Origin of the sequence: Pseudoclavibacter sp. RFBG4 (assembly GCF_002931515.1) — a bacterium.
In the GTDB taxonomy this organism is placed as follows: Bacteria; Actinomycetota; Actinomycetes; order Actinomycetales; family Microbacteriaceae; genus Pseudoclavibacter.
In genome coordinates this window covers 1-48,755 of sequence record NZ_PSYC01000012.1, presented here as the reverse complement: position 1 = coordinate 48,755, position 48,755 = coordinate 1, and the positions used below count along the sequence as shown (strand labels likewise).

The window sequence follows — 48,755 nt, the reverse complement described above, 5'->3', positions numbered from 1 at the left end:
TCCCCCGACGCCCCCCGCGATCCCCCGCTCCAAAGATGACTTGTGGTCGTCAAACTCGAGGTTTGACGACCACAAGTCATCTTTGGGCAGGCTGGGGGGCGGGGGGCGCTACCTGACGAGGGCCCTACTTGACGAGGGGGAACAGCACCGTCTCGCGGATGCCGAGGCCGGTGATGGCCATGAGCAGGCGGTCGATGCCCATGCCCATGCCGCCGGAAGGAGGCATAGCGTGCTCGAGCGCAGCGAGGAAGTCCTCGTCGACGCGCATCGCCTCGGCGTCTCCGCGTGCCCCGAGCGCCGCCTGCTCGACGAAGCGGGCACGCTGCTCGACGGGATCGATGAGCTCCGAGTACCCCGTCGCGAGCTCGAAGCCGCGAACGTACAGGTCCCACTTCTCCACGACCCCGGGGATCGAGCGGTGGGATGCGGTGAGCGGCGACGTCTCGACGGGGAAGTCCATGACGAACGTCGGACGGGTGAGGCCCTCCTTGACGAAGTGCTCCCAGAGCTCTTCGACGAGCTTGCCGTGTGTGGGGTGGTCGACCTCGACCTCAACCTTCGCGGCCAGGGCCTCGAGCTCGGCGAGGGGCGTCGACGGCGTGATCTCGACGCCTGCCGCCTCCGACAGCGACGGGTACATGGACACTCGGTCCCAGTCGCCGCCGAGATCGAACTCGGTGCCATCCACCCAGGTCACGACGTGCGAGCCCGCGACGGCCTGGGCCGCGTTCTGCACGAGCTCCTGGGTGAGGTCGGCGATCGAGGTGTAGTCACCGTAGGCCTGGTATGCCTCGAGCATCGCGAACTCGGGGCTGTGGGTCGAGTCGGCGCCTTCGTTGCGGAAGTTGCGGTTGATCTCGAAGACTCGGTCGAGGCCGCCGACGACGGCGCGCTTCAGGTAAAGCTCGGGGGCGATGCGCAGGAACAGCTCGGTGTCGAACGCGTTGGAGTGCGTCACGAACGGTCGGGCCGCGGCACCGCCGTGCATGGTCTGCAGCATGGGCGTCTCGACTTCGAGGAACTCGTGGTTCGCGAAGGTCTGGCGCAGCGAGGCGTTGGTCTTGGCGCGAGCGACCACCACTTCCCGGGCGACGGGTCGCTGGATGAGATCGAGGTAGCGCTGGCGGACGCGCGTCTCGTCGCTCAGCTCCGCGTGGAGGTTCGGGAGCGGCCGGACGGCCTTGGACGCCATCCGCCATTCGTCGGCCATGATGCTGAGCTCGCCGCGGCGCGAGGAGATGATCTCACCGGCAGCGAAGACGTGGTCGCCGAGGTCGACGTATTCCTTCCACAGGTCGAGCTGCTCCTGGCCGACGACGGCGAGCGACAGCATGATCTGGATGCGCGACCCGTCACCCGCCTGGAGGCTCGCGAAGCAGAGCTTGCCGGTGTTGCGGAGGTGCACGACGCGCCCCGCGACGCCCGCGCGCTCGCCGGTCGACGCGCCGTCTTCCAGTTCGGCGTGGGCTGCACGCACTTCCGCGATGGTGTGCGTGATGGGGAGCGTCAGGGGGTAGGGCGCGATGCCCGAGTCCAGCATCCGCGCGCGCTTTTCGAGACGCACCTGCTTCTGCTCGGAGGCTTCGGCCTCGGAGAGTGCGTCTTGGATGGGCGCGTCGGCCATTCGGGCTCCTTGCGTTTCGTGCGGCTGGGTGTGGATGCGTGTCCCGGGCGCGACGAATGGCGCTCGGAAACGCACTCCCCCAGTTTGGTGCACTTCGCGCCGTCGCGCGAACCGGCGAGCCTCGCGGTGGTCAGGCCGTGCGGGCCTTCGCCCAGTCGACGACGCCCTCGAGGTAGGCGACGATCGTCTCGGCTGCCGGCACGAGCTCGCGGCCCGAGCGCTGGTAGGTCTCGTCCGAGCGGCGGAACGGGTCGACCACGTCGTAGTCGGCGGCGTTCTCGAGCGGGGCGACGAGGCCACGAAGCGGGGCAGCGGAGGCAACGGCCGCAGCGAGCGCGGCGGTGACGATGTCCTGCTCTGAGGCGCCCGCGTCGGCGCCGTCTGTGGCACCCTCGAGCGCTTCGCGACGCGAGCGACGCGAGCCGTGGCTCGCGCCCGGCGCTTCGTAGGACTCCTCGAGGTCCTCCGCGGTGACCTGGCTCGCAATGTGCGCGAACTCGCGCAGCGTGAACGTTCGCCGGACGACGGAGGGGGCGAGCTCGACGATGCGCTGTCGGTGGTCGCGGGAGAGCGCCAGCACGAGGCCTGCTCCGCGGGCGATGTCTTCCGTGAGCTGCCTCGAGATGTGCGCTTCCGCATCCGTCACCCCGTACTGGGCGGCGAGCGCGAGTGCCTGCTGAGGCATGCCGCTGCCGACGAGGGCACCTGTTCCCGCGCTCTCGACGGTGACGCCGGGCAGATCCCGGAGTCCGTCTCGAAGCAGCTGCTCGGCGAGTGGCGAACGGCAGATGTTGCCCGTGCAGACCGTCAGGATGCGAAAGCTCATGCGTGTGTTCCCCCAGGGGTCGTGGAACGTTCAGCGTAGCAACGAGACGAGCGGGACGTTGCACTCGCGCTGTTCGCGAGCGTCGGCCCGAAGCCGAAGCCGGAGCTGCGCGCGAGCGCTTTAGCGGTACTCGCCGACGTAAGCCGGCATGTTGTCGATGAGGCGCGTGGTGCCGACGCGGGCGGCGACGAGCACGAGCGCCGTCCCGCGGTACGCCTCGTTGACGAGCACGAACGTCTCGGGGTCGACGATGGAGACGTAGTCCATCTTCACGAGCTTCTCGTCCATGAGGGCTCCCTGCGCCTGCGAGATCATCTCGCGGATGCCGCGGTCGCCGTTGGCGGCAGCGGCAGAGAGTGCGCGCACCAGGCTGAGGGCCGCGCTGCGCTCGTCGTCGGAGAGGTAGACGTTGCGGCTGGAGCGCGCGAGGCCGTCCTCTTCCCGGATGATGGGCGCGCCGAGCACGTCGATATCGAGGTCGAGGTCGCGAACGAGGCTCCGCACGAGGAACAGCTGCTGCGCGTCCTTCTCGCCGAAGACCGCCACGTTCGGGCGGATGATGTTGAAGAGCTTCGTGACGACCGTGAGGACACCGTCGAAGTGCGCGAGCCGGTGCGCCGCCTCGAGGATGCCAGCGGCAGGTCCGCCGACGACGCGGGTCTGCTTGATGCCGTTGGGGTACATGTCGCTGACCGCGGGCGCGAACACGTAGTCGACGCCTGCCGCGTCGAGCTTCGCGAGGTCGTCATCGAAGGTGCGCGGGTAGCGCTCGAAGTCTTCGCCCGGTGCGAACTGCATCGGGTTCACGAAGACGGACACCACCGTCTTCGTAGCGCTTCGCTTGGCGATGTCGACGAGCGACAGGTGGCCTTCGTGGAGAGCACCCATCGTGGGCACAAGGGCGATCGTGTCGGTTTTCCCAACCTCCCGGAGCACTGCTTTGGCTTCGGCGATCGTGGTCAGAACGTGTGGCAAGAGCCCTCCTCGGAACCTGCGGCTGCCGCTACGAGCGCGGGTCCGCCTCAGGAAGCGTACCGTCGAGCGGGTCGAGGCGTTGCGGGGTGGCGTCGGCGAGGGCGTTGTCTGCGGCGGAGCGCACCAGGCTGGAGAGCATGAAGCCGGGGTTCTCGACCCCGATTCCGGTGAGCAGCTCTGTGGCCTGCTTGACGATGGAGCGAGTGAACTCCGTCGCGGTGTGGAGTGCCTCCGCGTAGGTGGGGCGGTCCTGCTCCGCGATGACGACGGGCTCAGCGCCGAGCTCGACGACGAGGGCCTGCGCGATGGGGAGCACCGGTCGCGGCGCGGTCACCGCGCACCAGGCTTCCTTGAGACGGTGCAGGTCGAGGCTCGTCCCGGTGATCTCGATCGCGGGATGCACGGCGAGCGGGATCACGCCTCGGTCGAGGGCTGTGCCGAGCACGGCAGTCCCTCGCCCGGCGACGGTGTGCAGGACGAGCTGACCCGCGACCCACGCCTTGGTCTCGGAGAGCTCGAGGATCCGTGCTTCGAGCTCGTCCTCCTCGAAGGCGAGGATCACGAGCTCACTGCGCTCGATGGCCTGCCGCTGGGTGAGGCTGGGTGCCCCGGGGAGCATGGCGGATGCACGCTCGGTCGCTTCGACGGACTCGGTGGCGACGCCGACCAGTGCGTGCCCGGCTCCGGCGAGTGCGGTTGCGACGATGAGACCTGTGGGCGAGTCACCCACGAGTCCTATGCCGAGCCGTCCTTCACGTGTGCTCATGCGCTGCCCTCCGGAGGCTGTCTGCTGCCATTGCCCGGCTGCTGGTCTGGGGCGGTGCCGTTCTCTCGCTGCTCCCGCAGCTGACGCCGGGTCAGCGGCTGCGGCTGATCCGTGGCGCCCGAGGGCTCGTGGGCCTGGCCGTTCGCGAGCTGCGGCGCCCGGGAGGGCGCAGCCTCGGAGGGCGCAGCCTCGGAGGGCGCAGCCTGGGATGGCGCAGCCTCGTGCTCGGCTGGCGGGCGGTCCGCTGCCGCTGCCGCTGGCGCCGGCCCGATCGTGGCCGGCGACTGGATGGGAGTCGGGGTCGTGTCGATCGTGGAGTCGGGCGATGCCGGCGGCGCGGCGACGGGCTCCCAGGAGACGGGGGCCCAAGCACCGTTCGCCGGCGCCCCTGGCACGGGACCGATGGCCGAGGGCATGGGCGTCGGCGCCGCGGAAGGATCGGGAGCTGCCGAATCCCCGTCGGCGCGCTCGGAGGGACCTGAAGGGCCGACGCCGGCTGAGGGCACGGATCCAGCTGAGCTGGCAGAGCCGAACTGCGCCGGGATCCTCGAGAGATCAGGCGCGGGCGCCGCCTCCTGCGCGCCGGACGGTTCCGCCACGGGTGGCGTGGAGGTGCCGTCAACGCCGCTCTGAGCGAGAGCCTGCTGGTACTCGCGTTCGGCCTGCAGCACGGCGATCGTCTGGCTGTCGACTGCGGTCCCGCGGCTCTCCGCATCGGCGACGCGCATGCGGGCGGTCGCGATGGCGCTGAGCGTCGCGGCCTCGCGCCAGCGGTGGGACGTGTCGAGGCTCGCGGCGCGGATGGCGACAGCGGAGACATCGTCGAAGAGTCGAACGCCGATGTCGCCGTCGACCATGCCGATGCGGGTCGTGACGCCCATGCCGAGCACGGTGTGGGCGTGGAGGTTGACGACGTTCGCGAAGTAGCCGATAGGGCCGCGGTCGAGACCGATGGACTGCATCCGCTCAGCTGGCACGATGGTGAGCTTGCGCGACCAGGCTCCGAAGCGCAGGTAGAGGGCGCGACTGTCGAGACGGAACCCGTGTCGACGCCACGAGAAGGGCCGCATCCACGCCGCGCGCTTGGGGGCCGTGACGAAGTAGTCGTCGTCGCCCTTGCTGTACATGCCGAGCTCGATGAGGCGGCGCACCTCGTCGTTGACGAGCATCGGGAGGAGCAGTGCGAGCACACGCTCGGTCTCAGCTCGCGTGCCGACAGGGAGCACGAGGTTGCGGGTGAGCGCCGCCTGGTTCTGCGAGCCGTCGGAGGAGACCTGCTCGGTGCCCGCCCGGGTGATGCGGACCATCCACCAGTCGAAGGGTCGCCAGAAGAGGGGCTGGGAGACCTGCACTGCGTGGATCCGGCCGGGCGGGACCGTGTCGTTGCTCGTGGTGAGGAGCCCACGACCGACGCGCACGCCGTCGGGCGTCGCGGCGATGCTGTAGTTGAGGGATGGCAGGATCTGACCGGCGGTGATGGCGAAGAACACCGCGCCGAGGGGCAGGATCGAGAAGAGCAGCCACCAGAACCCGAAGGTGAAGGTGACGATGAGCCCTGCGACGAGCGCGACGACGATGACGACGAGCCACGGGTTGACGAGGTTGGCGACCACGAGGCGCCACGGCGGGAGGCGCACCACCGACTGCGGCGCTGCCTCTCCGGGGGCGAGCTCGGGGCTCGTGAGCTCCTCGACTCGCTGCGCGAAGAACTCGGAGGCTCTCGTGCGAAGCTGCTCGGCGGTCGGCGGGCGCTGGGCGGGTCCCTGCCCTGCTGGGCCGGCACCGCTCGGCTGGCCCGCGCTCATCGGCATGTGCATGCCGCCGTTGGCGCCTGCTGCACCGGGCTGCCCGGGGCCCTCGAACGACTGGCCGTGAGCCGCGCGCTCGCTGCGCTTCGCCCCCGATGCGCGTTGCAGGATGCCGGCGCGAATGCCGTCGGCGTCACGGGTTCGCACGTAGACGAGCTGGATGTTCGCGTTCTCGCCGGCGACGCCGATCTCGATCTTGGACGCCCCGACGATTCTCGCGACGAGCGGGCGCTGGATGTTGATGTCCTGCACTCGATCGAGTCTCGCCTGACGGCTCTTCCGGAACAGCACGCCGCTCTGCAGCTCGATCGTGGTGTCGCTGACTCGGAACTGCGCGAAGCGCCACGAGAGGTAGCTGAAGAGTCCCAGGAGGAGGATGACGAGAAGCGTCCCGAGTGCGGCCCAGAGCAGCCAGGTCTGGTTCTCGAAGACCATTCTCGTGGGGTCGTACTCGGCGCCGCTGTACTCGTCGAGCTGCGGGAAGATGAAGCTCGTGATCGTCTGCCAGGACTGGTTGATGAGGAAGGCGCCGATCGCGATGACGAACACGCCGACCCTGAGGAGCGGGGTGAGCGGGTGGAGTCGATGCCACTCGCCGTCGATCAGGTCGGACCCCTGCCCGAGCGCCGGCCCCGGAGCCTGTCCCTGCGGCGGCCCAAGCGGCGGACCCCCGAACTGCGCGCCCGGAGACTGCGGTGGGAGGTGGGCGCTCATCAGAGACCTGCTCGACGAGTCTCGGCGAGTGCGACGAGGTCGTCCCGGAGCTTCTCGGCATCGCGCCAGTCGAGGCCGGGGATGGTCACGTTGGTGATTGCGGCGGCGGTGACGACCTTCAGCGAGGAGAGCCCGAAGATGCGGGTGACCGGGCCGCGTTGGATGTCGACCAGCTGCAGACGACCGTAGGGAATAGCGACCATGCGACTCCAGAAGAGACCCCGGCGGAAGACGAGGTCGTCCTGGCGCAGCTGATAGCCGATAGCCCGCACGCGTCGCCACTCGAACGGGATGGAGATGAGGATCAGGAGGAGGATCGCACCGGGGGCCAACGCGATCCAGTTCGAGACGTCCGGGATCACGAGGAGAGCGATGACTCCCGCGAGCGCCACAAGCGCCCAGAAGAACGCCCCGAGGAGTTCAGACCAGATGTACTTCGCGGAAACCCTGCGCCATTGCACGGTGGTGTGGTCAAGCGCGGTCATGCTGCCCCCTCGTTGCGACGTGTCGTCATGCGCCTACCGTATCGAGAACGACCGACATATCAGGTCGCCCTGCCTGGCATCCGCCGAACTGAGCCGTCGCGGTCAGCAGGTCGGCGCGACGAGCGCCTTGATGAAGGCCCCTGACTGGTACAGGTACTGCCAGGCCCAGTTGGAGTCGTCGATGCCGGCGCCGTCGTCCGTGGCGAGCACTCCCCCGCCCAGGCAGTCGGTGAAGATCATGCGCGCGCGCGAGATATGGGTGACGCTCGTGACGATCATGACCGACTCCCATCCTTCCGCCGCGGCCAACCGCTTGACCATGAGAGCTTCACCTGCCGTGGTGAAGGGTTCCGGGATGAGGCAGCGGGTGACGGGCGCAGTGGACCCGTCACCCGCCTCCGCCTTGCACGCGTCGATGCTGATGGCGGCGTCGAGGCCGTAGTCGTCGACGGCGATGACGATCGTGTCGCTGTAGCCGTCGGCGGCCAGCTGCTGGGCGACCTGGATGCGCGCCTCGCGCGGTGGGCCGAGGACGACGATCGCGTCGACCTCTCGGGGTTCATCCATGGAGGGGAAGACGAAGAGGGGCAGTCCGGCCGCGATGACGGCGATGACGAGAGCCACCGCAACACCCGCGATGGAGGCCGCCCGACGCACCGCCCCTGTTCTGCTTCCGCTCACCAGGACAGGTTACGTGAGCGGCGATACCCATTCCGCTCCCTGGCCCCACCTGTCAGCGCAGTGCCCGTCTGAGCAGCTGCCTCTCAGGCGGGCCCCTCATTTTCCGACGCGGCCTGAGCGGGCGCCGCTATGGACACGGCGATAATCGGAGTGGCCCAGGCGACGGCGCTGAGCAGGCTGCGCCGTTCAGCGCCTCTCTCCGACTCTGTATCTGATTCGTGAATGGACATCGTCGTTCCCCCTTGCTTCCTGCGCGGGGCGTTCCCCGCGCACCAGGTCGGCCGGCGACTGACCCCCGTCGAGTTCCGACCTTCCGAATACCCGAGCCTACCCGAATTGGCTCGGTCCAGGTACAGGGAGAGCTCCCCTGTGGAGGCTCCGTCCGGGTGACCGGCGCGACATCACCGTTCGGCATGCGCCGTTCCGCCGAAACCGAGGGCAGAGCACCATCTCCATTGACCTCGAAGGGCAATAGCATTGGCGCATGAATCCCCCGCCGGAGCCGCCTGAGCGACGCTTCCTCGGAACTGTCGATCGGCGACTTCCCGCCACGCTCGTCGCCCATCCGCTGCGGTGGAGTTGGGCGTGGTTCGTGGTCCTCGCGTCCACAACGGCCCTTGGCTGGGTCGCCGATTGGCCGATGCCCGTGTGGGCGGCGGTCGTCGTCGTCGGATCGCTGCCCTCGCTGACGGCGACGGTTGCCCTCCTCCTCCGCACTCCTCGCAGCCACCTCGATGAGCACGATTCAGTGTTCGGGCACTTCTTCGTTCGCTTCGTGACGCTCGTCGTGGGGTTCGCGGCGTGGACCATCTCGGTGGTGATGAGCGCGAGCCTCTCGACGCTGCTGCAGCTCATGGCGGAGAACCGCGAAGACGAGATCACCTACTCGGGCATCCAGCTCTTCGCGGGCCTCATGCTCCCGGTCGTGCTGGCGATCTGGCTCGTCTTCCTGCTTCGCTGCGCCTGGTTCCTCGCCAAGCTCCGCGGATGGCGCGAGCACCCTTCGGCTGAGCGCTCGCGCGTGCCGGGTGCGTTCCTCGCCGAGCTCCCGAGACTGCGCCAGATGATCGTCGGGTTGGCGCACCCCGGTGCCCTGCTCGCATCCGCTGGACTCTCGTCGGCTGCCGTGCTCACGGAGGAGACGCTGCGCCTGACCTTCACGATGTTCTTCTAGACCTCTCGGATCGCCGAGCCCGCGTGGCGAGCGTGGCCAGAGCACCGCCGAGAAGCAGGACAAGACCTGCAACAAGGGGCACTCCGCCGAAGGCGTCGTCGACGCCGGTCGCTGCGAGAGCACCCGGCCCGAGTGCCGACGAGGGATCCGCCGAACCAGGTGCGGAGGCGGCGGCGTGCCCATCAGGCGTCGACGAAGTGGATACGGCGGGAGCCGCGGACGGGGCCGGAGTGGGTGCCCCCGAGACAACCGCCGTCAGAGTTGGCGACGTCGCCGGTGCGATCTCGACCGCAACGGAGGCCTGGATGAAATCGGTGCCACGCATCGTGGATCCGGAGAGCGTCACCGGACCGCTGACCCCGCCCGCTCGCCCTGCACGGAGTAATGCGTCTGGAAGGCGACCTTGGACGAGGCACCCGGCTCGAGGTCCAGCATCCAGCTCAGGCCCATGACGTGGTCTCTCGCGTGGCCAGCAGACGTCGCGCTGTCCATGAACTGGACCTGGAGGCCCATGGCCGCACCGACTCCTCTGCTCTGGTCGATCGCGAACCGGCTGCCCTCGGCGAGCGGGATGAGCTGCGCGTAGTCGTCGCCCGCCGTGGTGCCCAGCCCCCAGGGGCCGGTCGCGATGCCCTCGACATTTCGGCAGAGGACTGACCCGTCGCCTGTCGGTGGTTCCGCGTAGGCGAGATATCCCGTCTCCGGACGGGTGCAGTCCGCGACGCGGTAGACGATCGGGGTGAGGCGCTCTGTCGCGAGGCTGGCGACCTCGATCGACGTCGTGAAGGAGGAGCCGCCGGAGACGTAGGTGTCCACCTGGGTGACCCGGAGGAGGTCGCCGTCCACGACCGTGGTGATCTGGAAGGGCTCAGTTCCGGTGCCGATGCCGGTGCTCGTCTGGGAGAGCGGAGACCATTCATGTTGGAGCGCCCGGGCCTCCTCGCCCACGAGCCCGCTCAGCCAGAAGTCGGCGGGCACGTTGAGGGTGTCTCCAGCGGCTACAGCTGTCAGGCAGCTCGTTCCAAGTCCGAAGAGCGGCGTGTCCGGCGTTCCCGAGACGGATGCGTGGCAGCTGAGGTCCGTCGTCGTCGTGAGCGACGTCAACGCCCCGGCAGCGCCGACCACGGTCGCGGCAGCCGCTGGCATCACCGTGCCGGCTCCGATGAGCCCGATGCCGGCGAGCGTGACGGCGACGATGTGTGCAGTTCGCATGTATCCCCCTGGTGGTGCGCCTGCGCGCAGGCTGGCGCAGGAATCCGCGTCCAGCATCGGGGCACACCACGAAGCAGGCCAGGGCCGTGCCACACCCTGAGCGCGAATCGTCCAGACAAATGGCCACTCGGGGTGACTATGCCGTATTCCGTTCAGGTTCCGGGGAGTCGGAAGGAACGATCGCCGAGTTCCAGCGGGACCGCTCGGGGGCGTCGTCGGTGTGACGACACGCGCTCGCGATCAGGGCCCGCTTGAAGCGGCTTTCGCACCGTGCAGCTAGCGGAGCAGCCCAAGCTCTTCTCGAAGGATTCTCCGTGCGGAGATGGGCCGTCCGGCCACCTGCCTCGCCCCGTTCGTGACGAAATTCACGAGGGACGCGCAGACGAGGACGCTCCGTTGGAGCGCCGGACGTTCGTGCCACTTCTCCGCGTACTTGAAGCGCGAGTCGACAAGCCACCTCCGACGCCGAAGGGGATCCGTCGATGCCCCGCCTTCATGCGCCACCTCGACCGTGCCGAGGAAGAGAGCGGGCACACCCTCGCGGCGCAGACGCCGCTGCAGATCGATCTCCTCGCAGTTCATGTAGAACAGCTCGTCGAAGCCGCCAGCGCTGCGAACGGCTTCTCGTGGAAGCAGCATGGCCGCCCCCATGACCCAGTCCACCTCGACAACCGCCCCGGCCACACATCTGAGGTCGTGCCCGACCGCTCTGTGCCACCAAGCCGTGCCTCGGAATCGAGCCAACACCGTCAGCCACTCGACCAGGTACTGCGTCGTGGACGGGAAGCGACGCCCCACCCACTGTGCTTCCCCTGAGTGCCCGACGACGTGAGGGCTCACGACTTTGTCGCCGTGCTCTGCGGCACGCGCAACGAGGTCATCGAGGAACGAATCGCTGACGGACAGGTCGCTGTTGAGGACGAGGACGTGCGTCCCGGCCGCGGCCCGGATGCCGGTGTTGACCGCCGTCCCGAAGCCGCCGTTCTCCGTGCGTCGCAGGACCTGGACGCCCTTCGTCTCCGGAAACGAGATCGGCGAAGCATCGTCGACGACGATGAAGTCGACCGGCACCCTGCTGACACCGCCTTGCAGCACCGCGAGCAGCGCTTGCGCGTCGGTGGGATCGCCGTAGTGCGGAATAACGACCGAGATGCTGTCGATCGATGAAGTGCTGTTCATTCGACGTCGTCTACTTTCTGGCTTTTCTTGGCTTTCCGCTTCAACGCTCTCTGAGCCGTCGAGAGGACTACGAAGTAATCGGAACGGACGTGTGGGAAGAGGAGACCGAGACTCAAGAGCGCCGCAAGCACACCGCCACTGGCCAAGATCTCGAGGATCGCAGCAAGAGGGGGAACCCATGCATTCATGACCCACCAGGCACCGAAGGTCGCGAGCCCCGTGACCGCGAGAATGCGCAGTGACTGCACCATGAGCCGCCCGAGAGGGAGGCTGGTGACCGCACGCGCGTAATAGATGGCCAGTGGGATTCCGAGCAGTTGGAGCACAACAGAGGCGAACACGACCGCCTCGACGCCGAACGGCAGCGCGAAGAGCAGGAACGTGACCTTGAGCACGAGCGTCACGACCGAGAGCGTGACCAAGCCCCGCACCTGGCCGAGTCCGATCAGGAGAGAGGCGACAACGACAGTGAGCGTCGAGAGGCCCTCGACCATGGCGATGAGTTGCATGATCACCGTCGCTGGCAACCACTGGTCACCAAGAGCCAGGCGAACAACAGCGTCCGCGCACGCGATGAACCAGCCCAGCATGATGAGAATCGGCAACGACGCCAGAACCTGCGCGCGCTCGACGAACCGAACGACGAGCACTGGCTCGTGCTGCAACTTCGCGATGACGGGCAGCGTCACGTTGCCCACCGGCCCGCGCAGGATGTTCGTCGGAGTTCGAATGAGCTGCAGGCCGCGGTTGAAATAGCCGAGCTCGGTCGGGCCGTATCTGGCACCGATGAGCACTGCGTCGATATTCGACGAGACGTACGTCATGACCTGGGTCGCGAGCACCGCTCCGCCCAGTCTCAGGAACGACTTCACGCTGGTGGCCCTGTCATACATGCGCGCCACCCATCGGGAGGCGATGAGCATGACGATCAGGGATATGAGGCCGCTGAGCAGCTGTTGTGCGACAAGCGCCCAGTAGCCAGCACCTCCCAGTGCGAAGAGAACTCCGGCACCGAGCGCCAGCGTGCCGGAGACGACGTCCGCGATTGCGATCGTGCCGAAGCGCATGCCGCGCGTGAGCTGGGCGCGGTAGGGGGAGCTGAGGCCGGAGATGAAGAACGTCGGGGCCAGCGCGATCGTGATCGCGATGAGCGATGGCTCCCCGTAGATGCCGGCGATCAGCGGCGAGGCCGCCGCTACGGCCACGGCCATCACGAGACCGGCACCTGCACTGATCCAGAACAGGTTGTCTCGTTGGGCACGGCTCAAGGTATGGGCCTGGATGACCGCCCCGGAGAGTCCCAGTTCTCTGAAGATCTCGCCAACGCCCACGATCGCGAGGACCATCGCGATCAGGCCGTAGTCCCGGGCATCCAGCAGGCGAGCGAGGACGACAACGGATGCCATCTGGAGGAACACTCTTGAGATCTGCCCGAGACCGGTGTGCAATCCACCGCGGGCTGCACGGTCGCCCAAACGACGAGTCTCGCCCTGCGAGCTCGATTCGTCAGACATCATCCGCCTCCAGAACACCGCTTTTGCGTCCTCGGATATCCGAAGCCGGCCTTCGCACCCCCAGTGCGTGCGTTCACGAGACTAGTGCACCCCGTCACCCGATCCACGTCGAAGAGGCCCGCCAACGGAGTGCAAGGAAGTAAATGCCGCATGCTAGAGTCACGGGAGTTCGAGAGGCCCCGTCAGACCCGGCAAATCTAGAACATACGGCAAAATCACGCACTCCGACGATGGATAACGGATGACACATTCTCTGGTTTCGATCATCGTGCCAAGCCGCGGAGGCGCACGACGCCTGCCGAGGCTCATCGAAGCTCTTCGTGGACAGGACTCTGCGCAATGGGAAGCGATCGTCGTTCTCGACGGTGACGTCGATGGGTCGGAAGCCCTGATCGAAGAGCTGGCGGGGGACCTCCCCATCCGTTCCATCGTCTTCAGCGAGAATCGCGGGAGGTCGGCCGCGCTCAATGCTGGTTTCGAGGCGGCGAGCGGGAGCATCCTGGTCCGATGCGATGACGACCTCGTCCCCGCCCCGAACTATGTATCGACCCATATCTCCGAGCACGAACGCGGGGAGGCGGGACTGATCGGCCTGTACCTGAATGTCCTGCCGACGACGCCATACGCGAAGATCTACGGCAGGCCGCGTGACCTCAAGTTCCGCCAGACGGCCTACACGACCCCGGTCTCCGAGCAGTGGAAGTACTGGGCGGGGAACGTCTCGATCTCGAGAAGCGCGTACGACCTCGTCGGCGAGTACGACCTCGCGTTCCGCGCCTACGGGTTCGAGGACGTGGACATGGGCTATCGGCTGCACAAGGCCGGCATCCCCGTTCGACTCGTCCCCGAGTTGGAGACTCCTCACTATGTTGCAGCCGTAACGACGGGCATTCGTGTGGATCGCTCGTTCCACTCGGGGGCCGCTCGAGTGAAGTTCGAGCGCAAGCACGAGCTCGACCACGAGACAGGGCCGAACCAGCACGGCTTCTGGGAGCGCGCCACGAAGGTCGCCGGCCAGCGGCTGGGGCGCAAGCAGCTCGGAACGCTCGCGCGAACCGTCGACCGCTTGATCCCGGTGCTCCCGGCATACGTGAGCGAGAAGTGCATCTCGTTCCTCGTCGAGTCGGCGTCGATCTCTGGCGCGGAGCATGCGACGCAGATCGACACACGCATCTAGCGACGTGTTCGCGGGCAGCCTTCGTCGACAAGGGAACCTCAAGCGAGGCCTAAAGGTAGCCGCGTTTCCAAGGCAGAGCAGCGGCATTTGCCGCGTCAACAAGTTATCTCCGCGAATACTCCCGCGATATGCGGTTCGGTGGCCACCTCACGGTATTCGCCGCGACTTCGCCAGGTGAGGCGAATCGTGTTCAGAGAGCATCGACGTGCCGACCCTCGCGCTTCACTAAACCAGCATTGTTCGCCGCGATAGTCCGATCTGGACAATCCCCACGCGCGATACTCCACAAGACGTGAAGAAAATTTCGGTTCACCTCGTGGAGCCAGAAGAGCGCCGATATGCCGCGCATCCTCTATGGTTATCCACGTGCCCGCATTACTTGTCTTCGACGCCCGCTGGATCGGCTCTCACGGCATCGGCCGGTTCGCAGGCGAGGTGCGAAAAGCGATGCCACCCGGCACGCGTGACCTCCGCGGTGAGGATCCCGTGTCGCTCAGTGGCGTCTGGCAGTCGCTGCGAGCCGCCGTGAACATGGCGATGCGCGGTCGCAGCATGTTCTACAGCCCTGGGTTCGCTCCTCCCATCTTCTGGCGGGGTCCGATCGTGCTGACGGTGCACGACCTCATGCACCTCGATGTGCACGACAGCCCAGTGCACGTGCGTGCGTTCTACCGCTGGATCGTCCGCCCCCACCTGCGCCGCGCCAGGGCTGTGCTCACGGTCTCCGAAGAATCGAGACGGCGAGTCGCGACCTGGGCAGGTGTCCCCTTGGAACGCGTTCACAACGTGGGAAACGGGGTGGACGACTGCTACCGAGCAGACGGACCCTCGCTCGACCTCGGCGCTCCGTACATCTTCTACATCGGAAACCACAAACCGCACAAGAACGTTCCCCGCCTGATCGCCGCGTTCGGCCAGGCCGAGCTTCCGGAAGGCACGCTCCTGGCATTCTCTGGACCCCGAAACGAGACCATCCTCGATCTCGCCCGGCAAGTCGGCGTCGAAGCGAGGGTCAGATTCCTCGGGATGATCCCCGAGGCCGAACTCCCGGCGACCTACCGCGGGGCATCAGCGCTCGCAATGCCGTCCATTCACGAAGGCTTCGGCTTGCCGGGACTGGAAGCTGCAGCGAGTGGTACGCCTGCCGTCGTCGGGCAGACGAGCGCGATGCCGGAGGTGCTCGGCGAGGCTGCCGTGTACGTCGATGCGATGAGCACGCCATCCATCGCGCGGGGCCTCGAACGGGCCTTCACCGACGAGGCGATCCTTTTCGCTCAGACGGAGGGCCCCCGACGCGCGGAGCTCTACAACTGGGAAGACGTGGGCAAGCGAGTCATCCGCATCCTGGACGCCGTCCGGGCCGGCGCCTAGCCGAAACGCCGGTAGGCACCCGCGAGTCGCGACGTCATGCCCTCCACCGAGAGCCAGCCGCTGATGTCAGCGGTCGCTTGCTCGTCGAGTATCGCGCGTGCGACGTCCGCGACATCGTCGGCGTCGACCAAGCTCGCTGCAGCGACGATCTCAGGATTGCCGCCCACGTTCGAAGCGACGACGCGCATCCCGTTGGCAGCGGCGTCAAGCAGCGTGTACGAGCAGTTCTCCCACACCGACAACTGCACGAGCACGTCCGCGTCTCGCAACGCCGCATCCGGGTCGACGAAGCCGACGAACTCGACGCAGTCTGACAGCCCGAGCACCGTGACCTGAGCCCGGAGATCGCGCTCCAACTCGCCGCTGCCGGCAATAGTGAGCCGCGCATCCTCGTACTCGCTGTGCACCAGCCGGAAGGCCTCGAGCAGCTTGTCGATGCGCTTCTCCGGTGCAAGCCGCGAGAGCGAGAGCACTCTGAGGCCCGCGCCCTCGGCGCCACCTTCAGAGGCGTCGTCGCGCACCGGGGGCGCATCGACCCCGTTCGGGATGACCTCGATGTCGATGCGCGGATGCCACTTCGCGGACATCGCCGCCTTCGTGGCACCGGAGACGGCGATGGCCGCGGAGAACCGCCGCAACCGGGCAGTGTGCACGGCCGCCATGAGTCGGGACTTGGCAGTCGAACCGTGGTACACCAGGTCATCGCCGGCGATGCCGTGCTCCGTCGTCACTCGGCGCGCGTCACGCGGAAGTGGGGTCACTGCGACGATCACGTCGGCGAAGGAGAGATGCGAGTGAACGATCGCCGGACGCAGCCGAGACGCCGCTGCCCGCAGGGTGCGAACCGATGCTGCGATGCCTGCCTCAGGTCCGAACCTGCCGATCGCGACTCGAGCCCCGAGCGCGCGAAGACGCTCGGCGAGCGGGCCCTCCGGGCAGAGCACGACGAGGTCGTATCCGGGGATACCGGCCTCGGCAACGTCCAGCACGTGACGCGCGACGCCCGCGAGGTCCGAAACGGGAACCGCCCACAGCGCGAGGGGCTTCGCCGTCAGCTCGGCCCCGTCGCGGTGTGGCTGGACTAGAGCCACTTCTCGAGCCGATCGAGTGCCGTCCAGAAGCCCTGTCCGTTGTTGATGTGGCCCTGCCAGATCTCGGGGATGAACGGAGCGTTCGGCGTGTACTCGTTCAGCTGGCCAGCGAGTAGCGGCCAGTCGATCTCACCCTCGCCGACCTGCACGCCCTCGCCGTCGACGCCCTTCGCGTCGACGAGGTGCAGGTGGATGCTGTGCGGCGCGAGCAGATCGGTGAGTTCCGAGAACGGGATGCCGACGAAGTTCGCGGCCAGCTTCGAGTGCGAGACGTCGAACGTGAGCTTCGTGCCCGTCCTCTCGCAGAACTCAGCCGTGTCACGAGGATCGACGAACAGGTTGCAGAACTGCTGACCGCCCATGAACCACGGGAACGGCGGAAGCGTCTGCGCACCGATCTGCACGCCTTCCGTGTCGAGACGCGCCAGTGCCGCCTCGATACGGTCATACATGGCGCGGCGCTGGTGCGGCTCGACGTGCTTGTCGGTCGTGATGCCACCCATCGTGACGACGATGATCGGCTCCGTCGACTTCAGGAACCACTTCTTCAACGACCGAGTGGTGTCGATGGTGCGCTGAACCTCGCGGATCGACCGCTCCCAGTGCTCGTCATCGAAGGACGCCAGGTCGACGATGAAGTCGCCGGAGTACAGGTCTGGGAGGTGTGTGGTGAAGTCCATGTCCAGCGGCTCCGTGAAGACGGAGTCGGGGTCGATCTCGAGGTCCTTGTACGAGAAGTGGAACTCCAGGAAGTCCGGCGTCGCGTCCTTGATGAAGGTGAGGTAGTCGTGATAGCGGATCGGCAGGCCCCACGGGCGGTCGAACTGGAAGTCGCGGCCCACGGGGGCGGTGTCGGTCAGGTCACCGTCGAAGAAGAAGTCGCCAGCATCCATCGCGCGGTTCGTGGTGCGGCCAACGAGGTCGTCGAGGCGGTTCGGCTGCAGGCCTCGCCCCGGGCTCTTGACGTCGATGTCCTCGAGCTTCAGCACTTCACCGAGCTCGATGGCGCGCTTCGCCACGAGCGACTTGGCCAGGTTGGTGCGGTTCATAGCCTCACCTGTCGAGACCTCGCGAGGCCCGTTGCTGCCGACGGCGCTCTCCACCTCACGGATCTGCTCCACCATCTGACGGAACTCGTCGGGGAGCAGCGAGACCTTGTGGTCGACGCCCTCCATGCCGCGGTCGATCGTGAAGTGCTTCTCGATGATGCGGGCGCCACGGGCGACCGCAGCGATCGGCACGTGCCAGCCGCGCTCGTGGCCTGAGTAGCCGACGATGCTCTCGCCGATCTCCTTCAGGCGGTCGAGGTAGGCGAGGTTGACGTCTTTGTACGGCGCCGGATACGTCGACTGGCAGTGCAGGAGCGCGAAGCTCGAGCCGAGCGAGCGCATGAGCCCGACTGTCTCGAGGATCTCCGCCTCGCGGGACATGCCCGTGGAGAGGATCATCGGCAGGCCACGCGACCCGGCGTCGCGCAGCAGCTCGTGGTTGGTGAGGTCGGCCGATGCGATCTTGAGGCCGTCGATGCCGTAGTCGACGAGCGCCTGCACGCTGTTCGCATCCCACGGCGTGCACATGAGGTCGACGCCGCGGTCGCGTGCGTGGTCGAAGACCTTGAAGAGCTCCTCCGCGGGGAGCGAGAAGCGAGAGAGCAGGTTGAGCGTGTACTGCGCACCGAGGTCCTCGCCAGCGCTGGACCCGCCGGACTGGCGGTAGAGCGAGTCGAGGTCACGCAGCTGGAACTTGACGGCGTCGGCACCGGCGTCAGCTGCGAGGTCGACGAGCTCCTTGGCGAGGTCGACGGAGCCGTTGTGGTTGATGCCGATCTCGGCGATGAGGAACGCCGGCTTGCCCTCGCCGATCTCGTGGTTGCCGATGCGGAGCACGTCGGTGCGGTCGATGGCAACAGCGACGAGGTGGTTGGTCTCATCGACCAACGGCAGGTGCGTCACCCCACCGTGGCCGAGCAGAGGAGCGAGGTCGACCGGTGTGGACTCTGCCGCCGCGGTACGCACCTGACGGTTGGAGACCTCGACGCAGCTGACGTCGAGGGATGCGGTGGGGTTCGCGACGATCCAGCGGCGGAAGTCGCCGTCGGAGAGCGAGCCCTGAAGGCGCCCGTGCTCGTCGACGCAGAATACGATGCGCTGCTGGTTTGCGCTGATCTTCTGGAGGCCGACGACGATGGGGTCTTCGGCGAAGACGATGTATGGCGTGAGGTTGCGCTCGATGATCACTGAGCGGGGTCCTTGTCTGTCGTTGTTGCTGATTCTGATGCCCCAGCGGCGGGCGCGTCAGTGTGGAGGTTCGTGAGCTGATGGTCGGCGATGGAGAGGTCGAGCATCGTGTCGATGTCGACGCCCTCTCTTTCGTCCATCTCGAAGAGTCCGATCTTGCCGCCGAGGCGGTTGTGGAGCGTCTCGTAGGTCTCGGTTCTGGTGATGTAGAGGGAGCCTGTCTCGCGGTAGAACATCTGCGTCCTGCTGAGCTCCTGGCGACGCGGCCGCGCGCCGACGCTGAAGTGCGCGCGAGGCTGGTCTTCGTCCCCAGGTCCGTGCTGCCAGAGGAACGGAGCCTGTGGGACGACGCCGACCATGGAGTCGACGCCACTCTCCTCGAACTGAGCGATGGCGCGGTCGAGGGTGCCAGGCAGCCGCAGCGGTGAGGTCGCCTGCAGCAGCATGACGGCCTCGGGTCGCCTGCCGGCAGCCGTGACCTCGGCGATTGCGTGCTCGATCACGGGCTCTGTTGCCGTCGTGTCCTCAGCGAGGTGCGCGGGACGCAGCCAAGGCACGTCCGCTCCGGCCTGGCGGGCGATCGCGGCGAGCTCATCGTCGTCGGTCGAGACGAGCACGTCCATCCGGGGCCGGGCGGCCAGTGCCTGCTCGACCGTCCAGGCGAGGAGTGGCTTCCCTGCGACGGGTCGCGCGTTCTTGCCCGGGATGCCTTTGGAGCCTCCCCGAACTGGGATGACGCAGAGGATCCTCATGCTGCTCCCTCCAGAATTCGCGCGAGACTCGCGGCTATCGACTGTGCTGGCTCTGTCTGGGGAACAGGCGGGGCGGGAGTTGGATCCTCGCCCCACTGAGAAAGACCATAGCGCTCCCAGAAGTCCAGCACCCAATCGGGCGCGTCGACGCACGTCACCCAGGCTTGTTCGCCGGCGGCGGCCGCTTCCAGCACCCCGGTCGAGAAGACGGAGACCACCGGGCGATGCAGTTCTCCGAGCGTTCTGCCTGAGTTCTCGAATTCGATCCCGCGACGTTGCCAGACGCTGTGCTGGATTCGGGAGAGGCGGTCGGTCTCCGAAGGATGCGGTCGGTACTCGGCTCCCGTGGCTCGGCAGAATCGCTGAGCCGTCTTGGCGGAGATGCGGCGCGGAAGTTCAGCGCCGTGGAGCTGACCGAGGAAGACGGGCTTCGCGTCGCGGGTATCGGTGGCGGCGCGTTTCCGCTGGGCGGCGTTCCAGAGGATCTGCGCTCCGACGACCTCGTGGCTGACGTCGCGACGTCCCGATTTCCAGAAGTCTGCGTCCGAGTCCGAGAAAGCGAGCAGGTGGCTGCCGCGGGCCAGCGGCGGCGCGAAGGGTGTCGTCAATCCGTGCTGGGCCACGACGAACCGCGCGCCGAGCTGCTGGCTCCACTCATAGGCCAGCTCCCCCGCTGGCAGGTAGCTTCCGGCCGAGAAGACCGCGCGGATTCCGTGCAGGATCTCGGGAAGGTCGCGACCCGATACCCGAGTCGAAGTCCAGTGCCCCTCGAGGAGGTGGCTGACGTCGCTGGGGGCCAGCACGGCGATCTGCTCTTCGCCGAGAAAGCGAAGTGGCGCCGTGTATGCCGCGATGGTGCTCGGCTTCGGGGCCTCGATGGGGACCAGGAGTCGTGGCTCTGGCCCGTTCGCGAGAAGGAAGAACTCGGGTGCCTGATGAGCACGTCGGAGGTGCTTCACGAACTGCTGCTTGAGCGAGCGTGACTCCTGCCATCGGTGCCAGGCATCGAGGTCGTTGCTGAATTTCAGTCCCACATCGCCTCCAGGCTTCGTGCACGCTGAATGAGGGTGTGCTCCGCGAGCGTGCGTTTGCGACCAGCGGCTCGGATGGCCGACGCCCAGGCTGTGTCACGCTGCGCTCTGCGGGCGGACTCGACGACGTCCTCGGCACTGTCGAAGACGAGGATCTCGGTTCCGATGTCGTAGAACTCGGACACGTCGGCGCGATCGATCAGCTCCAGGGCTCCTACCCCGGCCGCCTCGAACGTCCGCATCGTGAAGCCGTCCTGGTTCGAGTGGATGTTCAACGTCGCCAGACTTCCGGCCATGACCCCGTAGGCCGCGGCGCGATCCAGGTCGCCCCCGACCGGGACACCAGCGCCTCGGAACCTTCGCGTGCGGGCGACGTCCCAAAGGCGGCGTGACCATTCCCGGCCGTACGCGCGGACAGGGACGCCAGACGACTTGACGTTCACCACGAGGTCTTCGCGATTGGGATATCGGGCGCCGACCAACGTCACAGCAGACGAAGGTACCGGGGAGAACTGCAGCAGCGAATCGAATCCGAGTGGCACATGAGCCGCGTGTGCGCCCAGCGCTTGCAGTCGGGCGGAGTCACTCCGGCTGTAGCTGGCAATCGGGCCGAGGCTCTGCAACGTCCGGACGGAGTATCTCGTGCGTTGAATCTCGTCGTACAGCCAGGTCGCCGTGGGCAGTCGGCTTGCTTGGACTGCTTCCCACCAAGCTTCTCCAAGCTGATCGCCTTTGATGATGACCACTGCATCCCAAGCCTCGCTCCGCAGTCGCGAGACGGCCCGTGCGGTCGCTCTGTCCTCGGCGGACCGCCAGCGAACGGAATCCGGGAGCTCATGGAGGAGCTTGTTCTGAATTCGGTCCGTCACGCTCGTGTGCGTGTCATAGCAGTGCGAGCTCACGTCGTACCCGAGTGATTCGAATGCTGCGCTGATTGCCCGCCAATAGCCATGGAAAACCGGGCTGACGAGGAGGAGTCGACGTCGCATCACGGAATCACGGTCGTCGCAGCTGGCAGGATCCGGGCCGGTACTCCTGCTGCGGTCGCGCCGGCAGGCACGTCTTTGGTGACCACCGCTCCGGCACCGATCACTGCTCCGTCGCCGATCGTGACACCACCAAGAACCACGGCGCGATGCCCCAGGAAGCACTTCTCCCCGATGTTGATGTCCCCCCCACTGGTGTTGGCCATTCCGGCGTTCAGGTCATGCCCCCCGGCGTTGACCATCACACCGTCCGCCAGCATGGACCCGTTGCCTATTCGGACTGAGGAGACTGCGTGGATGTGCACATCGTGGCCGACGTAGACGTCGTCCCCGATCAGCAGATCCCCAGCCGTCTCGGCCTCGAGCCAGGCACCCTCGTATATTGCACAGCCGGCGCCAATGCGTATCCGCTCAACGCCGCGGAGGCGCAGAGGCTTCACGATGACGCTCCCCGCGCCGAAGCTGGCAAAGGCCTTGCTGAAGACGAGACGAGACGCGATGGCCCCGAAACGCCAGCGGACCGACGGCGGAGCCTCAGTGAGGAAGCGTGCGATGTTCACGGGTCGCCCTTCGAGTCAATCCGTCCTCAGACGGGGTGGACGAGCTACGGCGTCGATACCAGGAAGGATGATGTCCAGCAGGGCGTCGATCTCCGCAACGGCTTGTTGTGCAACGACCGGCCCGCGACCGTACGGGTCGGCGAAGTCGAGGTCGCCCCCGGGTGGGGTCTTCTTGCTCGCCAGGTAGGACAACGGCGCCACTCGGCGCGGAGCGTGCTCGAGCAGAGCGGCCGCGCTGCGGATGGTGAACGTGTTCCTGACTGATCTCGGCCACTCGCTCAGCATCCAAGACCGGTGGCTGCCTTCGAAGGCCAGCACAAGATCGGCGTTCTGGAGCATAGAAGCGTCGACCTGTCTCGCGACATGGCCCGGAGTCTGGACCCCTCGGCCGTGAACAGCTTGCGCGATGGTCGCGTCGATGTCCTCCCCGACGAGCGCGCGCACCCCAGCGCTGGAGACCTGCCAATCGTTGCCTGCACCGAGACGCTCGCGAGCGAGGAACTCGGCTGCTGCGGATCGAGCAATGTTTGCATGGCAGACGAAGAGCAGCCTCGGCACTAAGCGCCTCGACGGGAGCGTCGGCTCGGAAGCTCCGAACCGGGCGTTTGCGGAGGCGGTGTGGGTTGCGATGCGGCGGGAGTGGCGCGGGGAGCCGAGGAGGCAGACGGCCGAGTCGGCGCGAGCGACTCGCGTGCAGGAGCCGCAGCGGGGGCAACCGCAGCGAAAGTCGGCTGCGGCGTCTGTGCAGCCGATGCGTCTGTTTGAACAGCGAACGCTTCGGGCTGCTCGTGACCACGCTTGATCGACTTCATGACGGGCATGCCCTTCCTGTCAGCCGTGACGTAGTAGCTGCGGTTCCGCCGGTACTCGTAGCCATCCGCGGTATCGCGTGGCGGCACCATGTTGAGGACGGTGCCAAGCAAGCGGCCGTTGACCTGGTCGATCATGTCCCGGGCGGCCGAGGCATCTTCGCGACGTGTGCGGCCGGCGGTCGCGACGAGCACAACCCCGTCGACGCGCGTCGAGAGCACAGCAGCGTCCGTGACGGGCAGGAGTGGCGGAGCGTCGATGACAACGATGTAGTCGGTGGAGAGGAGGCTGATGATGGACTTCATCGCAGCCGAGCCGAGCATCTCGGACGGGTTCGGAGGGATGCGACCGGACGGCAGCACGTAGAGGCCCGGGATCTTGGAGGCGACCAGAGCGTCTTCGAGCGACACCTGCCCGCTCAGCACTTCGCTCAGTCCGATCTTGCCGTCGATGCCGAGCACCGTCGCGACGGTCGGACGTCGGAGGTCCGCGTCGATGAGGATGGTGGGGGTGTTCGACTGAGCCAGCACCTGCGCAAGCGAGGTCGCAATCGTCGACTTTCCTTCACCCGCATTCGAGCTGGTGATGACCATGGAGCGAATCTCTTCATCGACGCTCGCGAAACGCAGGTTCGTGCGCAGACGCCGGAAGGACTCTGCGGCGATCGCGTCGGCATCGTTGGCCCCGCGGTTCTTGCCCATGAGCTGCGGCGACTTGGGGATGCGTCCGAGAGAACCAGAACGGGTCGCCGTTGCGAGATCCTTCGAGGTACGCACCTTGACATCAAGGGCCTTCCGCAGGAATACGAACACGTAGGCCAAGACGATGCCGATGCCAGCGCCGAGGAGGAGGTTGGTCTGCAGGTTGGGAGTCACCGGCGTCGTCGGCGGGACCGCGTCTTCGAGGGGGATCACCGTGACGTTCGAGACGCCGCCGCCGACCTGCGTCTCGACGTCCGTGATGACGTCCGCCATGGCCTGAAGAGCGCCGTTCGCCAGCGCAACAGCGCTCTCCGGCGAAGACGCAGTTGCGCTCACCTGGATCAGTTCGCTGTTGGGCGCAACAGTCGCTGAGAGCCGCCCCTGCAGTGTGTCGCCGTTAGCGAGCCCCAACGCCGGGTTAGCCGCGATCTTCTCGCGCACAGGTCCGCTATTGATGAGCGGCAAGTAGCTGTTCGCTTTGGCGATAGAAGCCTCTGAGCCATTGAGGAACCCGTTCTCGAGGCCAGAAGCGGCGATTACATAGCCAGAAGATCTCGCCTCGAAGACGTGGGGTTGAATCTGCGTGTACCCGAAAGCTCCGAGCAAGCCGATGAAAAGGCCAATGGCGAGCGTCCGCCAGTTGCGACCCGTAAGCCGAAGGACGTCAAGTACGGTCACGCCGTAACCCTCTCTCTGACACAGCAATTCGCGCTCGGGGCATTGTGCCCGCGGGCGCGAGGAGTCTCCACAGTAGCAAGTTCATCGCGATTGGCAACCAGTTGAGCCGACATCATCGACCTTCCCCGCGTATAAGCGCGTCATCTACGAGTTTCTGAAGCTTACGAGCGAACGACTCCTCCGAGAATTCGCGAGCGTGCTCCTTGATCCGGCCCACATCCCACACGTCGTACCGCGAGGCGGCGACCGCAGCCGCGATGCTCGCGGCGTCCGGAGTATCGAAGAAACGGCCCGTTACACCCTCCGCGACCGTATCGAGGTAGCCGCCGGCGCGAAGCGCGATGCTTGGCTTGCCCCACGCAGCGGCTTCCACAACAGTGAGGCCGAAATCTTCGAAAGACGGGGCGATCAATGCGCGGCTGCGCGCGTAGAGCCACCGCAGCTCGTCGTCGCTGATGCCCGAAACCAGCCGAACGTTCGCAGGCAGAGCGGCGACGAGCTCGGCCCGCTGCGGCCCGTCGCCAACGACGACGAGACGTTCATTGGCGAGTGAAGCCACCGCGGCGATGGCCTTGTCCACGTTCTTGTACGGCATGAGACGGGAGACGAGCAGGAGGTGCCCGCCCTCCCCCACGAAGTCCTCGAGGCCAGGAGCTGGAATTCTGGGACCGTCGGTGTTCACGCTCTGGGCCGGATAGACCACCTCGGAATCCCGTCCGTACACCTCGCGCACTCGGTCCCTGATGGCCGAGGAATTCGAGACGTAGGTGTCCACGCGCTTCGCGGCCCGCTGGTCCCAGGCACGGATGAGCGGCGACAGGAATCGGAGCCCCAGTGCACGCGGAGACAGGGGACGGGAGTCCCCGAGATACTGCTCCGGGAGATAGAGGAAGCGAGCCGGCGTGTTGCAGTAGGCGATCATGCGCCCATTCGTCGTGAACCCGTGCGCCCAGCCAGTGGTCGATGCGAGTACGACGTCGGCGTCAACGCGCACGCCGGAACTGGCGAGAGCGAGGAAGGGAAGCGCCTTGCGGTGATCACGACGGAAGAGGGGCACCTTGTTGATGGGCGACACGACGATGTCGAGGTCCTTGAACTCCGGGAATGTTGCGTCGGGCTCGTACAGCGTCGTGTAGATGCGCGCCTCCGGGAAGGCTCGGTGCATCGACAGGAGGAGACGCTCCGCCCCGCCTCGCTGCGTGATGTAGTCGTGCGCTATTGCGACGCGCGGCCGCTTCCTCGCGCTCTTCCCGTCCAGAGTTCTGTCGCTCTCACCCATACACAGTCACCCGACTCTTCAGCCTGATCCCAGACAATCTCGTGGACTCTTGCACGCAATGCTACGTGGAGAGCGGCTCGAAACGCCGGGGACCTTCGAGGCGGCAGAACTCACCCCCCGGTAGTTTCTGCCGAAGCACTGTTGGTCAGCACCAAAAACACACCGTAGCATCGGACTCGTGACTGACAGTTCCACAGACGCCAAGGCCTCGACGACCAGGATCGGGCAACTGCGTGCCTCGATCCTGGAGGCGGGCGACACCCGCATCACCGACGCCGTCCTCATGGCGTTGTTCATCGTGATTATCCCCGTGCCCGGCACAGGGATCGGAATCAACCTCGTGGCGGCCGCCGCTCTCATCCTCCTCGGCTCGTTCCGGAGACCCACGCGAACACTCGCTGGCGGCTACTGGTACCCGGTCATCTGCGTAGGCACTCTCGCGTATCTCGGCGTCGTTGCGGTCCTCACCGGTCCGGGAGCTGAGGACGTCACTCGGATGGGTCGCATCGGACTGCTGATGGCGCTCGCAGGCTTCATGGCCACCGGACGCATCAGCATCAAATCCGGATTTCGCGGCATCCTTCTCGCGCTGGCCATCAACGTGCCGCTTTTCTACGTCGGCCTGGCTCCAGACAACTACGGCGGTCTGCTCACAGGGTTCCTGGGCGACAAGAACGTGGCAGGGCTGACCTACGCGATCATGACGATCCTCTTCCTGCTCCTCACACCAAAGTTCTGGCCTCGCGCGTTCATCGTCTTGGGCGGTACCGCCTGCGTCGTCCTCACGGACTCTCGGACCTCGATGGCGGCACTCGCTGCGGGCCTCATCTGGCTCCTGCTCGCCCGGTATCTCGGCACCTTCTTCCGCGCGATCCTCGCGCTCGGGCTCTACCTGGCCTTCGAGTTCGCGGAGACCAACCTCGCCCAGGCTGGTGCCTACGCTGCGAGAAGCGGTTCCGATGAGCTGCGGGAGCGCATCGACGCCGCCTCATGGGAGAAGGTCACCGCCACGCCGTGGTTCGGTGCTGGGCTGGGCGAGGGCACCGTGGAGGTGGCCGGTGAGACCTGGTTCTTCCACAACGCCTACTGGGGCCTGTGGGTGGACGGTGGCGCCCCCCTGTCGATCGCGGTGCTCCTGCTGTGTGCTCTCGCTGGCTTCCAGTTCCTGGCGAAGGGAAGACCGACGCCAGAGTCGCGAATCGTCGAGGCATCGATGGTGACCCTGCTGCTGTGTTCCTTCCGCCTCGGCGAGACCTTCTTCTCCATCCCTGGATTCTTGGTCATAGGCGTCGGGCTGAGCGTGTATCTGCGCCGACACGGCGACTGGGTCGAGGACCAAAAGGCGCTCGACGCGAGAGAACTCAAGGAACGCGTGGCGCGACTCAAGATCGCACCTCGTATGAGTCGACCTTCGTGAACCGCGTGAACCGACTACCGCTCTGCGACGAGACCTCTGTCGGGCAAGCGGTGCTGAGAACCTCGCGATGGTGCTGAGGATACGTCACAGTGCGCTCAGAGTCCGGCGTCCCGCGCGCCCGCAAGTTGCCGTGGTCTGCGACCGGTCCAGGAGCATCAGCGGGTGCGATTTCTCTCGCTCGACGCCCGTCTGCCGATCCGCGATCGCGGCGCTACTCCTGACCATCCCGCTCGCGTGGGCGTCGTGGAAGCTCATCGAGTCCCCAGCCATGAACCTCCGCCGTCTCTTGCGCAAGGACAACCGGCACGCCGGAGCCGCTCCATAGTCACGCCGACCGGTGAGACTCCTCGGCACCCGCGGAGAGCTGCACGCTGTCTTCCTCGACCATGGCGGCAACGATCTCCTCGAACGCCACCGTCGGCTTCCAACCCAGATCACGTGCGAGGCGACTCGCGTCCCCGCGTGTCTCAGCAGCATCCACGGGTCGGTAGAAGCGCTCGTCGATGACGACGTACTGCTCCCAATCATCGATGCCGGCGGTCGTGAAGGCAGCTGCCACGAAGTCGCGGACCGTGTGCGAGACGCCGGTCGCGACGACGTAGTCGCCCGGCTCGTTCGCGTTCATGACCCGAACCATCGCGTCGACGTAATCCGGCGCCCAGCCCCAGTCGCGCTTCGCGTCCAGATTCCCCAGGCGCAGCTCCGAGTCGAGTCCGGCCGCGATCCGAACCGCGCTGTTCGTGATCTTCCGCGTCACGAACGACAGCGGACGCCGCGGTGACTCGTGGTTGTAGAGAATGACCGAAGCCGCGAACGCGCCCTCAGCGCGGGCGAACCCGACCGCGTGCTGCGCGTACGCCTTCGCCGCTCCATAGGGATTGGTCGGCGCCATAGGCGTCCCCTCAGACTGCGGGGCGGGAGCCGTGTCGCCGAAGATCTCGCAGGAGGACGCCTGCAGGAACCGAACCTCGCGTGCGGTTCGGGCGCGAACTCGGGAGACTCCCTCGAGCAGGCCAGCGACCGCCACCCCCGACACGAGCCCCGCCAGGGCGGGTTGCTTCCAGGACTGCGAGACCGAGGAGAACCCGCCGATGCTGTAGAGCTGCTCCGGCTCGACCTCGTCCACCAGATCCGGAAGCATCGCCGTGTTCGACAGGTCAGCCACGTGCGCCGTCACACCAGGACGGGCAGCGAGGGTGGTGGCCTCATCGGGGCTGCGCACGATCGCGTGGACGTCGTCACCCCGGTCGAGGAGCACATCGAGCAGGTAGCTGCCGTCCTGACCTGTGGCCCCGGTCAGCATGATTCTCGACATGACTCGCCCTTCCGACGCCCCGCTTCACCTGTGTCCCGACTGCAGGTCGCGAGCGTCACCGGTTCAGCTGGGCCTGCTCCTTGAGGTCGTTCTCGACCATCATCTGCACAAGACCCTCAAAGGATACCGTCGGTGTCCAGTCGAGCTTCTCCCGGGCCTTCGTCGGGTCGCCGATCAGCAGGTCGACCTCCGCGGGGCGCATGAACTCAGGTGCCTGCCGCACGTACGCTTCCCAGTTCTCGATCTCCGCAGCCTGGAATGCAACGTCGAGGAGTTCCTTGATGGAATGCGTCTCGCCAGTGGCGACCACGTAGTCGTCGCCCTCGTCCTGCTGCAGCATCCGCCACATCGCGTCGACGTAGTCGCCGGCAAAGCCCCAGTCGCGTTTTGCGTCGAGATTGCCCATCACGATCTCGTCCTGCAGACCGAGCTTGATGCGCGCGACCGCCTGCGTCACCTTCCGCGTCACGAATTCCGGACCACGCCGCGGCGATTCGTGATTGAAGAGAATGCCGCTCGACGCGTGCATGTCGTACGACTCGCGGTAATTGATGGTCATGTAATGTCCGTACGTCTTCGCGACGCCATACGGGGAACGCGGCCAGAGCAGCGTCTCCTCGCTCTGCGGAACCTGCTGCACCTTGCCGAACATCTCCGACGAGGACGCCTGGTAGAAGCGCACCTTGTCGAGGTCCGAGCCCGCCCACAGGCGAGTCGCCTCGAGGATGTTCAGCACACCTTTGCCCGTCACATCCGTTGTCACCGATGCGTTCTCCCACGAGTAGGCGACAAAGGAGATCGCGCCGAGGTTGTAGACCTCATCCGGCTGCGACGCATTCAGCACGCGCGTCAACGACGATGCGTCGGTCAGGTCACCCGTGAGGATCTTCACGTCGGGCACCGTGCGCTGCACCAGCTCGAGCTTCGGGTTGTTCTGCCCACGAATGAGACCGAACACCTCGTATCCCTTTCCCAGCAGCAGCTCCGCAAGGTAAAGGCCGTCCTGGCCGGTGATTCCCGTAATCAGGGCGCGTGGCATAAGTATTCTCCGCTTCGTCGTTCACGAACTCACAGGCAAGTCCCTCGAACACACTAGCGGGAAGGAGCGAATGCGTGTTTGCAAAGCGAGAATATCGCGTACAAAACCCGAGCCGAAGCGAGGAAAACGTCTATACGCCACCGAAGCGCGGAATCGGCCAGACGATCGAGAAGACCTCGCCGACAACGTCGTCGTCACGGACGGTGCGCAGGCAGGAGGCATCCACTCCCCCGCCCCGGCACGCGGCGAGCGAGTCGGACGAGTTGGTGCGGTTGTCGCCGAGGACCACGATCTGCCCCTCTGGCACCGTGAACTCGTCGAAGCAGCGCAGAGACGCCGGCGATGTGGAGCAGTCGAGCGTGCCTGGCACGAACTCGAAGTCGAGGTCGACGTACGAGCTCTCGTCGAGCGCGGTCCCGTCCACGACGATGCCACCCGTTGCCGGGTCGACCGCCATGGTCTGTCCCCCCGTCGCGATGACGCGCTTCACGAGGATGTGCGAGAAGCCCTGGCCGATGCCGAAGACCTCGCCCACCACACGAGCCGCGAATCGCAGCGGATCGCTGGGAGCTTCGGGCGGCGCCTCGTCCCACGTGTCGGAAGCCGCGAACACGACGATGTCGCCCGTGACCGGTTCGGCATCGCCGAGGTAGGCGAGGCGATTGACCAGGATGCGGTCGCCGACGGCGAGCGTGTCGTCCATCGAGGCCGACGGGATGGCGTACACCTTCACGAAGAACGCCTGCACGAGCGCGAGGACCGCGAAGGCGGCGACGAGATGAAAGAGCGGATGCGACGTCACGCGCCGCAACCGTGAACGCGGTGCCCTTCGGGCAGGGGCGCTCGCGAGGTCGCCGTCGCTCACAGACCCGCCGTGTTGCCGACGACTGCGGCCTGAACGCGTTCGACGAGGTTCGCCTCGACCAGACCCTCGAGGGCCACCTGCACCAGGTGACGGGCGTCAGGGACCTCACCGTATTGCTCGATGAGGGCTGCCGTGAGGTGCGTGAGGGTCGTCCACTCGTCCAGGAGCTCCCAGAGGCCAGGCGCGATTCCGGCCAGCTGCCTGACCATGCGCGACTCGAGCGTGACCGCCTCGTTCGCGAACAGCAGCCAGTGGACACCGGCAGCACGTCGGTAGGAGTCCTCCCGGACGGTCGCCGAGGGAGTTGTCGCGTCTGCGACGCTGTGCCCCGATGTCCACGGTTGGACGTCGCCGTGAGCGGCAAGGATCTCGGGGACAAGCGCGGCGACCTGCGACGCCTCGGAGTACGTGACCCGCCGCACGCCGTCGGTGGCGTCGATGAGCTCCGCAAGCTGCACCAGCGGATCAGGCAAAGCGGGCAGGTAGCTGAGCTCAGGGACCATCGAGGCGATCGCACTGCCGGTTGCGACGGGCGAGAGCTGCGGGCCGTCGGCGAGCTCGTGCTCTTCGACGCGGTGCAGGAGCACGATCGCGGCGAGTTTCAGCGGCGCCTGCGGGAGGGGCCGGAGCCCGAGCTTCGCGGGAGAGAGCTGCTCTTTGGGCCGAGCCGAGTCGACGATGACCGAGAGCGGCTTGCGGTAGGGCAGGACATTGCCGTCGAAGTCGACGGCGAGAGTCTCGTCGGTGACGTAGCCGAACTCCCGACCGACCGTCTTCGCGAGCGTCGTCTTGCCGCGACCCGATGGACCGACGAACGCGATGACTCGACCGTCGTCGAGTGCGATGCCCGCCGCATGGATCATCACGAGACGACCGCCGTTGTGCTCGATCGCGTCGAGGGTCACCATGGTCGAGATCTGCGACGCCAGAGCGGCTGCGGAAGCACCCACGATGTCGGTCGCATCCGGTTCGCTGAAGGGAGAGAGCCCAAGACGATGTGATTCGTCAGGCTCACCCTCCCCGGGGTCGCCCGTCACGTCGGCCCAGGACTCCCGCAGGTCCGCCTCGAAGTCCGCCGAGATGCTCTCATCGAGGCGAAGTTCTACGTCTACGCCAAGGGGATTCAGGCGCAGTTTTCTCGTCATGCTGGCAACTGTACCAAGCACACAGGGCCTCAGACGGACCTGGGGAGCGCTCCCCCTCCCCAGGCTTCGAGCTCTCACCCTCAGGGGAGGGTCCGAGGCCGGCTTCGAGGATGCTCGGATGCACCGTCCGACGCCTCGGAAGTGCACGCCCACACACTCGCAGACCTCGATATGCTCGCTCTTGCGAGTACTCTCGGCTCGCGACGCAGATCTAAGGACCTCAGTGACCGCAGCAGCCGCGTCTCCGGACGCCGCGACCATCGCCTTCTCAGTGGGCGATGGAGTCGCGCTGTCTACGGCGCTCGCGCAGCATGTCGCCCGCGAGCGGGGCATCCGCATGCTCGTCATCAAGGGGCCGATCGCAGCCGATCTCGGACTGCGCACTCGCCGGTACTCGACAGATGTCGACATCATCGTCGAGCCCGACCGCTCGAAGGACCTCATCGAAGCACTCAAGGCGTACGGGTGGAACCCTCGCCCATGGCCCGACTTCCCGAAGCTGCTCGAGCAGCACTCCCGCACCCTCATCCACGAGTCCTGGCCCAACGACATCGACGTGCATCACTACTGGCCTGGCTTCCTGGGCAGCCCGCAGGAGGCCTTCGAACGCCTGTGGCTGCATCGCATCCAGGTCACCGTGGCCGGCCACCCCATCGACACCCCCGATCGAGCGAGCAGCGCCCTCGTCCTCGCCCTGCACTCCCTCCGCGAGGAGGGCCAGGTCGCAGCGGATTCGCGTCAGATGACCGAGTACTGCGAGCTCGTCAGCACCTTGAAGAAGATGGACGACGCCGAAACCGAGTTCGTCTCGGACGCGCGCTCGACCGCGTCCCTCACGGAGCAGATCCTGCAGGACGCGGTGGGAACGGATTCAACGCAGACCGCGCGCCGCTTCCTCACCGACCTCGGACACGATGTCCCGTTCGTCCCGAACTCGAACGCAAGCGAGGCGCTGCGCCTGTGGCGCCTCAACGCGAAGGCGGAGCATGCGATGACGGGCTGGATGCTCAAGCTGCAGCGGGCTCCACTCCTCGAGAAGCCGGGCATCGCGGCCCGCGCGTTCTTCCCCTCACGCGCGGATCTCGAGGCCATCGACCCCGAACTGCGCAACGGCACGATCAGCATCGTGAGGGCCTGGTGGAAGCGTGCGAGTCGAGGGCTGCACGGTCTCGTGCAGGCCAAGCGCGACCTGAAGGCGTTCGACGAGCGCTAGGGGCGCCGTCCACCCCCGCGCAGACACCGTGCGTCGCAGCTGCTACGCGGAGGTGGCAGAGTCCAGGATCTGCAGCAGTCGGGCGTCCAGCAGCTGCGCGACGAAGTCGAGCACCTGCTCACCGATGACCTGCTCCTCGAGGCCGTAGTCGGCAGCGAGCTCGCGAACGATGAGCTTCAGCGGGCGGACGCCGTCGAGCTCGCCCCAGATGACCGCCGCGGTCCCGCTCAGCAGGACCGGCCGGCAGCTCGTGTCGACGAACGACAGCACGGTCAGGTCTCCGCTCTCATCGTCGCGGACGAACGCAAGCGCAGACACGGGGGCGATCACGGCTTCGAAGAGCTGCTCGCTCTCACGGCGCTGATCGCCAATCGCCTGTTCCATCCCGCCAGCCTACTGTTCGGCCGAGATCCGCCGCACGCAACAGACCGGCGCACGCAAACAAGCAACGGCGACCCACCGGGTGGGTCGCCGCTGCTTCATGTTCGTGCTTCGTGCTAGTAGGCGCCCTCGCTGGCGACGACTGCGCGAGCAGTGCGGAAGAGGATGACGAAGTCGCCGGCCATGGACCAGTTCTCGACGTAGTAGAGGTCGAGGCGCACCGTCTCCTCCCACGTCAGGTTGGAGCGACCGCTCACCTGCCAGAGGCCCGTGATGCCCGGCTTCACCATGAAGCGACGGTGCACGTGGTCCTCGTACTGCCTGACCTCACGGTCCAGCGGCGGCCGGGGACCGACGAGCGACATGGAGCCACCGAAGACGTTGAACAGCTGCGGGAGCTCGTCGATCGAATAGCGGCGGATGAACTTGCCGACCTTCGTGATGCGAGGGTCGTCCTTCATCTTGAAGAGGATGTCGTTGCCCGCGTCTCGGCGCTCGCTCTGGAGCTTCTTGAGCACCTCTTCGGCGTCAGCTCGCATGCTGCGGAACTTCCACATCGTGAACCGACCACCGCTGTAGCCGACGCGTTCCTGCTTGAAGAACACACCGCCGGGCGAGGTGACGGCCACGGCGATCGCCGTTCCGACCAGGAGTGGCGAGAGGACGAGGATGAGGAGGCCGGAGACGAGGATGTCGAACGCGCGCTTGAGGAGGAGCCCCATGCGGGTGAACTTCGGGGAGTCGACGTGCAGCAGCGGCAGGCCGGCGACCGGGCGCGTGACGATGCGCGGGCCGCCCACGTCGAGCAGGCCGGGCGCGACGATGAGGAAGTGGCGGTCAGGGTCGAGGTCCCAGCCGACCTCGCGCAGCCACTGCGTCGACGTGACGTCGTTGCCCGCGATGACGACGGTGTCGGCGCCGATGGCGTCGAGCGACCCCGCCAGGTCCTCCGGGTTGCCGCCGATGGGGACATCCGTACCCGGCAGGAAGTCGGGAGAGTTTGGGTCGAGCTCGCCGCTCTTCCCGTCGATGAGGCACGCCCCGACGACGTTGTAGCCGGCGGCCTCACGACGCGAGAGGTCGCGGTTGAGGTCGAGCACCGAGTAGCGCGAGCCGACGAGCAGCACACGTGCCTGCAGGTTTCCGCCCTTGCGCTGGCGGACGAGCCACTTGCGACCGATCCAGCGTGAGAGGAGGAGTGCGACGGTGCCGACCGGGAACGCGATGAGCACGTAGCCGCGGGCCAGCTCGAAGGCCGAGAGGTACGCGAAGATCGAGACGATTCCCGCGAGCATGAGCGAGGCGTTGAAGATGCCCCGGTACTCCTCGAACCCCGAACCGAGGATGCGGTAGTCGCGAGTATCGAAGAGGGAGAGCATCCAGCCCCAGCCGACGACGATGACGGCGGAGACGAGCCAGTAGGACACCTCGGTGCTGATGAAGCCGCTGCCGCCGGAAGGGACGGCCGCGTTGCCGCCGCCGAGCCAGACGAGCTGTGCGCCCATCATGACAACCGCCAGAACGGCGAGGTCGGTCACGACGAGGAGCTGCGCGTAGCCCTGGCGCCAGTTGGCGCGGCGCTTGATGTTGCGCTGGACGCGAGTGCTCGGATCGGCGGAGGTCTGCGCGAAGTGCGGTTCGACCGAGGGCACCATGTCGCTGTCTCGCGAATCGTCAGTCGCGGTCACGACTGGGATCTGCGAGGTAGCGGGCCCTGAGGTGGGTGGCGTCACGTGTGCTCCAATAAGAGATGAGTACTTCTTGGTGCGCAAACCGCGTCGGTACCGGGTATGCGCTTCGGGTCTCCGCGGCCACTGGCCGCGCTCTGTATGGGCCTGTGGGCTCATCGTAGAGATCCTGGGTGCCAGCTGAGACTATCTCAACGTTCCCGCATAACGAAAGGGTCACCCAGGTATTTTTTGCGCATCTCTGGCGTGTTTTCCTGCCCGAAACACATTTGCTGTGCATTCGTATCCGAATTCATGGAAGAAGGACTCTGCTCGGGTCGACTCGTGCTCGAAACTTGCGCCGTGTCATACTCGCCTGCATGGAGCAGACCCCAGGACAGGCTTCGTCGCGCCCACGAAGCGACGACGACGCCCTCACAGATCTCTTCGAGCACGAGGCCGACAACGGCTCGAGCGGTACGCGTCGCGGGGCCCGCGAGGACGGCAAGAAGAAGCGTCGCGGGCCGAAGATCCTGCTGTGGACGCTGGTCGGCGTCCTCATCGTGGCGGTGGCCGGCGCCGGCATCATCTGGTGGAATGTGAACCAGGCCTTCGACGGCATCGAGAAGATCGACAACGCCCTCCCTGAAGACTACGAGGGACGCCCGGAGCAGGTCGTCACCGAGGCTGGCTCGCCGATGAACATCCTCCTGCTGGGCAGCGACTCGCGCGTGAGCGGGAGCACGTCGATCATGACCGACCTCGGCAGCCGCAGCGACACGATGATGCTCGTGCACATCCCCGCCGATCGCAGCGACGTGCAGGTCATCTCGATCATGCGCGACAGCTGGCTCGCGATTCCCGGCCACGGGGAGGCGAAGATCAACGCCGCGCTGTCCTTCGGTGGTGTGCCGCTCGTCGTCCAGACGGTCGAGGGCCTGCTCGGACTCCGCATCGACCACGTCGGCGTCGTCGACTTCGATGGCTTCGCCGGCATCACGGATGCACTCGGGGGCGTCACCATCAACAACGACGTCGCGTTCAACTCCTCGCACATGAAGGGCAAGACCTTCGAGGCGGGGCCCATCACGCTGACCGGAGAGGAGGCGCTCGCCTTCGTGCGCGAGCGCTACGCCTTCACCGACGGCGACTACCAGCGTGTGCGGAACCAGCAGGCCTGGGTCAAGGCGGTGCTCGACAAGATGCTCACGGCGGAGACCCTGACGAACCCGGGCAAGGTGCAGGAGATCATCACGCAGTTCTCCCCCTACGTCGCGGTGGACAGCACCTTCGACCTGCAGACCATGCTCAACCTCGGCCTCTCGATGCGGGACATCCGCGGGAGCGACGTCCGCAGCTTCACCCTGCCGACCAACGGCACTGGCATGGTCGGCGACCAGTCGGTCGTCTTCCTCGACACCGTCAGCATCGGGGCGCTCAAGGAGCACCTCGTGACAGACACCGTCAGCGAGTACCAGCCCACCGGGAGATAGTCAGACCGCTCCACCCTTCGCCCCGCGCATCCGACTGGATGCGCGGGGCGTTTCGCGTCTCCATGTCCGCGCATCCCCGAATCCGCCCGAGTCTGCGAACGCCAACATGTCCGAGGCACATGCTCTGGAGTGAAGCACGTCTCCGTCGCGAAGCCTCGACAGAAGGCCACGACAATCGCCAGAACATGGCATCTCCCGCCGAAAAGTGCGACGTATTTTCCGGTGATGCGGCAAAGAGTGAGACTCGATACAGCTTCGTACAATCCGCAGATCCTTCCGCGGTCACAGCAGGGGTTCTCCCCGTTCCACCGAAGCCCGCCGTGATGTGAGTCGGAAAGGGGATGACAGGCGTGATCTCGGAGCTCGATATCGCACTTCGTGGAGAGAGGGCCGTCGACTGGCTCCAGTCACGAGGCCTGCAGGTCGTTTCAGCAGACGGCGAAGTGAAGATCTTCGCCGACCTTGCCACGAGCCCCACGATCGTCATCGGCCGCATCTGGGTGACCCCCATGGTGGTCCAGATCAAACCGCGCCCTCAGGAAGACAACGGACTGGTCTTCCTGAGCTTCGCGATGCGTGGCACGACAAGGCTGAACGGTCAGAACGAGTCCGAGGGCTCCGTGCCGTCGCCGTTCTATGTCCACGAGTCGGCGGAGCCGATGCGCATCGAGTCCACAGACGCCTCGACTCGACTGCTGTTCGGGATCCGGAGGTCGAAGATCAAGGCGGTGCTCGGGACCGACCTCAGCTACACCGGGCCACGCACACCGAACGCGCACCTGCGCAAGGTCCTGACCAGCGCGGCGATGGCATCCCTCGACGGGACGATCGACGAGGACAACCCTGGATTCCACCCCTGGCGGACCGCGATCGAGAACCTGGTGATCGCCGTGCTGCGCTCCTCGATTCGCGAGAGCACCGTGGCGGGCCCCTCGAAGACCCTGCTGATGCGCGCGCACCGGCTGATCGCGGAGCAGGCGCACGACGCGAATTTCTCAGTCGTCGATCTCGGCCAGCAGCTCGGCATCTCGCAGTCGCACCTCCACAGGGTGTTCCGGGAGACCGGCACGACGCCGGCGCGGCTGCTGCGCGAGACCAGGCTCGCTCTCGCGGAGGATTTCCTCGGCACAGGCGACCCGACCGTGCAGGACCTCAAAGCCGCGGCCGCCTACAGCGGATTCCGGAACCTCCGGATGTTCCGCAGGGCAAGCGCAGAGGACTCAGGGCAGGCCGAGGCTCAGGATGGGGCTACTGCCGCACAGGCGCCCTCGGAGGACAGCCCCGAGAAAGCGCCTGAGGGCGCCTCTGAGGACGCGCCTGAGGACGCTTCCGAGAACGCGTCGGGGTCCGCCCTGGTCTGAGGGTTTCCCTCAACCGCGAGTGGACTCCGGGCACAGCTGAGGACTCAGCACTGCATCCGGAAGTAGTCCGGCACATCCGGGGCCACGAGATCTCGGTCACGGATGACCGTGAGCGGAGCACGGCTGTCGTCTGCGCAGACCTCCTCGGGTGATCCCGCGAGAGCATCGGTGTATTCGATCTGCAGGACGAGATCGCCGTAGGCGCTCGAGTACGCGTCGCATTCCCCGTACGCGCCGCACTCCTCCGCGACGGCGAAGTCGAAGCCCAGCTCTGCTCGGCCGCGGTCGGCGAGCTCTGCCGCGTTCTTCTGCCCGATCGCGAGGCCAGCGGTGTGGGCGGCGTCGACGTACGCCGCAGCGAGCTCGAGGGCCCCGCTCTCGTCGATACCAGCTCCCCCACCGCTCGTGGAGGCGTCGAAGCGCGTGAACGTGTCGAGGTTGTCGATCTCGACGGCGTCGAAGCCCGACTCGGCGCAGCCTGTGATGATCGGGGCCATCACGGCGAGGATGCCGTCGCGCTGCTCGGCCGTCGACGGGTCGAGGATGTACTCGTCGGGCCAGTCCGGGTCGATGGCCGGCTGACCGGCGTCGTCGTGCAGCAGCAGCCCGCTTCGCTCCTCGAGCCAGGCGGCTGACTCCCCCGGCTGCGTCTGGAAGCCGTTCACGTAGCAGATGCTGTACGCCCCGGAGTCGGGTGCGGCAGTGGAGTCCCGGGCGACGATGTCGAGGCCGCCGTCGATCTCGTACGGCTCGCCGAGCTGGTAGTCGAAGGTGCCGCTCGTGGGAGGGAGGGGCACGTACGACCCGGTGTATTCCACCACCCCGCCCTGCGCGCATCCGCTCAGAGCGAGCACGCTGACGACGAGGAGCAGGGCTGCTGGAGGGACGCGCATGGAGTCATCATGCTCCACGGCAGACCTCGGTTCTGTGTGCATCCCCGCCGATTTCACCTCGCCTTTCACCTCGAGATCCTTACTCTCGAGAACAGGGCCGCGCCTAGGCTTGATCGACGATCCACAAAGGAGTGCCGGTGTCCCCCACCACGCCCCACGCCACGTCGCACACTCCGCGCCGTGCTGACCTCACGGCGTCTGCCTGCGTGGGCCTGGCGACGGTCGCTGCGTGATCCACCAGCCAGACACGGTCCTGCAGCTCGTCGGGTCAGCACTCCTCGCCTGCAGCGTTGCCCTCTTCGCCCTCATGATCGTGGCCGCGGCGTTCGCAGCTCGACGGGAGGACTCGACGAAGCGCAGCTTGACGGCGCTCGGCGTGATCCTGGCCGCGCTGGCCGCCCTGAGCGCCGTCATCGGCGGCGTGAGTCTCGCGGCCGGGACCTTCGCGTGATCTCCCTCGCCGCCGAGACGCTCTAGCTCGCGAACACCGTCGTGAGCTCGCCGATCCCCTCGACGCGGATGCGCACCGAGTCGCCGTCGGCGACGGCACGGTGGTCGCGGAGTGCATCCGGCAGCTTCTGCGGGGTGCCCGTCGCGATGACGTCACCCGGCTGGAGCGTTATGGACTGCGAGATGTAGGACACGAGCTCCGCGAACGGGAAGATGAGCGTCGAGGTGCTCTGCGACACGGTCGTCTCGCCGTCCCGGATGACCTCGACGAGCAGGTCCGCGGGGTCGTCGATCTCGTCCGCCGTCACGATGGCGGGCCCGAGCGGCGCGAAGCCGTCGAAGCACTTCCCGAGCGTCCACTGGCTGGTGCGGTTCTGCCAGTCGCGGGCCGAGACGTCGTTGACGAGGGTGTAGCCGGCGACGTGCGCGAGCGCGTCCTCGGCGGATACGGCGTGCGCCGTCCGTCCGATGACCAGACCGATCTCGCCCTCGTAGTCGACATCGCTGCTCTGCGGGGGCAGAATCACGGCGTCGTCTGGTCCGAGCAGCGTGTTCGCGGTCTTCACGAACACGTCAGGGCGCTCGGGGTCGGGCTGCCCCTCCCCACCCGCGACCACGTGGCCGCGGTAGTTGTAGCCGACGCAGAGCAGCACGCGCGGCGTCACAGGCGCGAGCAGTCGCTCCCCGTCGCGCAGCGGCAGGCCGCTGACGACGGTCGACTCGACCGCGGCCCGCGCATCCGCGAGCTGCTGCTCGTCGGAGAGCAGCTCGAGGGTCGATGCGACGAGACCGGAGAGGTCGATGAGCCGATCGCCCTCCGGCGACTCGACGAGGGCCGCGGGCACGCTCTGCCCGGCACGATCCCAGGTGACGATTCTCATGCGCCTGCTCCCCCGCTCACCAGTACCGTTGCCAGTCGGGGCGCGACGCGCGCGTCAGCGCCTCCAGGAAGAAGTAGTCGCCCCAGAGTGTTCCCTCGTCGACGCCCACGAGCTTCGGCATGTCGTACACGCCGTGCAGGAGGAGCGCGTCAGAGGACTCGGCCGGCCGCGGCGCAGCCTCGGCGATGAGCGCGTCGAGCTGCGCGAACGCGGCCTTGCGTGCGTGCGCCGACCGCTCGGGGTCGGGCTCGACCGCGGCGAGCTCGAAGAACCCGCAGGCGGCGATCGCGGCGGCCGAGCTGTCGCGGGGAGCGTCGCTGCCCTCGGTGTAGACGAGATCCCAGTAGGGGATGCCGTCGCTCGGCAGGTGCGCGAGGTAGTAGTCGGCGCACCTCCAGGCAGCATCGAGCTGCCTCGGGTCGCCGACTGCCTGCGAGTTGAGCGCGAAGCCGTAGATGCCCCAGGCTTCCCCGCGCGCCCAGCACGACTCGTCGAACGCGCCCTGTTCGGTGCCACCGCGCAGGGGCTCGCCGGTCTCCGCGTCCCAGTAGAACGTGTGGAACGTGGAGTCGTCAGCGCGGAAGATCTGCGTGCGCAGCTGCTCCGTGTGGCGTCGGACCGCATCCGCGTACCGTGGGTCGCCCGTCTGCTCGCCGACCCACGTGAGCAGCGGCATGTTCATGAGGCTGTCGATGATGGCACGGCCGCGCTGCGCTGGGTCGCTGAGGTCACCCCAGGCCTGGAGAATCCCGGCAGGCTCGAGGAAGCGCGTCATGAGCCGCTCCCCCGCCTTGATCCCGGCGGTGCGCCAGCGCTCGTCGCCCGTCTGCTTCCACGCGGTGACGACCGAGAGCGAGTAGAGGAATCCGAGGTCGTGGGTCTCGAGGTCCTCGTCGCCGTAGAGGCGACGTTCGAAGTCGGCGGCGTGCGCGAGGGCGGCTTCGTGGAAGGCCGCGTCGCCGGTGGCATCGCCGGCGAGCCACATCATGCCAGGCCAGAAGCTCGTGGTCCAGCCGCGGTTGGCTCCCTCGGCGAAGGCCTCGGTTGCTGGTCGGAGCGGGTAGCGGCCGTCGGCGGTCGTGTCGTCAGGGTAGGCGGCACCGAACGCGGCGATGTTGCGTCGGACGGTTTCGGTGGCCGCCGCCAGCGCGTTCTCCACGGTCGTGGATGCGGGCGCGAAAGTCATGGGGATTCCTTCGAGTGAGTTCGTGGTGTCCGTCAGGCCGCGGCGTGTGCCGGGGTCTGCTGCAGGGTGTAGCGGCCGCCAGCCCAGACGACGTAGAGGCAGGCGGCGGCGGAGAGCCCGATGGCGATGGCCGGGGCGGCGGTGAGCACCGCGGCCTGGACGGCGACGATCGCGAAGGACGCGAAGGTCATCGGCCAACGGCGCACGGCGAGGAAGAGGGATGCGCGCACCAGCACGAGCAGGCGCGTGTCGTCGGCCTGCGTGATGGCGACGAGCGACACGGCTGCGGTCGCGAGCGTCAGGATCGCGACGACGGCCAGCAACGGGACGAGGAGGACGCCGATGCCGGTGGGAACGAGGACGAACACGTCCACGAGCGCGACCGTGACGACGGCGGAGGTGACCGCCGAGATCACGAGTGCACGCTTCCAGGTGCGGCGCACCCCGCGGAGGAACGCGCGGATCACGTCGCTGTCGCCCTCGGCATGCGCGCGGAAGGTCGCGAATGCACCGGCGATGCCCGGGCCCGTGAGTGCCGCGCTCGCCGCGAGCAGCGGCCACGACAGCGATGGGTCCGTCGTCACGAGCAGCACGAGGAACGGCAGGCTCATGATGGCGAGCATGGCGTTCACGCCGAGGGCGAGGTACGCGACGTTGAACGCCGTCGAGTAGATGCTGTGCGGGATGCGCTTCATGATCAGCCCTTCAGTCCGCTCGTGGCGACGCCTTCGACGAAGTACCGCTGGCCGAGGAGGAAGACGATGGCGATCGGGATGACCGAGATCGTGAGCCCCGCGAAGAGCACGCCGTAGTCGACGTCGTACAGGCTGGAGACGAAGTTCTTCAGACCGAGCTGCATGGTCCAGAGGCTCGGGTCGCGCAGGTAGATGAGCGGTCCGAGGTAGTCGTTCCACGTGTTCACGAAGGTGAGCAGCGAGAGGCTGGCGATGGCGGGAATCGAGAGCGGCAGCATGATGCGGCGCCAGATGCCGTACTCGCTGAGGCCGTCGAGGCGTGCTGCCTCGGAGAGCTCCATGGGGATGGACTCGTAGAACTGCTTCATGAGGAACACGCCGAAGGCGCCGAAGGCCTGCAGCAGGATGATCGCCCAGAGGGTGTTCGAGAGGTTCGCGTTCGAGAGCATGATGAACTGCGGGATCATGTACGACTGCCACGGCACGGCGATCGTTCCGACGTAGAGCAGGAACAGCGCATCGCGGCCGGGGAACTTGACTCGCGAGAAGCCGTAGGCGGCGAACGAGCCGGTGAGCACCTGCAGCGCCGTGACGGTGACCGAGAGGAACAGCGTGTTGCCGATCCAGGTCATGATGTCCGACTTGGTCCAGATGTCGACGTAGTTCTGCCAGACGAAGACCTCGGGAATCCATCTGACCGGCACCGAGAAGACCGCGTTCGCGTCCTTGAGGGAGCTCATGATCATCCAGAAGAACGGCGTGAGCATGGCTGCCGCAGCGATGATCAGCGCGATGTAGAGCAGCGCCTTCGCGAGCCCGGCCTTCTTCTTCTTGCCTGCTGCCGCGGGGTGCGCGGGCGGGTCGATGAGGAGGCGACGTGAGTCCTCTTCCGGGAGGACGACTGCCATGGTCTGGGACATCAGCTGTCCTTCCGCTTGTTCCACAGGAACTGGATGATCGTGACGACGATGCAGAGGAAGAACAGCACGACGGATGCCGCTGACGCGTATCCGAACTCGTTCTCCTCGAAGCCCTTGCGGTAGATGAACTGTGAGATGACAGTCGTGGACTGTCCCGGCCCGCCCTCGGTGAGCACGAGGATGAGGTCGAAGATCTTGAAGGAGTTGATCGTCAGCATGACGGTGACGAAGAACATGGTCGGGCGCAGGCATGGGAGGGTCACGTTCCAGAAGCGCTGCCAGGCGTTGGCGCCGTCGACTCGGGCGGCCTCGTGCAGCTCGGGCGGCACCGTCTGGAGGGCCGCGAGGAAGAGCACCATGTAGTAGCCCATGTCGCGCCACGTGCTGATGATGACCACCGCAGGCATCGCCCACTCCGTGGAGGTGAGCCAGCCTGGCGGGTTGTCGATGCCGATGAGGCGCAGGCCCTCGTTGATGGGGCCGAAGTCGGGGCTGAAGAGCAGGTTCCAGACGAGCGCGATCGCGACGATCGACGTGATGTAGGGGAAGAACGCGGCGGTGCGGAAGAACGCGACGCCGCGGAGCTTGTTGTTGAGCAGCAGGGCGAGGCTCAGCGACACGACGATCGTGAGCGGGATGTGCAGCACCGAGTAGTAGATGGTGTTGCCGAAGGCGACCTGGAAGCTGCCGTCGTTGAAGAGTCGGGTGAAGTTGTCGAAGCCGATGAACGTGGACGTGCCGAAGATGTTCCAGTTCGTGAGAGACATGTAGAACATCACGATGACGGGCACGAGCGTCAGCGTCGCGAACCCGATGAAGTTCGGCAGGATGAAGCTCCACCCGACGAGGGTGGTCTTCCGTCGCAGGCGGTTGCGCTGCTTGCGCGCCTCGGCTGTCAACTCCGGCGGGGCTGCCGACGGCGGCGTCGGTTCCGTGGTGGTGGTCATGATTCTCCTGGAGAGAGGGTGCCGGTCGGCCGGTGAGAGAGCACCGGCCGACCGACGGCAAGGGGGTTAGTCGAGGCCGACTTCGTTGGCCACGCGGCCTTCGGCTTCAGCGATGGAGTCCTGCACCGACTTGGAACCGGAGAGGATCGAGGAGTGCATGTCGTTCAGGATGTTCTGGACGGCTGCGGTCTTCGAGTTGGTCGGGCTCTCGGGGAGCGTCTCGTGCGTCTGCACGGCGAACGCGGAGAGCTCGTCCTGCGGGGCGCCCTCGACGGCGAAGTACGCCTCGACGACGGGGTCGCTCAGCAGCGCCGGCGTGATGCCGATGCCAGCGAGCTTGGTTGCCGCCTCTTCGCTCGCGGCGTAGGCGAGGAAGTCCTTGGCGGCCTGCGTCTTGCCCTCGTCGATGTTGGCGTTGATGCCGAACCCTGCCGGGTCGCCGAATGTGACGGGGGTGTTGTCCATGCCCGTGGTGGATGCGTCCATCTGCGGGACGGGTGCGATGCCCCACTCGAAGTCGTCGGCTTCGCCGGAGGCCTGCTGCGAGATGAGGGTCGCGACGAACCACGAGCCCATGGGGATCATCGCGGCGTTCTGCTTGCCGAATTCGCCCTGGTAGGTGAGCTTGTTGGCCGTGACCGTGTTGAAGGAGGCCTGCGCGCCGTCGTCCTGGAGCTTGAGCGACTTGTCGTAGTAGGGCGCGAAGTAGTCGTACTCGCCGCTGAAGATGTCGCCGCCGGCCTGCGCGTTGGCGAAGCCCTGCACGGTCGACTGCCAGCTGTGCTGGTGAGCGCCCTTGGCGGTCGAACCTGCACTGGCGAGGTTCGTGGTCAGGAGGTCGGCGTTCTCGACGTAGTCATCCCAGGTCCAGCTGCCGTCGGGGTAGGCGACGCCTGCCTCGTCGAAGAGGGCCTTGTTGTAGTAGAGCACCCACGAGTCCTGGCGGTAGGGCACCGCCCACGTCGTGCCGTCGATGTTGTACGACTCGGCACCGCTGATGCCTTCGGGGAGCGCGACGTCGGAGACGTCGAGGAGCTGTCCGCCCTCCTGGAAGGTCGTGACGAACTTGATCTCCTTCTGGGTGATGATGTCCGGCCCGGAGCCCGCCGCGAGGTCGGCGGTGATGAGGGTGTTGTACTCGGCAGGGTCGTAGTCGACGACCTCGACGGTCACGTCGGGGTACTTCTCCGTGAAGCCGTCTGCGAGCAGCTGGAACTCGGGGGTGGATGCGACGCTCCAGCCCGACACCGACAGCGTGATGGGGCCGTCTGGGTCGACGCTCCCGCCGCCGCTGCATCCGGTGAGGGCCAGTGCGGCGGCGGCGAGGCCCGCAGTGGCGATCATGGTGCGCTTCTTCATGGTGCTGCTCCTTTGCTGCAATGAACGAGATCCGCTTCGAATCTCTGAGAACCGACGCCCGGGCTACGAGAGGCGGTAGTTGGTGAGGTCGACGGCGCTGTGGGCTCCGTCTGACCAGGTGATGGCGGCTCGCTCTTCGGTGAGCTCGACGCCGGTGGTGCTGCTGGGGGTGTGGTCTGCGCCCGCGAGGGTGAGGTGCGCGGCGACCCAGGTGTCCGGTTCGACGGGGGCGTCGAGGATCGGGACCCGGGTGGATGCGCCGAGCGGGCTCGCATCCGCCCTCGTCACGGTCCGGGCCGTTGTGCCTGCCGTCAGTCCGCGGAGCGCGCTCGTGACCTGCGCGTCCTGTCGGCTCGTGACGGGCCAGCCGCCCCAGCGGAGCTGCCAGTCGGCCGCGTCGACCCCTGCCTCGGTGTCGGTGACCCGGGCGAGGCGCACTTCCTCGGTGCCGCGGACGACGGAGACGACCGTGAGCCGCGCGATGACGGTCGCGTCGCCGTCGAGTCCCGAACCGTGACGCTGCTGCTTCAGCGCGGGCTGCAGCGTGTGGGCGAGCCAGGTGGATGCGGCGACTCCGGCGGTGCCGTCCTCGCTCGTGGTGATGAGCTCCATCGCGGCGCGGTGGGTGGCCGTGCCGGTTCCGTCGACGAGCGCCACCGACTGCTCGAGGGGCTCGTGCCAGGCGAGGTCGTCGAGCAGCGGGCTCGTTGCGCTCGAGTAGGCGAGGCGGGCGTAGAGGGGCGAGTCGCCGACCAGCGTGTTCGGCTTCGCGTGGTCGGTGCCGTGGTTGGCGATGCGAACGATGCCGTCGCGGCTCGTGCCGGTGACCACCCAGCCGGGGGCCGCGATCGTGCGCACGAAGTCGCCCTGCTCAACCGGGAGTGGCTCGGCCTCGGCGGCCCAGACGGGGTGGTCGGCGGGAAGCAGCACACCCAGGAGTCCCTTGGAGGCCCAGTACGGTGAGGCTGGCCCGGAGTAGGCCTGCGCGAGCTGCCGCCATTCACCGTGCCAGCCCATCGTGAGGAGGCCGCGCTCATCCGGCACGCCCCGCTCGGCGAAGTGCGAGACGACCTTCTCAGCCGCGTGGCGGAGAGCGCCGAGCGAGACCGAGGGCACCCCGGCGAGTGCGCCGACCCAGAAGGGAGCGGCTGCCGCAAAGCGGTAGATGAGGCTGCGGCCCTGGAGGAGGGGCGAGCCGTCGCCGCCGATGAGGTGCACGGCGTCCTGCAGGAAGCGGTCGAGCGCGGCGACGTCGCCCTCGAGGCGGTCACCTGCGAGCTCGTCGGCGCCGCGCATCCGGGCCCAGAGCACCGGGTAGATGTGCAGCGCCCAGCCGACGTAGTGGTCGTAGGAGCGCTCTTCCCCGTCGGACAGCCACCCGTCGGCACGCACGAACGAGTCGTGCAGCGCGAGGTCCGCCCTGACGTCCTCTGGCGACCATGGGCCGCCGACGGAGCGGAGGAACGTCTGGACCACGAGGCGGAACCAGAGCCAGTTGGTGCGCGGGTAGGTGTCGTCGCCGACGGCGGGAGCGAAGTAGTCGATGACACGCTGCTGCGTGAGCTCGTCGAGCGAATCCCAGATCCAGGGACGGGTGAGGTCGAGGATGAGGGCGAGCGACGCCGCCTCGACCTTGGCCTGCGGGTGCTCCTCGAGCCGCACCCAGCGGTCGGCCGCCTCAGGGTCGACGCCGGTTCGGATGCCCTCGGAGAAGAAGGAGATGAGCCCGTCGACGCCCTGTCCGCGCTCCCCGGCGATGCGGAATCCTGCGAGGAGGAAGGTGCGTGCGAAGCCCTCGAGGCCGTCGATGTCGTGCCCGTAGCCGCCCTCGGCGCCCGGAGGGGTGATGCGCGCCTTGCCCGACGAGGCCCAGGCCATTGCGCCGGCGAGGAGGCGGTCGGCGTAGCCGGTCCAGTCGCCGCGGGTCCATGCCGACTGCGACGCTGACTGCGCCGCGGTGGCGGGCGACGCGGGCGTGAATGCAGTGGACACGGATTCTCCTTTGAATTGCCGTCCGAGGGAGGGTGAACCGTCTCCTCGGGGGTGGTGACATTTCCGAGCGTAGCAATCATTCTCGATCACAACAATGCGGTTATGATCGTGCATGATCGTTTACGATCGATTTGTGAAAGAGGTCAACGATGACAGACACCACGCCTAGGCCGACGCTTCGCGCTCCCCTGACGCGCGCCTTCTCGGCGCAGCTCGGACTTCGAGGCGACGTCGATCTCCCAGCCGCCCTCCGCTCGTTGCTCGCCACCCCGACCGACGCCCTGCCCGTAGTGCCCGCATCCGCCTGGCAACCCGGCGAACCCGACCCCGCGACGCTCGCAGCGATGAGCGCGCGCGCCCACGCCGAGCGCGGCACAGCCTGGCCGCAACCGCTCGCCAGCGACGCCGCCCGCTACCACGGAGACGGCGACCGCCTCGCCTGGGAGACACCAGCCTTCGCGCGGCAGGAGCGCCTCACCCGCGTCGCCGTGGCCGCCACCGCCGACCCGGCGATGCTCGGTGACGTCGTCGACGGCATCATCCTGCTCTGCGAGCAGAGCTCCTGGTGCTGGCCCGCCCACGACGACTCGCTCCAGCGCCACGGCTCGGTCCTCGCCACCGTCACGGACCCCTACCTCGACCTCGGAGCAGGCGAGGTCGTCGGCCAGCTGGCCTGGGTCGACCAGCTGCTTGGCGACCAGCTCGACGCCCGCTACCCCGGCGTGCGAGCCCGCATCCGCCACGAAGCGCGCGTGCGGGTCTTCGAGCCGTTCACGCGCCGCCGCGACTGGCACTGGCTCGGCCTCGACGGCGACGCCCACAACTGGAACCCCTGGATCCACGGCAACGTGCTCGTCGCCGCGCTGCGCCTCCTCGACGACCCGAGCGAGGCCGACGAGCGCGCACGCATCCTCGCGCTCGTCATCGAGGGACTCGACCGGTACGTCGACGTGCTCCCCGAAGACGGCGCCATCGACGAGGGCTACGCCTACTGGTGGAACGGCGCCTGCCGCCTGCTCGAGGCCCTCGACCTGCTCACCCACGCGACCGGCGGCAGGCTCGATGCCGTGCCGAGCATCCGGGCCCTGCGCGAGACCGTGGCCTTCCCCCATCGCATGCACCTGGGCGCCGGCTGGTTCGTGAACGCCGCCGACGGACAGGCGAAGCCGAGCGCCGACCAGCCCTGGCACTCCCTCCACCGGGCCGCGGTGCGCGCCGGCGACCTCGACGCGCAGCGCTTCGCCGCCTCCCATCGGCGTCCAGAGACACCAGCGGTCGTCGAAGCCGAGGGGCTCGGCCGAGTGCTGCGCGGCATGACGGATGCGGCCTGGCTGCAGGCGAGGGCATCCGCTCCCCCGGCCCCAGCCGCCACCTGGCTCCCCTCCACCCAGATGCTCGTCGCCCGCGAGCGCGACAGCTCGTCCTCTGGGTTGTCTGTCGCAGTCAAGGGCGGGCACAACAACGAGCACCACAACCACAACGACGTCGGCAGCTTCCTCGTCGCCTCCGACGGGGTGCCCGTCATCGTCGACGCCGGTCGCCCGAGCTACGACGCCCGCACCTTCAGCGAGCGCCGCTACGAGCTGTGGCCGATGCAGAGCGAATGGCACAACGTGCCGTTCGTCGCCGGGCGCGGCCAGCCCACGGGGCCGGAGTACGCGGCGTCGGTCATCGAGGTGACGACCGGTGAGACCCCCTCGCTCGAGCTTGAGCTCGCTGGCGCGTACGACGTCGCCGAGCTCGAGTCCTGGCGCCGCGAGGTGCGGCTCGACCGCGAGCGCGCCGAGGTAAGCATCCACGACGCCTGGCGGTTCGCGCAGCCCGGCCCCGCGGCGGCCCCCGCTCCCGCGGCGACCCCGACCGCAGCGCCCGCCGCGGGGCCGGGCTGCGCGAACCGCCAGGCGT

General features: G+C 67.0%; 42 protein-coding genes. 9 read left to right on the top strand and 33 right to left on the bottom strand.

Going from position 1 to position 48,755, the window contains the following annotated elements; all coding sequences use genetic code 11:
- Window positions 1-124: 124 nt before the first annotated feature.
- The 7 genes from lysS to C5E10_RS03215 form a co-directional block, all read right to left on the bottom strand.
- Window positions 125-1,624, bottom strand: a complete 1,500-nt coding sequence (lysS, locus tag C5E10_RS03245) for a lysine--tRNA ligase (RefSeq protein WP_104330426.1) — start codon at window positions 1,622-1,624, stop codon at window positions 125-127.
- A 130-nt stretch (window positions 1,625-1,754) separates the two neighbouring features.
- Window positions 1,755-2,450, bottom strand: coding sequence for a low molecular weight phosphatase family protein (locus C5E10_RS03240; RefSeq protein ID WP_104330425.1), 696 nt, complete (start codon window positions 2,448-2,450; stop codon window positions 1,755-1,757).
- A gap of 120 nt (window positions 2,451-2,570) precedes the next feature.
- On the bottom strand, window positions 2,571-3,425 hold the full coding sequence (gene panC, locus C5E10_RS03235; RefSeq protein ID WP_104330424.1) for a pantoate--beta-alanine ligase: 855 nt from the start codon (window positions 3,423-3,425) through the stop codon (window positions 2,571-2,573).
- A 28-nt stretch (window positions 3,426-3,453) separates the two neighbouring features.
- Window positions 3,454-4,191 (bottom strand): DUF2520 domain-containing protein, encoded by a 738-nt coding sequence (locus C5E10_RS03230; RefSeq protein WP_104330423.1) that lies wholly within the window; start codon window positions 4,189-4,191, stop codon window positions 3,454-3,456.
- Window positions 4,188-6,713, bottom strand: a complete 2,526-nt coding sequence (locus C5E10_RS03225) for a PH domain-containing protein (protein ID WP_104330422.1) — start codon at window positions 6,711-6,713, stop codon at window positions 4,188-4,190. Before C5E10_RS03225 ends, C5E10_RS03230 begins: the two co-directional genes overlap by 4 nt.
- Window positions 6,713-7,198: a PH domain-containing protein gene (locus tag C5E10_RS03220; RefSeq protein ID WP_104240378.1), complete on the bottom strand. Its 486-nt coding sequence runs from the start codon at window positions 7,196-7,198 to the stop codon at window positions 6,713-6,715. The genes C5E10_RS03225 and C5E10_RS03220 overlap by 1 nt, the downstream gene beginning before the upstream one ends.
- Window positions 7,199-7,300: 102 nt before the next feature.
- Window positions 7,301-7,879 (bottom strand): YdcF family protein, encoded by a 579-nt coding sequence (locus tag C5E10_RS03215; RefSeq protein ID WP_146080138.1) that lies wholly within the window; start codon window positions 7,877-7,879, stop codon window positions 7,301-7,303.
- A gap of 484 nt (window positions 7,880-8,363) precedes the next feature.
- On the opposite strand from C5E10_RS03215, the gene C5E10_RS03210 reads away from it, so the two are divergent.
- A complete protein-coding gene (locus C5E10_RS03210; protein WP_146080137.1) occupies window positions 8,364-9,053 on the top strand; it encodes a hypothetical protein in 690 nt (229 codons plus the stop codon).
- Window positions 9,054-9,395: 342 nt separating this feature from the next.
- Here the strand turns inward: C5E10_RS03210 and C5E10_RS03200 are convergent, their stop codons facing one another.
- The 3 genes from C5E10_RS03200 to C5E10_RS03190 all read right to left on the bottom strand — a co-directional run bounded on the left by C5E10_RS03200 (window position 9,396) and on the right by C5E10_RS03190 (window position 12,958).
- The gene (locus C5E10_RS03200; RefSeq protein WP_104330418.1) at window positions 9,396-10,265 is read right to left on the bottom strand and encodes a hypothetical protein; all 870 of its coding nucleotides are present in this window, start codon (window positions 10,263-10,265) and stop codon (window positions 9,396-9,398) included.
- Window positions 10,266-10,541: 276 nt separating this feature from the next.
- The gene (locus C5E10_RS03195; protein WP_181062617.1) at window positions 10,542-11,444 is read right to left on the bottom strand and encodes a glycosyltransferase family 2 protein; all 903 of its coding nucleotides are present in this window, start codon (window positions 11,442-11,444) and stop codon (window positions 10,542-10,544) included.
- Window positions 11,441-12,958 carry a lipopolysaccharide biosynthesis protein gene (locus tag C5E10_RS03190; protein ID WP_258070981.1) on the bottom strand — a complete coding sequence of 506 codons (1,518 nt, stop codon included), beginning with the start codon at window positions 12,956-12,958 and terminating at the stop codon, window positions 11,441-11,443. The genes C5E10_RS03195 and C5E10_RS03190 overlap by 4 nt, the downstream gene beginning before the upstream one ends.
- A gap of 241 nt (window positions 12,959-13,199) precedes the next feature.
- On the opposite strand from C5E10_RS03190, the gene C5E10_RS03185 reads away from it, so the two are divergent.
- Together C5E10_RS03185 and C5E10_RS03180 are read left to right on the top strand one after the other, a co-directional pair.
- Window positions 13,200-14,135, top strand: coding sequence for a glycosyltransferase family 2 protein (locus C5E10_RS03185; protein WP_104330415.1), 936 nt, complete (start codon window positions 13,200-13,202; stop codon window positions 14,133-14,135).
- A 366-nt stretch (window positions 14,136-14,501) separates the two neighbouring features.
- On the top strand, window positions 14,502-15,506 hold the full coding sequence (locus C5E10_RS03180; protein ID WP_181062615.1) for a glycosyltransferase family 1 protein: 1,005 nt from the start codon (window positions 14,502-14,504) through the stop codon (window positions 15,504-15,506).
- Here C5E10_RS03180 and C5E10_RS03175 read toward each other — a convergent pair.
- From C5E10_RS03175 to C5E10_RS03135, 9 genes are all read right to left on the bottom strand, one after another.
- On the bottom strand, window positions 15,503-16,597 hold the full coding sequence (locus C5E10_RS03175) for a glycosyltransferase family 4 protein (RefSeq protein ID WP_104330413.1): 1,095 nt from the start codon (window positions 16,595-16,597) through the stop codon (window positions 15,503-15,505). The two genes, C5E10_RS03180 and C5E10_RS03175, sit on opposite strands and share 4 nt — an antisense overlap.
- Window positions 16,588-18,834, bottom strand: coding sequence for an N-acetylneuraminate synthase family protein (locus tag C5E10_RS03170; RefSeq protein ID WP_104330412.1), 2,247 nt, complete (start codon window positions 18,832-18,834; stop codon window positions 16,588-16,590). The genes C5E10_RS03175 and C5E10_RS03170 overlap by 10 nt, the downstream gene beginning before the upstream one ends.
- Complete coding sequence (locus C5E10_RS03165; protein ID WP_104330411.1) at window positions 18,831-19,586, bottom strand: cytidylyltransferase domain-containing protein; 756 nt, start codon at window positions 19,584-19,586, stop codon at window positions 18,831-18,833. The genes C5E10_RS03170 and C5E10_RS03165 overlap by 4 nt, the downstream gene beginning before the upstream one ends.
- The gene (locus C5E10_RS03160; RefSeq protein ID WP_104330410.1) at window positions 19,583-20,620 is read right to left on the bottom strand and encodes an RNA-binding protein; all 1,038 of its coding nucleotides are present in this window, start codon (window positions 20,618-20,620) and stop codon (window positions 19,583-19,585) included. The genes C5E10_RS03165 and C5E10_RS03160 overlap by 4 nt, the downstream gene beginning before the upstream one ends.
- Window positions 20,611-21,363 (bottom strand): glycosyltransferase, encoded by a 753-nt coding sequence (locus tag C5E10_RS03155; protein WP_258070980.1) that lies wholly within the window; start codon window positions 21,361-21,363, stop codon window positions 20,611-20,613. Before C5E10_RS03155 ends, C5E10_RS03160 begins: the two co-directional genes overlap by 10 nt.
- Before the next feature lie 242 nt (window positions 21,364-21,605).
- Window positions 21,606-22,163 (bottom strand): DapH/DapD/GlmU-related protein, encoded by a 558-nt coding sequence (locus C5E10_RS19350; protein WP_146080135.1) that lies wholly within the window; start codon window positions 22,161-22,163, stop codon window positions 21,606-21,608.
- 15 nt (window positions 22,164-22,178) lie between these two features.
- Window positions 22,179-22,721, bottom strand: a complete 543-nt coding sequence (locus C5E10_RS03145) for a hypothetical protein (RefSeq protein WP_181062614.1) — start codon at window positions 22,719-22,721, stop codon at window positions 22,179-22,181.
- Window positions 22,721-24,010 carry a polysaccharide biosynthesis tyrosine autokinase gene (locus C5E10_RS03140; RefSeq protein WP_181062613.1) on the bottom strand — a complete coding sequence of 430 codons (1,290 nt, stop codon included), beginning with the start codon at window positions 24,008-24,010 and terminating at the stop codon, window positions 22,721-22,723. The genes C5E10_RS03145 and C5E10_RS03140 overlap by 1 nt, the downstream gene beginning before the upstream one ends.
- A 454-nt stretch (window positions 24,011-24,464) precedes the next feature.
- A complete protein-coding gene (locus C5E10_RS03135; RefSeq protein WP_104330407.1) occupies window positions 24,465-25,631 on the bottom strand; it encodes a glycosyltransferase in 1,167 nt (388 codons plus the stop codon).
- Window positions 25,632-25,809: 178 nt separating this feature from the next.
- Here C5E10_RS03135 and C5E10_RS03130 point away from each other — a divergent pair, with 178 nt between their 5' ends.
- Window positions 25,810-27,048 carry an O-antigen ligase gene (locus tag C5E10_RS03130; RefSeq protein WP_104330406.1) on the top strand — a complete coding sequence of 413 codons (1,239 nt, stop codon included), beginning with the start codon at window positions 25,810-25,812 and terminating at the stop codon, window positions 27,046-27,048.
- A 325-nt stretch (window positions 27,049-27,373) separates the two neighbouring features.
- Here the strand turns inward: C5E10_RS03130 and C5E10_RS03120 are convergent, their stop codons facing one another.
- The 4 genes from C5E10_RS03120 to C5E10_RS03105 form a co-directional block, all read right to left on the bottom strand.
- Complete coding sequence (locus C5E10_RS03120) at window positions 27,374-28,363, bottom strand: GDP-mannose 4,6-dehydratase (protein ID WP_104330404.1); 990 nt, start codon at window positions 28,361-28,363, stop codon at window positions 27,374-27,376.
- Window positions 28,364-28,418: 55 nt separating this feature from the next.
- Window positions 28,419-29,402 carry a GDP-mannose 4,6-dehydratase gene (locus tag C5E10_RS03115; protein ID WP_104330403.1) on the bottom strand — a complete coding sequence of 328 codons (984 nt, stop codon included), beginning with the start codon at window positions 29,400-29,402 and terminating at the stop codon, window positions 28,419-28,421.
- A 130-nt stretch (window positions 29,403-29,532) separates the two neighbouring features.
- Window positions 29,533-30,204: a signal peptidase I gene (gene lepB, locus C5E10_RS03110; RefSeq protein WP_181062612.1), complete on the bottom strand. Its 672-nt coding sequence runs from the start codon at window positions 30,202-30,204 to the stop codon at window positions 29,533-29,535.
- 59 nt (window positions 30,205-30,263) lie between these two features.
- Window positions 30,264-31,412, bottom strand: a complete 1,149-nt coding sequence (locus C5E10_RS03105; RefSeq protein WP_181062611.1) for a hypothetical protein — start codon at window positions 31,410-31,412, stop codon at window positions 30,264-30,266.
- 223 nt (window positions 31,413-31,635) lie between these two features.
- Between C5E10_RS03105 and C5E10_RS19020 the strand changes: the two genes are divergently transcribed.
- Window positions 31,636-32,625, top strand: a complete 990-nt coding sequence (locus C5E10_RS19020) for a nucleotidyltransferase family protein (RefSeq protein WP_181062610.1) — start codon at window positions 31,636-31,638, stop codon at window positions 32,623-32,625.
- 42 nt (window positions 32,626-32,667) lie between these two features.
- Here C5E10_RS19020 and C5E10_RS03095 read toward each other — a convergent pair whose 3' ends face one another.
- Both C5E10_RS03095 and C5E10_RS03090 read right to left on the bottom strand, forming a co-directional pair.
- A complete protein-coding gene (locus C5E10_RS03095; protein WP_104330399.1) occupies window positions 32,668-33,009 on the bottom strand; it encodes a PqqD family protein in 342 nt (113 codons plus the stop codon).
- Between the two features lie 113 nt (window positions 33,010-33,122).
- The gene (locus C5E10_RS03090; RefSeq protein WP_258070979.1) at window positions 33,123-34,694 is read right to left on the bottom strand and encodes a sugar transferase; all 1,572 of its coding nucleotides are present in this window, start codon (window positions 34,692-34,694) and stop codon (window positions 33,123-33,125) included.
- Window positions 34,695-35,053: 359 nt separating this feature from the next.
- Here C5E10_RS03090 and C5E10_RS03085 point away from each other — a divergent pair, with 359 nt between their 5' ends.
- Window positions 35,054-36,166, top strand: coding sequence for an LCP family protein (locus C5E10_RS03085; RefSeq protein WP_104330397.1), 1,113 nt, complete (start codon window positions 35,054-35,056; stop codon window positions 36,164-36,166).
- A 341-nt stretch (window positions 36,167-36,507) separates the two neighbouring features.
- Window positions 36,508-37,527: an AraC family transcriptional regulator gene (locus C5E10_RS03080; protein WP_104330396.1), complete on the top strand. Its 1,020-nt coding sequence runs from the start codon at window positions 36,508-36,510 to the stop codon at window positions 37,525-37,527.
- A gap of 44 nt (window positions 37,528-37,571) precedes the next feature.
- Here C5E10_RS03080 and C5E10_RS03075 read toward each other — a convergent pair whose 3' ends face one another.
- Window positions 37,572-38,420, bottom strand: a complete 849-nt coding sequence (locus tag C5E10_RS03075) for an endo alpha-1,4 polygalactosaminidase (protein WP_104330427.1) — start codon at window positions 38,418-38,420, stop codon at window positions 37,572-37,574.
- Window positions 38,421-38,649: 229 nt separating this feature from the next.
- Here C5E10_RS03075 and C5E10_RS03070 point away from each other — a divergent pair, with 229 nt between their 5' ends.
- On the top strand, window positions 38,650-38,871 hold the full coding sequence (locus tag C5E10_RS03070) for a hypothetical protein (RefSeq protein ID WP_104330395.1): 222 nt from the start codon (window positions 38,650-38,652) through the stop codon (window positions 38,869-38,871).
- A 22-nt stretch (window positions 38,872-38,893) separates the two neighbouring features.
- Here C5E10_RS03070 and C5E10_RS03065 read toward each other — a convergent pair whose 3' ends face one another.
- From C5E10_RS03065 to C5E10_RS03035, 7 genes are all read right to left on the bottom strand, one after another.
- Complete coding sequence (locus C5E10_RS03065; RefSeq protein ID WP_104330394.1) at window positions 38,894-39,751, bottom strand: fumarylacetoacetate hydrolase family protein; 858 nt, start codon at window positions 39,749-39,751, stop codon at window positions 38,894-38,896.
- Window positions 39,752-39,767: 16 nt separating this feature from the next.
- Complete coding sequence (locus tag C5E10_RS03060) at window positions 39,768-40,937, bottom strand: glycoside hydrolase family 88 protein (protein WP_104330393.1); 1,170 nt, start codon at window positions 40,935-40,937, stop codon at window positions 39,768-39,770.
- A gap of 32 nt (window positions 40,938-40,969) precedes the next feature.
- Window positions 40,970-41,632, bottom strand: a complete 663-nt coding sequence (locus tag C5E10_RS03055) for a ferredoxin-NADPH reductase (RefSeq protein ID WP_104330392.1) — start codon at window positions 41,630-41,632, stop codon at window positions 40,970-40,972.
- A 2-nt stretch (window positions 41,633-41,634) separates the two neighbouring features.
- The gene (locus C5E10_RS03050; RefSeq protein ID WP_228496633.1) at window positions 41,635-42,552 is read right to left on the bottom strand and encodes a carbohydrate ABC transporter permease; all 918 of its coding nucleotides are present in this window, start codon (window positions 42,550-42,552) and stop codon (window positions 41,635-41,637) included.
- The gene (locus C5E10_RS03045) at window positions 42,552-43,499 is read right to left on the bottom strand and encodes a carbohydrate ABC transporter permease (protein WP_104330391.1); all 948 of its coding nucleotides are present in this window, start codon (window positions 43,497-43,499) and stop codon (window positions 42,552-42,554) included. The genes C5E10_RS03050 and C5E10_RS03045 overlap by 1 nt, the downstream gene beginning before the upstream one ends.
- Before the next feature lie 66 nt (window positions 43,500-43,565).
- Window positions 43,566-44,858, bottom strand: coding sequence for an ABC transporter substrate-binding protein (locus C5E10_RS03040; RefSeq protein WP_104330390.1), 1,293 nt, complete (start codon window positions 44,856-44,858; stop codon window positions 43,566-43,568).
- Between the two features lie 63 nt (window positions 44,859-44,921).
- On the bottom strand, window positions 44,922-46,850 hold the full coding sequence (locus C5E10_RS03035; protein WP_258070978.1) for a DUF2264 domain-containing protein: 1,929 nt from the start codon (window positions 46,848-46,850) through the stop codon (window positions 44,922-44,924).
- Between the two features lie 149 nt (window positions 46,851-46,999).
- Between C5E10_RS03035 and C5E10_RS03030 the strand changes: the two genes are divergently transcribed.
- A partial coding sequence (locus C5E10_RS03030; RefSeq protein ID WP_104330388.1) for a heparinase II/III family protein occupies window positions 47,000-48,755 on the top strand: 1,756 nt, incomplete at its 3' end.

What these genes read in the sequence shown, in the direction of transcription:
- lysS (WP_104330426.1), bottom strand. Translation starts at nt 1,624, where the DNA reads ATGGCCGACGCGCCCATCCAAGACGCACTCTCCGAGGCCGAAGCCTCC.
- C5E10_RS03095 (WP_104330399.1), bottom strand. Translation starts at nt 33,009, where the DNA reads ATGGAACAGGCGATTGGCGATCAGCGCCGTGAGAGCGAGCAGCTCTTC.
- C5E10_RS03120 (WP_104330404.1), bottom strand. Translation starts at nt 28,363, where the DNA reads ATGTCGAGAATCATGCTGACCGGGGCCACAGGTCAGGACGGCAGCTAC.
- C5E10_RS03065 (WP_104330394.1), bottom strand. Translation starts at nt 39,751, where the DNA reads ATGAGAATCGTCACCTGGGATCGTGCCGGGCAGAGCGTGCCCGCGGCC.
- C5E10_RS03195 (WP_181062617.1), bottom strand. Translation starts at nt 11,444, where the DNA reads ATGAACAGCACTTCATCGATCGACAGCATCTCGGTCGTTATTCCGCAC.
- C5E10_RS03185 (WP_104330415.1), top strand. Translation starts at nt 13,200, where the DNA reads ATGACACATTCTCTGGTTTCGATCATCGTGCCAAGCCGCGGAGGCGCA.
- C5E10_RS03080 (WP_104330396.1), top strand. Translation starts at nt 36,508, where the DNA reads ATGACAGGCGTGATCTCGGAGCTCGATATCGCACTTCGTGGAGAGAGG.
- C5E10_RS03225 (WP_104330422.1), bottom strand. Translation starts at nt 6,713, where the DNA reads ATGAGCGCCCACCTCCCACCGCAGTCTCCGGGCGCGCAGTTCGGGGGT.
- C5E10_RS03220 (WP_104240378.1), bottom strand. Translation starts at nt 7,198, where the DNA reads ATGACCGCGCTTGACCACACCACCGTGCAATGGCGCAGGGTTTCCGCG.
- C5E10_RS03085 (WP_104330397.1), top strand. Translation starts at nt 35,054, where the DNA reads ATGGAGCAGACCCCAGGACAGGCTTCGTCGCGCCCACGAAGCGACGAC.
- C5E10_RS03060 (WP_104330393.1), bottom strand. Translation starts at nt 40,937, where the DNA reads ATGACTTTCGCGCCCGCATCCACGACCGTGGAGAACGCGCTGGCGGCG.
- C5E10_RS03200 (WP_104330418.1), bottom strand. Translation starts at nt 10,265, where the DNA reads ATGCGAACTGCACACATCGTCGCCGTCACGCTCGCCGGCATCGGGCTC.
- C5E10_RS03050 (WP_228496633.1), bottom strand. Translation starts at nt 42,552, where the DNA reads ATGTCCCAGACCATGGCAGTCGTCCTCCCGGAAGAGGACTCACGTCGC.
- C5E10_RS03135 (WP_104330407.1), bottom strand. Translation starts at nt 25,631, where the DNA reads ATGGGTGAGAGCGACAGAACTCTGGACGGGAAGAGCGCGAGGAAGCGG.
- C5E10_RS03045 (WP_104330391.1), bottom strand. Translation starts at nt 43,499, where the DNA reads ATGACCACCACCACGGAACCGACGCCGCCGTCGGCAGCCCCGCCGGAG.
- C5E10_RS03105 (WP_181062611.1), bottom strand. Translation starts at nt 31,412, where the DNA reads ATGACGAGAAAACTGCGCCTGAATCCCCTTGGCGTAGACGTAGAACTT.
- C5E10_RS03190 (WP_258070981.1), bottom strand. Translation starts at nt 12,958, where the DNA reads ATGTCTGACGAATCGAGCTCGCAGGGCGAGACTCGTCGTTTGGGCGAC.
- C5E10_RS03115 (WP_104330403.1), bottom strand. Translation starts at nt 29,402, where the DNA reads ATGCCACGCGCCCTGATTACGGGAATCACCGGCCAGGACGGCCTTTAC.
- C5E10_RS03055 (WP_104330392.1), bottom strand. Translation starts at nt 41,632, where the DNA reads ATGAAGCGCATCCCGCACAGCATCTACTCGACGGCGTTCAACGTCGCG.
- C5E10_RS03040 (WP_104330390.1), bottom strand. Translation starts at nt 44,858, where the DNA reads ATGAAGAAGCGCACCATGATCGCCACTGCGGGCCTCGCCGCCGCCGCA.
- C5E10_RS03240 (WP_104330425.1), bottom strand. Translation starts at nt 2,450, where the DNA reads ATGAGCTTTCGCATCCTGACGGTCTGCACGGGCAACATCTGCCGTTCG.
- C5E10_RS03165 (WP_104330411.1), bottom strand. Translation starts at nt 19,586, where the DNA reads ATGAGGATCCTCTGCGTCATCCCAGTTCGGGGAGGCTCCAAAGGCATC.
- C5E10_RS03075 (WP_104330427.1), bottom strand. Translation starts at nt 38,420, where the DNA reads ATGCGCGTCCCTCCAGCAGCCCTGCTCCTCGTCGTCAGCGTGCTCGCT.
- C5E10_RS03230 (WP_104330423.1), bottom strand. Translation starts at nt 4,191, where the DNA reads ATGAGCACACGTGAAGGACGGCTCGGCATAGGACTCGTGGGTGACTCG.
- C5E10_RS03210 (WP_146080137.1), top strand. Translation starts at nt 8,364, where the DNA reads ATGAATCCCCCGCCGGAGCCGCCTGAGCGACGCTTCCTCGGAACTGTC.